This window comes from Acinetobacter sp. ANC 3882 (assembly GCF_022549545.1).
GTDB lineage: Bacteria > Pseudomonadota > Gammaproteobacteria > Pseudomonadales > Moraxellaceae > Acinetobacter.
The window spans coordinates 458,685-516,355 of sequence record NZ_JAKZGB010000001.1 but is presented as its reverse complement, the minus strand read 5'-3'; the positions used below and the strand labels follow the sequence as shown (position 1 = coordinate 516,355).

Annotated in this window: 59 protein-coding genes and 1 riboswitch (2 of these 60 cut by a window edge); of the genes, 33 read left to right on the top strand and 26 right to left on the bottom strand. The window is 39.9% G+C overall.

Translation table 11 applies throughout. The features are described 5' to 3' along the window. A protein-coding gene (gene fahA / locus MMO42_RS02630; protein WP_241319149.1) for a fumarylacetoacetase crosses the window boundary here: on the bottom strand, positions 1-101 show its start. Its footprint begins 1,204 nt before the window's first position; 101 of the gene's 1,305 nt are visible here — the first part of the coding sequence; the start codon lies at positions 99-101; its stop codon lies off the left edge, out of view. Positions 102-456: 355 nt separating this feature from the next. Between fahA and MMO42_RS02625 the strand changes: the two genes are divergently transcribed. The 3 genes from MMO42_RS02625 (at position 457) to MMO42_RS02615 (ending at position 4,036) form a co-directional block, all read left to right on the top strand. Further along, complete coding sequence (locus MMO42_RS02625) at positions 457-1,845, top strand: amino acid permease (RefSeq protein WP_241319147.1); 1,389 nt, start codon at positions 457-459, stop codon at positions 1,843-1,845. 227 nt (positions 1,846-2,072) lie between these two features. Beyond that, entirely contained in the window at positions 2,073-2,540 is a 468-nt protein-coding gene (locus tag MMO42_RS02620) for an NUDIX domain-containing protein (protein ID WP_241319145.1), read from the top strand. 326 nt (positions 2,541-2,866) lie between these two features. Then, complete coding sequence (locus tag MMO42_RS02615; protein WP_241319143.1) at positions 2,867-4,036, top strand: MFS transporter; 1,170 nt, start codon at positions 2,867-2,869, stop codon at positions 4,034-4,036. 1 nt (position 4,037) lies between these two features. Here the strand turns inward: MMO42_RS02615 and MMO42_RS02610 are convergent, their stop codons facing one another. Beyond that, positions 4,038-5,528 (bottom strand): amidase family protein, encoded by a 1,491-nt coding sequence (locus tag MMO42_RS02610; protein ID WP_241319141.1) that lies wholly within the window; start codon positions 5,526-5,528, stop codon positions 4,038-4,040. A gap of 203 nt (positions 5,529-5,731) precedes the next feature. Here MMO42_RS02610 and MMO42_RS02605 point away from each other — a divergent pair, with 203 nt between their 5' ends. Beyond that, a complete protein-coding gene (locus tag MMO42_RS02605; RefSeq protein ID WP_004807536.1) occupies positions 5,732-6,211 on the top strand; it encodes a hypothetical protein in 480 nt (159 codons plus the stop codon). Positions 6,212-6,263: 52 nt separating this feature from the next. Here the strand turns inward: MMO42_RS02605 and accC are convergent, their stop codons facing one another. The 5 genes from accC to MMO42_RS02580 form a co-directional block, all read right to left on the bottom strand. Continuing rightward, positions 6,264-7,628 (bottom strand): acetyl-CoA carboxylase biotin carboxylase subunit, encoded by a 1,365-nt coding sequence (accC, locus tag MMO42_RS02600; RefSeq protein ID WP_241319139.1) that lies wholly within the window; start codon positions 7,626-7,628, stop codon positions 6,264-6,266. Between the two features lie 17 nt (positions 7,629-7,645). Beyond that, positions 7,646-8,068 (bottom strand): acetyl-CoA carboxylase biotin carboxyl carrier protein, encoded by a 423-nt coding sequence (gene accB, locus MMO42_RS02595; protein ID WP_005293600.1) that lies wholly within the window; start codon positions 8,066-8,068, stop codon positions 7,646-7,648. 26 nt (positions 8,069-8,094) lie between these two features. Further along, positions 8,095-8,544 (bottom strand): type II 3-dehydroquinate dehydratase, encoded by a 450-nt coding sequence (gene aroQ, locus MMO42_RS02590; protein ID WP_005293604.1) that lies wholly within the window; start codon positions 8,542-8,544, stop codon positions 8,095-8,097. Positions 8,545-9,271: 727 nt separating this feature from the next. After that, positions 9,272-10,306: an ABC transporter substrate-binding protein gene (locus tag MMO42_RS02585; protein ID WP_241319138.1), complete on the bottom strand. Its 1,035-nt coding sequence runs from the start codon at positions 10,304-10,306 to the stop codon at positions 9,272-9,274. Then, positions 10,307-10,897: an ANTAR domain-containing protein gene (locus tag MMO42_RS02580; protein ID WP_004807526.1), complete on the bottom strand. Its 591-nt coding sequence runs from the start codon at positions 10,895-10,897 to the stop codon at positions 10,307-10,309. 527 nt (positions 10,898-11,424) lie between these two features. Here MMO42_RS02580 and MMO42_RS02575 point away from each other — a divergent pair. The 5 genes from MMO42_RS02575 to MMO42_RS02555 all read left to right on the top strand — a co-directional run bounded on the left by MMO42_RS02575 (position 11,425) and on the right by MMO42_RS02555 (position 20,707). After that, positions 11,425-12,783 carry an MFS transporter gene (locus tag MMO42_RS02575; RefSeq protein WP_241319578.1) on the top strand — a complete coding sequence of 453 codons (1,359 nt, stop codon included), beginning with the start codon at positions 11,425-11,427 and terminating at the stop codon, positions 12,781-12,783. A 28-nt stretch (positions 12,784-12,811) separates the two neighbouring features. Continuing rightward, a complete protein-coding gene (nirB, locus tag MMO42_RS02570; protein ID WP_241319137.1) occupies positions 12,812-15,358 on the top strand; it encodes a nitrite reductase large subunit NirB in 2,547 nt (848 codons plus the stop codon). A gap of 11 nt (positions 15,359-15,369) precedes the next feature. Beyond that, complete coding sequence (gene nirD, locus MMO42_RS02565; RefSeq protein ID WP_005293614.1) at positions 15,370-16,989, top strand: nitrite reductase small subunit NirD; 1,620 nt, start codon at positions 15,370-15,372, stop codon at positions 16,987-16,989. A 314-nt stretch (positions 16,990-17,303) separates the two neighbouring features. Next, positions 17,304-20,084 (top strand): nitrate reductase, encoded by a 2,781-nt coding sequence (locus tag MMO42_RS02560; RefSeq protein WP_241319135.1) that lies wholly within the window; start codon positions 17,304-17,306, stop codon positions 20,082-20,084. After that, positions 20,081-20,707, top strand: coding sequence for an NTP transferase domain-containing protein (locus MMO42_RS02555; protein ID WP_241319134.1), 627 nt, complete (start codon positions 20,081-20,083; stop codon positions 20,705-20,707). The genes MMO42_RS02560 and MMO42_RS02555 overlap by 4 nt, the downstream gene beginning before the upstream one ends. 5 nt (positions 20,708-20,712) lie before the next feature. On the opposite strand, the gene MMO42_RS02550 is transcribed toward MMO42_RS02555, so the two are convergent. After that, entirely contained in the window at positions 20,713-21,861 is a 1,149-nt protein-coding gene (locus MMO42_RS02550) for a YbfB/YjiJ family MFS transporter (RefSeq protein WP_241319130.1), read from the bottom strand. A gap of 249 nt (positions 21,862-22,110) precedes the next feature. On the opposite strand from MMO42_RS02550, the gene MMO42_RS02545 reads away from it, so the two are divergent. Beyond that, positions 22,111-23,010: a LysR family transcriptional regulator gene (locus MMO42_RS02545; RefSeq protein WP_241319129.1), complete on the top strand. Its 900-nt coding sequence runs from the start codon at positions 22,111-22,113 to the stop codon at positions 23,008-23,010. Between the two features lie 59 nt (positions 23,011-23,069). Here MMO42_RS02545 and MMO42_RS02540 read toward each other — a convergent pair whose 3' ends face one another. Next, complete coding sequence (locus tag MMO42_RS02540; protein ID WP_241319127.1) at positions 23,070-24,395, bottom strand: D-serine ammonia-lyase; 1,326 nt, start codon at positions 24,393-24,395, stop codon at positions 23,070-23,072. Positions 24,396-24,477: 82 nt separating this feature from the next. After that, complete coding sequence (locus MMO42_RS02535; protein WP_241319125.1) at positions 24,478-24,930, bottom strand: hypothetical protein; 453 nt, start codon at positions 24,928-24,930, stop codon at positions 24,478-24,480. A gap of 351 nt (positions 24,931-25,281) precedes the next feature. Between MMO42_RS02535 and MMO42_RS02530 the strand changes: the two genes are divergently transcribed. The 7 genes from MMO42_RS02530 (at position 25,282) to MMO42_RS02500 (ending at position 29,231) form a co-directional block, all read left to right on the top strand. After that, complete coding sequence (locus MMO42_RS02530) at positions 25,282-25,734, top strand: hypothetical protein (protein ID WP_005293633.1); 453 nt, start codon at positions 25,282-25,284, stop codon at positions 25,732-25,734. Between the two features lie 83 nt (positions 25,735-25,817). After that, a complete protein-coding gene (locus MMO42_RS02525; protein ID WP_241319123.1) occupies positions 25,818-26,297 on the top strand; it encodes a hemerythrin domain-containing protein in 480 nt (159 codons plus the stop codon). 250 nt (positions 26,298-26,547) lie between these two features. Then, a complete protein-coding gene (locus MMO42_RS02520) occupies positions 26,548-27,090 on the top strand; it encodes a glycine zipper domain-containing protein (RefSeq protein WP_241319121.1) in 543 nt (180 codons plus the stop codon). Between the two features lie 552 nt (positions 27,091-27,642). Continuing rightward, positions 27,643-27,804, top strand: a complete 162-nt coding sequence (locus tag MMO42_RS02515) for a hypothetical protein (protein WP_005293645.1) — start codon at positions 27,643-27,645, stop codon at positions 27,802-27,804. Between the two features lie 185 nt (positions 27,805-27,989). Next, on the top strand, positions 27,990-28,244 hold the full coding sequence (locus tag MMO42_RS02510) for a hypothetical protein (RefSeq protein ID WP_241319119.1): 255 nt from the start codon (positions 27,990-27,992) through the stop codon (positions 28,242-28,244). Between the two features lie 279 nt (positions 28,245-28,523). Beyond that, positions 28,524-28,952, top strand: a complete 429-nt coding sequence (locus MMO42_RS02505; protein ID WP_241319118.1) for a hypothetical protein — start codon at positions 28,524-28,526, stop codon at positions 28,950-28,952. A 51-nt stretch (positions 28,953-29,003) separates the two neighbouring features. Beyond that, the gene (locus tag MMO42_RS02500; protein ID WP_005152576.1) at positions 29,004-29,231 is read left to right on the top strand and encodes a hypothetical protein; all 228 of its coding nucleotides are present in this window, start codon (positions 29,004-29,006) and stop codon (positions 29,229-29,231) included. Between the two features lie 32 nt (positions 29,232-29,263). On the opposite strand, the gene MMO42_RS02495 is transcribed toward MMO42_RS02500, so the two are convergent. From MMO42_RS02495 to MMO42_RS02485, 3 genes are all read right to left on the bottom strand, one after another. Beyond that, positions 29,264-29,941, bottom strand: coding sequence for a DUF421 domain-containing protein (locus MMO42_RS02495; protein WP_241319117.1), 678 nt, complete (start codon positions 29,939-29,941; stop codon positions 29,264-29,266). 101 nt (positions 29,942-30,042) lie between these two features. After that, positions 30,043-30,363 (bottom strand): hypothetical protein, encoded by a 321-nt coding sequence (locus MMO42_RS02490; protein ID WP_005293655.1) that lies wholly within the window; start codon positions 30,361-30,363, stop codon positions 30,043-30,045. Between the two features lie 95 nt (positions 30,364-30,458). Continuing rightward, positions 30,459-30,641 carry a hypothetical protein gene (locus tag MMO42_RS02485; protein WP_171553006.1) on the bottom strand — a complete coding sequence of 61 codons (183 nt, stop codon included), beginning with the start codon at positions 30,639-30,641 and terminating at the stop codon, positions 30,459-30,461. A 442-nt stretch (positions 30,642-31,083) separates the two neighbouring features. On the opposite strand from MMO42_RS02485, the gene MMO42_RS02480 reads away from it, so the two are divergent. Further along, positions 31,084-32,493: an iron-containing redox enzyme family protein gene (locus tag MMO42_RS02480; RefSeq protein WP_241319116.1), complete on the top strand. Its 1,410-nt coding sequence runs from the start codon at positions 31,084-31,086 to the stop codon at positions 32,491-32,493. A 48-nt stretch (positions 32,494-32,541) separates the two neighbouring features. Here the strand turns inward: MMO42_RS02480 and MMO42_RS02475 are convergent, their stop codons facing one another. Next, positions 32,542-33,420 carry an SDR family oxidoreductase gene (locus MMO42_RS02475; RefSeq protein ID WP_241319115.1) on the bottom strand — a complete coding sequence of 293 codons (879 nt, stop codon included), beginning with the start codon at positions 33,418-33,420 and terminating at the stop codon, positions 32,542-32,544. A 393-nt stretch (positions 33,421-33,813) separates the two neighbouring features. On the opposite strand from MMO42_RS02475, the gene MMO42_RS02470 reads away from it, so the two are divergent. Then, positions 33,814-35,157 carry a hypothetical protein gene (locus tag MMO42_RS02470; RefSeq protein ID WP_241319113.1) on the top strand — a complete coding sequence of 448 codons (1,344 nt, stop codon included), beginning with the start codon at positions 33,814-33,816 and terminating at the stop codon, positions 35,155-35,157. Between the two features lie 16 nt (positions 35,158-35,173). Here the strand turns inward: MMO42_RS02470 and MMO42_RS18240 are convergent, their stop codons facing one another. Together MMO42_RS18240 and MMO42_RS02465 are read right to left on the bottom strand one after the other, a co-directional pair. Then, complete coding sequence (locus tag MMO42_RS18240) at positions 35,174-35,275, bottom strand: hypothetical protein (RefSeq protein WP_347005673.1); 102 nt, start codon at positions 35,273-35,275, stop codon at positions 35,174-35,176. A 35-nt stretch (positions 35,276-35,310) separates the two neighbouring features. After that, positions 35,311-36,204, bottom strand: a complete 894-nt coding sequence (locus tag MMO42_RS02465) for an AraC family transcriptional regulator ligand-binding domain-containing protein (RefSeq protein ID WP_241319111.1) — start codon at positions 36,202-36,204, stop codon at positions 35,311-35,313. 295 nt (positions 36,205-36,499) lie between these two features. Here MMO42_RS02465 and MMO42_RS02460 point away from each other — a divergent pair, with 295 nt between their 5' ends. The 8 genes from MMO42_RS02460 to MMO42_RS02425 all read left to right on the top strand — a co-directional run bounded on the left by MMO42_RS02460 (position 36,500) and on the right by MMO42_RS02425 (position 44,628). Next, on the top strand, positions 36,500-37,378 hold the full coding sequence (locus tag MMO42_RS02460; protein WP_241319110.1) for a MaoC/PaaZ C-terminal domain-containing protein: 879 nt from the start codon (positions 36,500-36,502) through the stop codon (positions 37,376-37,378). An 18-nt stretch (positions 37,379-37,396) separates the two neighbouring features. Then, entirely contained in the window at positions 37,397-39,676 is a 2,280-nt protein-coding gene (locus MMO42_RS02455; RefSeq protein WP_241319109.1) for a molybdopterin-dependent oxidoreductase, read from the top strand. Positions 39,677-39,971: 295 nt separating this feature from the next. Continuing rightward, the gene (gene moaA, locus MMO42_RS02450) at positions 39,972-41,000 is read left to right on the top strand and encodes a GTP 3',8-cyclase MoaA (RefSeq protein ID WP_241319108.1); all 1,029 of its coding nucleotides are present in this window, start codon (positions 39,972-39,974) and stop codon (positions 40,998-41,000) included. Positions 41,001-41,024: 24 nt separating this feature from the next. Beyond that, entirely contained in the window at positions 41,025-41,276 is a 252-nt protein-coding gene (locus MMO42_RS02445; protein ID WP_005293674.1) for a MoaD/ThiS family protein, read from the top strand. A 2-nt stretch (positions 41,277-41,278) separates the two neighbouring features. After that, positions 41,279-41,794, top strand: coding sequence for a molybdenum cofactor biosynthesis protein MoaE (locus MMO42_RS02440; RefSeq protein WP_241319107.1), 516 nt, complete (start codon positions 41,279-41,281; stop codon positions 41,792-41,794). Between the two features lie 17 nt (positions 41,795-41,811). Beyond that, positions 41,812-42,735 carry a bifunctional molybdenum cofactor biosynthesis protein MoaC/MoaB gene (moaCB, locus tag MMO42_RS02435; protein WP_241319105.1) on the top strand — a complete coding sequence of 308 codons (924 nt, stop codon included), beginning with the start codon at positions 41,812-41,814 and terminating at the stop codon, positions 42,733-42,735. Beyond that, complete coding sequence (locus tag MMO42_RS02430) at positions 42,735-43,973, top strand: molybdopterin molybdotransferase MoeA (protein WP_241319104.1); 1,239 nt, start codon at positions 42,735-42,737, stop codon at positions 43,971-43,973. Before moaCB ends, MMO42_RS02430 begins: the two co-directional genes overlap by 1 nt. 172 nt (positions 43,974-44,145) lie before the next feature. After that, positions 44,146-44,628: a helix-turn-helix domain-containing protein gene (locus MMO42_RS02425; protein ID WP_005152602.1), complete on the top strand. Its 483-nt coding sequence runs from the start codon at positions 44,146-44,148 to the stop codon at positions 44,626-44,628. Position 44,629: 1 nt separating this feature from the next. Here the strand turns inward: MMO42_RS02425 and MMO42_RS02420 are convergent, their stop codons facing one another. Further along, the gene (locus tag MMO42_RS02420; protein ID WP_241319102.1) at positions 44,630-46,027 is read right to left on the bottom strand and encodes a PLP-dependent aminotransferase family protein; all 1,398 of its coding nucleotides are present in this window, start codon (positions 46,025-46,027) and stop codon (positions 44,630-44,632) included. A 124-nt stretch (positions 46,028-46,151) separates the two neighbouring features. Here MMO42_RS02420 and MMO42_RS02415 point away from each other — a divergent pair, with 124 nt between their 5' ends. Further along, positions 46,152-47,015, top strand: coding sequence for a DMT family transporter (locus MMO42_RS02415; protein ID WP_241319100.1), 864 nt, complete (start codon positions 46,152-46,154; stop codon positions 47,013-47,015). An 8-nt stretch (positions 47,016-47,023) separates the two neighbouring features. Here MMO42_RS02415 and MMO42_RS02410 read toward each other — a convergent pair whose 3' ends face one another. The 4 genes from MMO42_RS02410 to tusD are packed head-to-tail and all read right to left on the bottom strand — an operon-like array spanning position 47,024 to position 48,424. Beyond that, the gene (locus MMO42_RS02410; RefSeq protein WP_005293692.1) at positions 47,024-47,335 is read right to left on the bottom strand and encodes a TusE/DsrC/DsvC family sulfur relay protein; all 312 of its coding nucleotides are present in this window, start codon (positions 47,333-47,335) and stop codon (positions 47,024-47,026) included. Between the two features lie 39 nt (positions 47,336-47,374). Continuing rightward, complete coding sequence (locus MMO42_RS02405; protein ID WP_241319098.1) at positions 47,375-47,650, bottom strand: DsrH/TusB family sulfur relay protein; 276 nt, start codon at positions 47,648-47,650, stop codon at positions 47,375-47,377. Between the two features lie 11 nt (positions 47,651-47,661). Then, the gene (locus tag MMO42_RS02400; RefSeq protein WP_241319097.1) at positions 47,662-48,012 is read right to left on the bottom strand and encodes a hypothetical protein; all 351 of its coding nucleotides are present in this window, start codon (positions 48,010-48,012) and stop codon (positions 47,662-47,664) included. A 43-nt stretch (positions 48,013-48,055) separates the two neighbouring features. Then, positions 48,056-48,424, bottom strand: a complete 369-nt coding sequence (gene tusD, locus MMO42_RS02395) for a sulfurtransferase complex subunit TusD (RefSeq protein ID WP_241319095.1) — start codon at positions 48,422-48,424, stop codon at positions 48,056-48,058. A 69-nt stretch (positions 48,425-48,493) separates the two neighbouring features. Between tusD and MMO42_RS02390 the strand changes: the two genes are divergently transcribed. From MMO42_RS02390 to MMO42_RS02375, 4 genes are all read left to right on the top strand, one after another. Beyond that, the gene (locus MMO42_RS02390) at positions 48,494-49,501 is read left to right on the top strand and encodes an SDR family NAD(P)-dependent oxidoreductase (protein ID WP_241319094.1); all 1,008 of its coding nucleotides are present in this window, start codon (positions 48,494-48,496) and stop codon (positions 49,499-49,501) included. Positions 49,502-49,616: 115 nt separating this feature from the next. Beyond that, a complete protein-coding gene (gene fumC, locus MMO42_RS02385; protein ID WP_241319092.1) occupies positions 49,617-51,011 on the top strand; it encodes a class II fumarate hydratase in 1,395 nt (464 codons plus the stop codon). Between the two features lie 115 nt (positions 51,012-51,126). Then, a complete protein-coding gene (locus tag MMO42_RS02380) occupies positions 51,127-51,618 on the top strand; it encodes a hypothetical protein (RefSeq protein ID WP_241319577.1) in 492 nt (163 codons plus the stop codon). Positions 51,619-51,754: 136 nt separating this feature from the next. Continuing rightward, positions 51,755-51,844: riboswitch (glycine riboswitch) on the top strand. A 180-nt stretch (positions 51,845-52,024) separates the two neighbouring features. Continuing rightward, positions 52,025-53,269 (top strand): D-amino acid dehydrogenase, encoded by a 1,245-nt coding sequence (locus tag MMO42_RS02375; RefSeq protein ID WP_241319091.1) that lies wholly within the window; start codon positions 52,025-52,027, stop codon positions 53,267-53,269. Positions 53,270-53,315: 46 nt separating this feature from the next. Here MMO42_RS02375 and MMO42_RS02370 read toward each other — a convergent pair whose 3' ends face one another. Then, positions 53,316-53,963: a hypothetical protein gene (locus MMO42_RS02370; RefSeq protein ID WP_241319089.1), complete on the bottom strand. Its 648-nt coding sequence runs from the start codon at positions 53,961-53,963 to the stop codon at positions 53,316-53,318. A gap of 98 nt (positions 53,964-54,061) precedes the next feature. Between MMO42_RS02370 and ispF the strand changes: the two genes are divergently transcribed. Then, positions 54,062-54,553, top strand: a complete 492-nt coding sequence (gene ispF / locus MMO42_RS02365; RefSeq protein ID WP_005293716.1) for a 2-C-methyl-D-erythritol 2,4-cyclodiphosphate synthase — start codon at positions 54,062-54,064, stop codon at positions 54,551-54,553. Here the strand turns inward: ispF and MMO42_RS02360 are convergent. The 4 genes from MMO42_RS02360 to glnG form a co-directional block, all read right to left on the bottom strand. Beyond that, positions 54,541-55,065 (bottom strand): protein tyrosine phosphatase family protein, encoded by a 525-nt coding sequence (locus tag MMO42_RS02360; RefSeq protein WP_005293719.1) that lies wholly within the window; start codon positions 55,063-55,065, stop codon positions 54,541-54,543. The genes ispF and MMO42_RS02360 overlap by 13 nt on opposite strands. A 145-nt stretch (positions 55,066-55,210) precedes the next feature. Continuing rightward, positions 55,211-56,131 (bottom strand): ornithine carbamoyltransferase, encoded by a 921-nt coding sequence (argF, locus tag MMO42_RS02355; RefSeq protein WP_241319087.1) that lies wholly within the window; start codon positions 56,129-56,131, stop codon positions 55,211-55,213. 111 nt (positions 56,132-56,242) lie between these two features. Next, the gene (locus MMO42_RS02350) at positions 56,243-56,884 is read right to left on the bottom strand and encodes a TetR/AcrR family transcriptional regulator (RefSeq protein ID WP_241319086.1); all 642 of its coding nucleotides are present in this window, start codon (positions 56,882-56,884) and stop codon (positions 56,243-56,245) included. Between the two features lie 142 nt (positions 56,885-57,026). Beyond that, a protein-coding gene (gene glnG, locus MMO42_RS02345) for a nitrogen regulation protein NR(I) (protein ID WP_241319084.1) crosses the window boundary here: on the bottom strand, positions 57,027-57,671 show its 3' portion. 849 nt of this gene lie beyond the right edge of the window; 645 of the gene's 1,494 nt are visible here — the last part of the coding sequence; the start codon falls outside the window, past its right edge — the gene reads right to left on this strand; it ends in the stop codon at positions 57,027-57,029.

The following is a 57,671-nucleotide window of genomic DNA, read 5'->3' as shown; positions in this document are numbered from 1 at the left end:
TCACCTTGTGCGGTCTCGCTGAAAATACCGTATGGCAAATTATGTATTGTGAAATCTGATTGGGCATCAATCTCAAGAAAAGAAGTTAAGTGATGTGCCATGATTCGCTTTCCTTGTCTTTAATTCTGTTGGTCTAATCTAATTTGTGAGGGGGATTTTGATTAAGTAATTGATAGATAAAATGATCTTTAATTTTTTATCTATCAAATGTGCTTTGCTTAAGTCAAAACTTCCTACGTCTTAATTTCTATCATACTGAAAATAATTAATTACGCAATACATAATTTAATTACATTATTCATAATATTTGTTATTTGTTGATTTTTCTGTTTATATGCGCGGTTATTCGAAAAGTGAACTGATTATTTTTCGAATTAGATATAGGCATTTGTGATTAACTTATGATATACGTAATTTTGTACATAAAAATTACGAGACAAGGATGAGAATAATCATATGTCAAAACAGGAGCAAGGAAACCTGAACCCCGGTTTAAGCAATCGGCACATCCAGCTTATTGCGCTAGGTGGTGCGATTGGCACAGGTTTGTTTCTAGGTATCTCACAATCGATTAAGCTGGCTGGCCCTTCGGTCATCTTGGGTTATGCGATTGCAGGGCTTATTGCATTTTTAATGATGCGACAGTTAGGTGAGATGGTGGTACAAGAGCCAGTCAGTGGTTCATTTAGCCATTTTGCTTACAAATACTGGGGCTCATTTGCAGGTTTCATGTCAGGTTGGAACTATTGGGTACTCAATGTTCTGGTCTGTATGGCCGAGCTCACAGCGATTGGGTTATATATTCAATACTGGTGGCCTGAAATCCCAACATGGGTTTCGGCATTGGCCTTTTTTATCTTAATTAACGGTATCAACCTTTTGCATGTAAAGTTTTTTGGTGAGATGGAGTTTTGGTTCTCGATCATCAAAATTTTAGCGATCTTGGCCATGATTGGCTTTGGTTCCTATTTACTCGCAACGGGAACAGCAGGGCCACAGGCGGGTATCAGTAACCTTTGGGCATTGGGTGGATTCTTTCCGTTTGGTGTAGAAGGTCTGGTGATGGCAATGGCAGTGATTATTTTTGCCTTTGGTGGTATTGAGTTATTTGGTATCACTGCAGCTGAAGCACGTGATCCAGATAAAACCTTGCCAAAAGCAGTGAATCAAATTATCTATCGTATTTTGATTTTCTATATCGCAACGCTTTTCATCTTATTCGCTTTGTTTCCTTGGAACCAAATGGCACAAGGTGGTAGCCCATTCGTTATGGTCTTTGCTTCACTGGATAGCCAAGGCGTTGCGACCATGTTGAACTTTGTGATCTTGACCGCAGCAGTGTCTGTGTATAACGGAACCAGTTATTGCAGCAGCCGTATGTTACTGGGTTTGGCTCAACAAGGTAATGCACCGAAGTTCCTTAAGAAAATCAACAAGCGCGGTATTCCAACCAATGCAGTCTATGTCTCTGCATTTGTGACAGTACTGTGCGTATTGTTGAACTATGTATTCCCTGAGAAAGCATTTGGTTTGTTGATGATGTTGGTGGTTGCAGCGATCGTGATTAACTGGGTGGTCATTTCATGGACCCATTTAAAGTTCCGTAAAGCCATGCAAGCACAAGGGCAAACAACCAAGTTCCCAAGTATTGCTTATCCATTTAGTAATTATCTATGCATTATTTTTATGCTGAGTATTCTGGTGGTGATGTCATTGACTGCGGATATGCGTATCGCCGTGATGATGATTCCAGCATGGATTCTCTGTTTGATGCTGGCCTATTATTTGAAGCAGCGTAAGTTAAGAAATGCTCAACCCAGTGTGGCGTTGAATACCGATGCTTAAGCTCGAATAAGTATCCTCAAATCTATTTCCGAAAAGGCTGGAATCATTTCCAGCTTTTTTGTTTTTATGATTAGGCTGGTGATTTGGGATGAGAAATTTATTTGATGTGTTTTATTCAGACTGTATTGCTGCTGCAATAATAAATCATCATTATGTGAATAGTCTTCTATTTAAGAAGCGTCTAACTCGCTTATTTTCTGATAAAAATATTTTAGAGGCAGTAGATTATGACTGAGACTTTAAATTTATCACCGATCGTTGGGGTTGGCGTGATGGTATTAGACCAATCAGAACATGTCTTGTTAGGTTTACGTATTAAAGCGGGTGAAGAAGCTTCATGGTGCTTTCCCGGAGGCAAAATTGAAGCAGGGGAAACTTTTGAGCAGGCAGCCGCTAGAGAGGCATTCGAAGAAACGGGGTTAAAATTAGAAATACAAAATATGAAGCCGTTTATCGTCCTGATTGACCAATCTTCAAGGATCGTAAATACAACAATAGGACTGTCATTTAAATTGCATAATAATAATCTGAAACAACAAATCGTTGTAACGGAGCCAGACATTTTTGAACGATGGGACTGGTTTAGCTTATCCGATTTACCTACGCATTTATTTCCGGCATCTGAAGCGATGTTAAGGATTTGGAAACAAGAGCAACTTCATGAGTCATGGGTGGCATATCCGATAATTTTGTGAGAATAAACGTTAATTTAACATTGCCTGCATGAATGAGTTATTTCTAAGTTCTTTGATCATTTTCGGAATATTGAACACTCAGAAGAGGGTGTTTTTTATTGATGATGAGAAGTGGCATGAATGATTTTGCTTCATTTAGAAAGAATTGTGGATGCTATATCTAGTTGAAGGCTCATTGAATACATTATTTAGAATGGTTTGAATGTATGATGCTCTTGATCTAAGTCCACATAAAGAATAAGCGCTTATATGTTTGCTCATTGGTGAAAGTTCCAGTGCAAATATCCCAGCCATTATTTTGAGTTTCGCCAACTGAAAATGAATCAATGCAATCACTGACCATTAATACCAGACTCGCAGGTTTCTATTTTTTCTACTATTCCATAGTCGGGACATTCATGCCGTATTGGAACCTGTATCTGCAAGATCAAGGTTTTAATTACCAAGAAATCGGCATTCTTTCCTCAATTGCGATTATCACCCGTTTTTTTGCCCCATTGATTTGGGGCTGGATTGCCGATAAGTCTGGTAAACGAATGCTTTTGGTCCGCATTGCCACGTGGATGGAAGCCTGTATTTGGTTTGCCATTTTTGTGATTCCAAATAGCTTTCAATCCGTGGCCTTGCTGATGCTGATTTTTAGCTTCTTCCAAAATGCAATTCTGGCGCAATTTGAAGGGGTAACTTTATTTTGGCTTGGCGAAAAACGTGCAGAACTCTATGGCAAAGTGCGTAAGTGGGGATCCGTTGGTTTTATTGTTGGTGTATTTGTAATTGGGGCATTATTGGAAGTTGTTCCAATTTCAATGTTGCCCATTTTACTTTTGGCAATTTCATTCCTTGCATTTCTTTGGTCATTTAGTATTAAAGAACCTGAGCATGCACCGAGTTCACAGAAAAAATTAGAACCTTTATGGCCAGTTCTAAAGAAGCCAACTGTAGCGGCATTCTTTACCATTGAATTTATTTTATTGTTTTCGTTGGCACCCTTTTACAGTTTCTATAGCAACTTCCTAAAAGAAATTGGATTTAGCACCACTCAAATTGGTAGCTTGTGGGCAATGGGCGTCATTGCTGAAATTGTGATGTTCGCAGTCGCGCAAAAAGTATTTTTCACTCGCTTTTCATGGCGGACATTGGTTGTTATTTGTCTGCTTTTAACCAGCTTGCGTTGGTTGTTGGTGGGTGTGTTAGAGACAAACTATATTGGACAACTGTTGACGCAATGTTTACATGCTTTTAGTTTTGGACTATTTCATCTGATTGCGATGAAAGTCATTTTTCAGAATTTTTCGGCAGAGCAGCAAGGTCGGGGACAAGCACTGTACAGTACCATGTGGGGGCTGGGGGTGGCTTCAGGAAGTTTATTGGCAGGACATTACTGGCAGATGCTTTCAGGTGCGATGATTTTCTTCTGCGCCAGTATCGCCGTGTTATTGGGTTTATTGCTTGTCGTATGGCTGCCGAATCAAGTGGAAACAGCAGCCAATCGCTAGACTAGAGCTGAATATTTTTATACTGGGGCATCCAAGGTTGTGCTTGTTCCAGTTGTGCCGCAAGTTGCAGCAAGCGATCCTCTCGACCAAAAGGCGCAATAAATTGACTACCGAGTGGCATGCCATGTTTATTCCAGTACAACGGCACTGATATGGCAGGTAAACCCGTTACATTGGCGAGCTGGGTAAAAGGCACCCAACTTAAATTGTCCTGTACCATTTTTTCAACCAATTTACCTTGCGCTAAATAATGTGCTTTTCCTAGTTTTAACAAACCTTTTAAGATGGGTTTCTGCCAAGCCGGTGTCGCAACTTCACCATTTTTAGGTGCGACTGAGGCAGTGGTTGGTGTTAAATACAGGTCATATTGGTTAAAGAAAATATTCATCTGTGTGCTATACAGCCCCCAATTATTCAGGGTATGAATATATTCTGTCGCCGTGGTTTTAGCACCAAAGGCAGCCAATGCAATTGAATCGAGTTCGAAATCTCGATCAGTCGCACCCGCCATTTGCTTGATTTGTGCCTGCATATAGGAGAATTGACTGAACCATGTGATGACAAAATCTTTTGCAAGTTCCAGCCCATCAATTTTCGGACGGTCTTCAACCACAATATGACCTAATGACGCCAACAGCTGAGCTGTTTGTTGCACCGCTAGAATTGTATCTTTAGATATTTTGGTCCCGATCGGTGATTGAGTACTGAAGGCGATTCTGAGTTTTTTCGGCGGTTGCTGGATGACTTCTAGATACTTTTGTTCAGGTGCTTCGATTCTAAATAAAGAGGTTTGTTCTGGGCCTTGTACTGCATCGAGCATGGCCGCGCTATCACGAACAGTTTTGGTAAGGACATGCTGCATCGCTGCACCGTGCATGGCTTCACTAAATTGTGGCCCCCATGGCGTGCGTCCGCGACTGGGTTTAAGCCCAAATAAACCACAATAGGAAGCGGGGATACGAATTGATCCACCACCATCTCCAGCACCTGCAATAGGAACAAGTCCGCCTGCAACTGCCGAAGCAGCACCACCTGAAGACCCACCGCTGTTATGTTTTAAATTCCATGGATTATGGCATGCCCCCCAAGCATCAGGCTCAGTAATCCCTTTAATTCCGAATTCTGGCGTGTTGGTGCGACCGAAAGTGACAATACCCGTTTGTTCCCAGCGATTGACAATTTCTGCATTAAAGTCAGGCGTGTAATTGATCTGTTTGAGTGCATTGCTGCCGTAGGAGGTGGGGATACCCTGATATTCCTGAAATAGATCTTTAACTAAAAATGGAACACCCGCAAATGGACCAGATATAGCCTGTTGGGCACGTTGTTTCGCTTGTTCGTACATTGGGATAATGATGGCATTTAGCTTTGGATTGACTTTATCAGTTCGTTCTAATGCGATTTCGAGCAGTTCCGAAGGCTGCACCTCTTTGTTTCTGACTAACTCAGCTAACCCTAAACCATCGTACTGTACGTATTCTGAAAATTTCATGGCTTTTATCCCTAAAGCTAAATCTTTATAAAGTAAAAAGTTAAATACAATTTGAAAAATAGAATACCTGAAAAAGTATCAAAACAAGCAATTAAATTACATGGTAAAAATATTGTGTTTATATGGTTATGAATGAATGCTTTTATCAAAAAATATGCTAATTTAAGCCTATGCACCGTTAAGATGACGACTTAATTAAATCTATGAAAAATATTTATATTATTGGATTATTATGGGCTTGCTCAACATGGACTATGGCAGAGACGGTCGTAAATGACAAAGCAACAGTAACACCACAACAAATAGCCAAAGCAAATGCGATTCGGGTCACAACTCGCCCTGAAATCATGGGGCTGTGGGGAATGGAAATTCCCAACAATAAGAAGTGTGTCGAATACTATAACTTTCGTGGCGCAAGTGATGTAGTGATTAAGAGTGGTCAAGAATGGTCGTATGGGTTATATGATTATCAGCCATCAGAAGATCATAAAGAACGCTTGCCGGCACTGGTTTTGCAAATTAAATATGACAATAATGAAATGGATTGTTCAGGTCAAAAGCAAGATCAAACTGGGGAGGTTTCTCAATACTTTGTAAAATGGGCCAATGATTCAACGATTGATTTTTGTGCCAGCGAGAAAGGTGATAAGTGTTTCGCGACCTTGCGTCGAGTTTTACCTTAATTGAAAATTATTATAAAAAAGCCTCTTATAATTTAATAAGAGGCTTTTTTATTTAGGCTTTTTCAGCTTGTGGTTCAAGCTGCTTTAGCAAATGTTTTTCAAGGTAATGAATATCCATTGCCTGTTCGCAGAAATTTTTGTCTTGCAAGATCAAATCTTTATGCAAAGGAATATTGGTTTTAATTCCCGTCAAAATCATTTCATCTAATGCTTGGCGCATACGAGCCAAAGATGTTTCACGGTCTTTACCATGAGAAATCAATTTTGCAATCATTGAGTCATAGTAAGGCGGAATGTTATAGCCTTGATAAATATGCGAGTCTAAACGAATCCCTGCGCCACCTGGGGCATAGAAATTTTCAATTTTACCCGGAGAAGGTAAGAACGTCGTAGGATCTTCAGCATTGATACGGCATTCAATGGCATGGCCTTTGATTTCGATTTGCTCCTGCTTAAGTTCTAAACCTAAACCTGCTGCAATACGAAGCTGCTGTTCAATGATGTCAACCCCAGTCACCATTTCAGTGACAGGATGTTCTACTTGCACACGTGTATTCATTTCAATGAAGAAGAATTCGCCGTCTTCAAATAAAAATTCAAAGGTACCTGCACCACGATACTGCATTAACTTACATGCATTCACACATGCTTCTAAAATATCGGCACGTGCTTGTTCTGGTAGGTTTGGCGCGGGTGCCTCTTCGAGAACTTTTTGGTGGCGACGCTGTAAAGAACAGTCACGATCATACAGGTGGATTGCATGGCCATTACCATCACCGAGAACCTGTACTTCAACATGGCGCGGTTTTTGTAAGAAACGTTCCATATAGACCGTATCATCACCGAACCACATTTCAGCATCACGTTGTGCTGCCTGAACAGATTCAAGCAGTGTATCGACACGTTCTACGATACGCATACCACGACCGCCGCCACCAGAAGCAGCTTTTACGATCAATGGGAAGCCGATTTCTTTTGCTTCAGCAAGCGCATTGTTAATCGTTACTGCATGGTCACAGCCAGGTACGGTTGGTACGCCAGACTTTTTCATGGCAATAATCGCTGATACTTTATTCCCCATGAGGCGAATATGTTCAGGGCGAGGGCCAATGAAAATAAAACCAGAACTTTCTACAATTTCAGCAAATTCTGCATTCTCGGATAAGAAGCCATAGCCAGGGTGGATTGCATCCGCACCTGTAATTTCTGCAGCAGTAATAATTGCAGGAATATTTAAATAGCTTTCGCTACTCGCACCCGGTCCGATACACACTGCTTCATCAACGAAGCGTAAGTGCATTAAGTCTTTATCAGCATCTGAGTAGATACCAACAGTTTTAATGCCAAGAGTTTTACAAGCCCGAGTAATTCGTAAAGCGATTTCGCCACGGTTTGCAATTAATACTTTTTGCAACATAGGAATCCCCAAACTGATTAAGCACGGTAGCGGAAAAGTGGTTGACCGAATTGGATCACTTCACCATTTTTCACAAGAATTTCTTCAATTACGCCGCTTTTTGTTGCTTCAATCGGGTTCATGATTTTCATTGCTTCAATAATACCCAGCGTTTCACCCGCAGATACCGTTTGACCGACTTTGACAAATGGTGCTTCACCAGGACTCGGTGCTGCATAGAACACACCAACCATTGGTGAAGTTTCAACAGCACCACGTGGTGTTTTTGCTGCTGGAGCAGCAGGTGCTGAAGCAGCAGAAGCCGCTGCAATTGGAGCCGTTGCGTAAACAGGAGTCGGACGAGTCAGTGAGATGGATTGATCACCTTCCTTAACTTCAATCGCTTGTAAGTCAGATTCAATCATCAAGTCGATGAGCTTCTTGATTTTACGGATATCCATGAGTGAGCATTCCTAAAAAGTTTAAATTAGTTAGAAGATTGAATTTTTTCGATAGCGTAATCGAGAGCAAAGGAGTAACCCTTTGCACCTAAGCCACAAATTACGCCAATGGCTTTATCTGATAAATATGAGTGATGACGAAATGCTTCACGAGCGTGAACATTTGACAAATGAACCTCGATAAATGGAATGGCAACACCGAGCAGGGCATCGCGTAAAGCAACAGAGGTATGGGTCAAGGCAGCAGGGTTGATAATGATAAATTTCACACCCTCATTTTGTGCTTGATGGATACGATCAACAATCGCACCTTCCCAATTGCTCTGAAAAGTATCTAGTGTGAGTGATGCATGTTGGGCTTGAGCGGTGAGTTGCTGGTTAACATCATCTAGCGTCAGATAACCATATACCTCTGGTTCGCGTTTTCCTAGCAAGTTCAAATTCGGTCCATGAATTACCAAAATGGTTGAGCTCATTCAGCCTGCTCCAATTCTAAATCTGCAAAAGTTTTTTGCAAGATGTCTGCAAAGTTTGCTTATTATGGCATAAAATTCTGCAATTTTTTTATAATTTGTTTTAATCAATGAAGAAATTTGCATACCAAGCATGGTGCATATAATGAAAACTTTGCAAGGAATTGGCAATGTTAAAATATGACAAAATTTAGCGTAATTTTATTTTTAAACATTCTAAACTGAATTACCCCATTTCGTTCATGGGATTTGTGTAACTCAGCAGTCAAACTGCTTAGATTTTCGTATTTTAGATCGATTTAAATCCCTAAAAAAGAATAGGATAAAGGCTGTTTGTAAGAGCTCAGGCAGGACGTAAATTTTATACTAACATATTGTTTTTCAGTGTTTAAATAAATATTTTTGAAGTTATTTAAGTCGATCGGACTAAATGATGAATATCAAACATTTTGTGATGCGGATGAGTCATTCAGTGCTATTGCGAAGCCATTGCTTACTGTGACGTAAGATGATTAGAGATTGAACATTGCGATCGCTTGCATAGTTGGCAGAAATGATAAAATTTCGCATTCTGTATGGCAGTTAATGACATAAAAATGTCCGAAAAAGATATCTCTGCTTTCAATATGATAGTGAGTACTGAAGGGATTACTTTTGATTGGCGTAATTCCTTTTGGGTCTTTCAAAAGCTGTCTTGATCGTTAAAGACAGCTTTTTTTTGTCCTCAGTTTTATGAGCTGCTTGCAGCGGCTTGATATGTTTCGAGCAGCAGACAATTCTGTGCTTGCGTCAGATAAGTGTCTTGTTCTAGCTGCAGAGCATTCCATTTATGCATTTGTTGAAATAACCATTCAAAGTCTTGGGCTTTGGGTTCAGCACTGTTGAGTACAAAATTCCGAATAATATTTTGGATGGTAAAGTACTTTTCAACATGGATGTCTGGTGAACAATGGAATTGAATGACGTCAAATTCAATCAGAAGCTGCCATACGGGCGCAAAGTCTTCGAGCTGCCTTAATTCTTGTTGTGCTTTGATAATGGCACTGGTCAATGCAACTAATGTATGTGGGTGTTGCTGCGCCCATTCTTGAGTCACTGCCAAAACTTTGTCGGCAACATTAGGAATGATGTGTTGGCTCGAACAGACGATGTGACTTAAACCCTGTAACTCAGCTTGCGTATTCCAGGGTTCACCCACACAAAAGCCATCTATCAGATGATTACTCAAGGCCTCGACCATATAGGGGGGTGGCAATGTTTTCACCTGAATCGATTGTGCGAGCTTCGGATCAGCCAAAGCCAGCCATTCTCTTAAACAATAGTGATGAATTGAGTGTTGAAACACATGCGCCAACGAGACATTTTGATGCTGGTGAATGTAATCCGTCAGTTTCTTGGCTGAACTTTCCGCAGAATCTTGTTTCTGAATATCGAGTGTATAGCAGAGCTGTTGGCTCAAGCTAATAAAGGCGCGATTTTCACTGAGCACCAATGGCGTCTGTAAAGCAATTCCTATTTGATCGCTGCCTACAGCGGCAGCAGGTAACATAGCAGACAGACAATGAGCAGCATCGAGTAAGCCAAAAGCCAGGCGATCTCTTAAACTGGCCCAAGATGCTTCTTTGACTAAATTCACCTTTAAACCGACATCTTCAAAAAAACCACGCTGTTTTGCCCAAAGTAATGCGACACAATCGAGTAAAGGAATATAGCCAAGTTGTAATTCGGTTTTCTCTACTTTTTCTAATTCGACTAAATGGCTCATCTATTCATCCTTTAGCTGATTATTTAAAAGTTGTTGTGCATCGAGTAAACGCCGCGCCATTTCTCCAATGGTCATACGATGACTCATCGCATTCTTTCGGAGTAATTGAAAGGCGGTGTCTTCGGTTAAGCCATGCAATTGCATCAGCAATACTTTGGCTTTTTCCACATCTTTGCGGTCTGCCAGTTTGGTTTTGGCATCTTTGAGGTCACATTCTAGCTTTTTATGCTTTTTATACTGTTCAATCGAAATATCTAAAATCGTGTGCAGACGGCTTGGATCAATGCCATCTACAATATAGGCGGTAATGCCTGCATCAATGGCTTGTTTAATCATGTCTTTGTCAGTGTTCTTGGTAAACAGAACGGTGGGTAGGTCAAAGTTACTGACACAACTTTCGATCACATCGCGATGTGGGTGATCCATATCAAGCAGAATCACATCTGCTTGAAGGTGTTCGAGTTTAAAAATATTGAGATGATCGAGGGTAAAACAAGCCACTACATCAAAGTCATGTTCAATCAAACAGGTTTTTATGTATTCAGCCCGAGCCTGGTCGTCATCAATAAGTGCGATCTTGAGTTTCGGCATAAGTATATAGGTCAAACGGTGGGGTTGTGCACAGGTCTATTAGCGGTTGTGCGTATTGTTTTTGAAGCAAAATTAGTGCCAGTGAATGTATTTTCATTTCTTATTCGGTGCAATCGCTCCGTAAGCGTATTGTTTATGCGCTTTATTGTATCGCTGCTGGTGAGGACTGGAAATGAAAAATTAGATTTGCCATCTAAAAAAATAGAGATGTTCTGTTTTGGTGCGTAAAAAGAGTTGTTTTGAAGCAGTGCGAATTATGCTTTAAAACAGGTCGTTGTGTTGAACTTACCATCTTTAACTGAATTGATATCTATTAAAAAGAAAGAATAAATGAATAAAGTTAATATAAAACAATGGTTAATATTTTATTTTCATACTACTCATGAATACTTGGCACAGCATTTGCTAACTATTTCTTGAGTCAAAGATGACTTGCAAAATTGTAAGACGGCCAACGATGTCCGATCTGATCGGTTTGTTGATACAGCGTGATGTATCAACAACACAAGATACGTTCAGTATGGGAGATGGCAATGTCTTTAGATTTATCGGCGAAAAAAGCCACATCAATCAAGTTATTTAACTTTTCAGCACCAGCGATGCGGGCCTTCCACATGAGTTGGCTTGCTTTCTTCGTTTGCTTCTTTGCTTGGTTTGCCTGCGCACCATTAATGCCAGTCATTGCTGGTGAGTTTCATCTCACCAAAGATCAGATCGCCAATATCAATATCGCAGCCGTTGCAATCACGATTGTGGTTCGTCTCATCGTCGGTCCGCTGTGTGATAAGTATGGGCCACGTAAAACTTACACAGCATTGTTATTGTTGGGCAGCATTCCCGTGTTTGGTGTTGCGGCAGCGAATAGTTATGAATCCTTCTTGTTTTTCCGCTTATTGATTGGTGCGATTGGCGCAAGCTTTGTGATCACTCAATATCATACCAGCATTATGTTTGCACCAAATGTAGTGGGTACTGCCAATGCAACTTCCGCAGGTTGGGGCAATGCAGGTGGTGGAGCAACCCAAGCGCTCATGCCATTACTTCTTGCCGCCTTGGTGATGTTCGGTGTTGAACAAACCATGGGCTGGAGAATTGCGTTGATTGTGCCAGGTGTGATGATGGTCATTGTCGGCATTCTTTACTGGAAACTGACTCAAGACAGCCCACAAGGTAACTTTAAAGAATTACGGGCTCAAGGTGCTGTGGTTGGAAGCGACAAGAAAGGTGGTATGGCAATCTTGATGCATGCAGCTCGTAACTATCGCGTTTGGATCCTGTTCTGTTCTTATGCAGCCTGCTTTGGCATTGAAATCTTTATGCACAACATCATCGCGATGTACTACGTCGAGAATTTTAATTTTGGATTAAAAGAGGCGGGTTTAGCGGCAGGAATCTTTGGTTTGTTGGCCCTGTTTGCCCGTGCGCTTGGCGGTATAGTCTCGGATCGAGTTGCACTGAAAAAAGGTTTGGATGGTCGTACTAAAATCTTATTTATCCTGATCTTGGGTGAGGGGTTATTCCTGATGTTGTTTGCACATATGAATAGTCCAGCACTTGCAATTCTGAGTATGACCATCTTTGCTTTGTTTACCCATATGGCATGTGGTGCAACGTATGCCTTGGTTCCATTTATTGATCGTGAAGCCTTGGGTGGCGTCGCAGGCATCATTGGTGCAGGCGGCAATGTGGGTGCAGTTGCAGCAGGCTTCTTGTTGAAAGGTATGGTCGATATTCAAACCTGTTTAATGGTTTTAGGTGGCTTGGTGGTGATTGCTGCAAGCTCAGTAATGCTCATTCGGTTTTCGGTAGAGCACAAAGAAAAAGAACAACAGCTGTTTGAGCAAGCCATGTTGGAACGTCGTTCAGAACAAAGCAGCGCAGCTTAATCAAAGATCAGATTTTAGGAGAAACACAATGAAATTAGTGATGATTGGTCACGGTATGGTGGGTCATAAATTCATCGAAGCCATCTTAGAGAAAGCTGATGATGAATTAGAAATAACAATTCTTGCTGAAGAACCACGCATTGCCTATGACCGTGTACATTTGACTGAATACTTCTCTGGTAAAACAGCAAAAGACTTATCACTGGCTCGTTTTGATTTTGCAGATGCACATGGTATTGATTTAAGATTGAATACCAAAGCAACTGCAATTGATAGTAACGAGCAAACGGTGACCACCAATTTTGGTGATGTGATTCATTATGACAAATTGGTATTAGCAACAGGTTCATATGCCTTTGTTCCCCCAATTTCAGGGAATGATCGTGAAAACTGTTTTGTGTATCGTACTATTGAGGACTTGGATGCGATTCGTGCAGCAAGTTTAAACGCAAAGACAGGTGTGGTAATTGGTGGTGGCTTATTGGGGTTGGAAGCAGCCAAAGCACTACGTGATTTAAATCTGGAAACGCATGTGGTGGAATTTGCACCGCGTTTAATGGCAGTGCAGATTGATGATCTTGGCGGTAAAGTATTGCGCTGTAAAATCGAAAATCTTGGGGTTAAAGTTCATACCCAAAAAGCCACGCAATGTATTGAAGCGGGTGAAAGTGCCACACATGCCATGAAGTTTGCAGATGGCAGTGTGCTTGAAACCGATATCATTTTATTCTCGGCAGGGATTCGCCCGCGTGATGAATTAGCGCGTGTCAGTGGCTTAGCATTGGGTGAGCGTGGCGGGATTAAAATCAATGATTATTGCCAAACCTCAGATGACAATATTTATGCGATTGGTGAATGTGCACTGTGGGATAACAAAATCTATGGCTTAGTCGCACCTGGCTATGACATGGCACGAATCGCTGCTAAACATATCCTTGCTGAAGATACGCATTGTTTCGCAGGTGCAGATATGAGCACCAAATTGAAATTGATGGGTGTTGATGTGGCATCCGTTGGTGATGCGCATGGGATGACGCCAAACTCACTCAGCTATTTCTATGCTGATGAGGATGCATTGGTTTATAAAAAAATTGTGGTTGATGCAGACAAAACCAAATTGCTTGGTGCTGTATTGGTGGGTGATGCCAAAGAATACAATGATCTTCTGCAAATGATGTTGAATGGTTTGACGCTTCCAGAAACGCCTGAAAGTTTGATCATGCCTGGCTTTGCTGATTCAGGTGCGAAAGCAGGTGGCAGTGGTGTTGATTTATTACCAGATAGTGCAACCATTTGTTCATGTAACAACGTTTCTAAAGCTGATATCTGCCAAGCGATTTGTGAAGGTTCAACCTCTTTGGGTGCGTTGAAAAAATGTACCAAAGCGGCGACGGCTTGTGGTGGTTGTGCACCTTTAGTGACGCAAGTGTTGAAATCTGAATTACAGCGTCAAGGTGTGACGGTCAATAACCATGTCTGTGAGCACTTCCCATACTCACGTCAAGAAATTTATCACTTGGTTCGTGTCAATGAAATCAAGACCTTTGACGATTTGATTCATCAACATGGTCATGGTCTAGGCTGTGATATTTGTAAGCCGATGGCGGCCAATATTTTGGCATCGTGTTGGAATGATTTCGTACTTGAGCCAAGCCATGCGGGTCTACAAGACAGTAACGATTACTACTTGGGCAATATCCAAAAAGATGGTTCTTATTCGGTTGTGCCGCGTATGGCAGGTGGTGAAGTCACCCCAGATGGTTTAATCGCTGTCGGTCAAATTGCCAAAAAATATAACCTGTATACCAAAATCACAGGTGGACAACGGGTCGACTTATTTGGTGCGCAAATTCATCAACTCCCATTTATTTGGGAAGAGCTCAATGCAGCAGGTTTTGAATCAGGTCATGCTTACGGTAAATCCTTACGTACTGTGAAATCCTGTGTCGGTAGTACATGGTGTCGTTATGGCGTTGATGATTCTGTTGGCTTGGCGATTGAACTTGAGAATCGTTATAAAGGTTTACGTTCACCCCATAAATTGAAAATGGCCGTGTCAGGCTGTACCCGTGAATGTGCAGAGGCACAAGGTAAAGATGTCGGGGTGATTGCAACTGAGAAAGGTTGGAACCTATATGTCTGTGGGAATGGTGGCATGAAACCACGTCATGCAGAGCTATTGGCATCTGATCTTGATACCCAAACCTTGATTCGTTATATCGATCGTTTCTTTATGTTCTATATCCAAACAGCAGATCGTTTACAGCGTACCAGTGTATGGCGTGACAATATGGAAGGTGGTTTGGATTATCTTAAAGCGGTGATTGTCGATGATTCGCTAGGGCTTGCAGAAGAGTTAGAACTTCGTATGAGCCATGTGATTGGCACTTATCAAGATGAATGGCGTACCGCGGTTGAAGATCCTGAGATCCGTAAACGTTTCCAAACCTATATCAACACCAGTGCAGAAGAGCAAGCTGATCCACATATTCAATTTACTCAGGTGCGTGATCAGATTCGCCCATTAAATGAAGCTGAACGTTCAGAAGATCGTATCCCAATGGTTGAAGCATAAGGAGAACTCAAATGACCAGTTTAAAGAACATCGATATGCTGCCAGAAAATCAATGGGTTGAGGTGTGTGCTTTGGATGACATCACACCGAATACAGGCGTAGGCGCATTGATTGAAGGTCAGTCGGTTGCACTGTTCCGTGTTGGGCATGAAAAACGTATTTATGCTTTAAGCAATAAGGATCCGTTCAGCCAAGCCAACGTAATGTGCCGTGGCATTATTGGCGATTTACAAGGTGAACGTGTCATTGCATCGCCGATTTATAAGCAACATTTCAGCTTAGCGACGGGACGTTGTTTGGAAGATAAAGACCAAAAGTTATTGGTTTTTCCAACCAAAATTGAAAATGGTCGTGTTTGGGTCGGGTCTGTTCCGCAAAAAACCTATATTACCAACAATGGCGCTGCGCAAGAAAAGCTGAAACTGGTGCTGATTGGCAATGGTCTGGCGGGTATGCGTTGCTTAGAGGATTTACTGGACATGGCACCAGATCGCTATGAGGTGACGGTGATTGGTGAAGAACCTTGGGGCAATTACAACCGTATTATGCTGTCACCAGTGCTTTCAGGTGAAAAAACCATTGATGACATCATGCTGCATCCACATGCATGGTATCGCGATAAAGGGATAAAATTTATCGCTGATGATCCTGCGGTAAAAATTGATCGTACTCGCAAAGTGGTACATACCGAGAAAGGCGAAAGCGTTGATTATGATCGTTTGATTATTGCGACTGGTTCATCGCCGTTTGTTCCACCTGTGCAAGGTGTGGATTTAAAAGGTGTGATCAGCTTCCGTGATATTTATGATGTGAACACCATGATCAAATATTGCGAAACCAAGAAGAATGCCGTGGTGATTGGTGGTGGTTTGCTGGGTCTGGAAGCGGCGTATGGACTGAAACAACGTGGCATGAATGTGACCGTTCTACACCTGATGGATCGAATTATGGAGCGTCAGTTGGATGGACGTGCCAGCCGTATGTTACGCCATAGTATTGAGCAAAAGGGTATCAATATCATTACTGAAGCCAATACCGAAGCATTGATTGGTGAAGAGGGGCATGTCAGTCAAGTCCGCCTCAAAGATGGAACTGTGTTAGATGCAGATTTAGTCATTTTTGCGGTCGGGATCCGTCCAAATATTGCTTTGGCTCAAAGCGCAGGACTACGTTGTAATCGTGGCATCTTGGTGAATGACACCATGCAAACCTTTGATCCGAGCATCTATGCTGTGGGCGAATGCATCGAGCATCGTAATCAAACTTTTGGTTTGGTTGAACCACTGTGGGGACAAGCCTTTATTTGTGCAACGCATTTGGCTGAACATGGCAGCTTAACCTTTAAATCACCAACCGTACCAACGCAGTTAAAGGTGAGTGGTGTCGACGTATTCTCTGCTGGGAATTTTGAACCGAAAGAGGATTATGAAGACATCATCCTCAATGATGATAAACGTCAAATTTATAAGCGTATCATTATCCAGAAAGACAAAGTGATTGGTGCGGTTCTGTTTGGTGATACGGAAGATGGCATGTGGTATGCCGAGTTGATTGCAGATCAAACACCCGTTTCTACATTTAGAAACAAGTTGTTATTTGGTAAGGATTTTGCAATGAAAAAGGCAGGGTAAAAGCTAATTCTTTTGTGAAGAATAGATTAATTGTTAATGGTATTGCCGCATATTGCATGTATGAGCAGATGTTTTTTGTAAAGGCATTGCCTTACTTTTCAAGGATGAAAAGTAACAAAAATCCTTTGTTGAACTGACGGTACGTCCTTGCTACCGCAGTTCAACAAGGCGGCATCCATGCCGCCTGTCACGGTAGTGTGTGATGAGAAAAATCTAGTTTTAGAAAGATTGTTTGAGCTGAAACTGGAGAAGAACTCAGAAAGACTTTTGTTGAGCGTAGAGTTCAGTGGATTAATGAGGTAAAAGGGGCAGTCATGAACAGTATTCAAAATTTAGAACACAGTCGCTCCGATCAAGCAGAAACAATCATAACAAAAACAACATGTCCCTATTGTGGCGTGGGCTGTGGTGTGGATGTAAGTGTCCAACATAAAGCACATGGCACGACGGTACAAGTCGCTGGTGATATGAATCATCCTTCAAACTTTGGACGGTTGTGTATCAAGGGCAGCAATCTTGCAGATACGTTGGGCTTGGAAACCCGTGTCTTGCATCCGATGTTTGGCCGTAAAAACCATCGCACAGTCACTACATGGGATCAAGTCATCGAGAAAATTGCAGATCAGTTTCAAGCCTGTATTGATCAATATGGCGCAGACAGTGTTGCATTTTATGTCTCAGGTCAGTTGCTGACAGAAGATTATTATGTGGTGAATAAGTTTGTAAAAGGCTATTTGGGCACTGCCAATATTGATACCAATTCACGCTTATGTATGTCATCTGCGGTTGCGGCACATAAACGTGCTTTTGGCGAAGATATTGTTCCAGCCAGTTATGAAGATTTTGAACATACTGACATGGTGGTTTTAGTCGGTTCCAATACTGCATGGTGTCATCCTGTTCTGTATCAACGCATCATGCAGGCCAAGAGTAAGAATCCAGATTTATTTGTGGTGGTGGTTGATCCTCGTTTTACCAGTACCTGTGAGCAAGCGGATTTACATTTGCCAATCTTACCTGGTCAGGATGTGGCTTTATTTAACGGCTTGTTTCAGTATTTGTATCACAATGATTGTATAGACCAGCATTTTGTAGAGACTCATACCGAAGGTTTAGCGGCACTTTTAGCGGCGAGTACCAGCGAACAAGATTTTGATGGACTAGTGAAACGGACAGGGATTTCCGCAGAAAAATTACAACTGTTTTTTGATAAATTTGCCAAGACGGAGAAAGTGATTACGCTATTTTCAATGGGCGTTAATCAATCCTCTCAAGGGGTGAACAAAGCCAATAGCATTATCAACTGTCATTTACTGACTGGGAAAATTGGCAAATTAGGTGCAGCGCCATTTTCTATGACGGGTCAACCCAATGCCATGGGCGGTCGTGAGGTCGGTGGACTCGCAAATATGTTGGCTGCGCATCTGGATTTGGACAATCCTTCACATCAAAAACTGGTACAAGATTTCTGGAACAGCCCTGTGATTGCCAAGCAAGCAGGCTTAAAAGCAGTTGATTTATTCCAAGCAGTGGAAAGTGGCAAAATCAAAGCGATCTGGATTATGGCGACCAATCCTGTGGTGAGCTTACCCGATGCAGATCAAGTCAAACGTGCATTGGAAAAATGTGAGTTTGTGGTGGTCTCTGATATTTGTGCAGATACCGATACTACGGCTTATGCAGATGTATTGTTACCCGCGCTGGGTTGGGGTGAAAAAGATGGCACAGTTACCAATTCTGAACGCCGTATCTCACGTCAACGTGCATTTTTAACTCCGCCAAAACAAGCCAAAGCCGATTGGTGGGCAGTTGCACAGGTTGCGAAAAAACTAGGATTTAATGGTTTTGATTTTAGTCATGCCTGTGACATTTTTAATGAACATGCGGCTTTATCAGCTTATCAAAATGCCAGTGTTGACCAACGCGACCAAGTTGAAAATTTCCGTTATTTCAATTTAAAGGGCCTCATGAATTTAAGTCTGGATGAATATGATCATCTACGCCCAATCCAATGGCCTGTATGGGAGAAAGGTCAAAGTGTTGCGGTGGAGCAGCTATTTGATCGAGGTCGTTTTAGCCATAAAAACCAAAAAGCCAAATTGATTCCAACCGTTGCCATAGATCCAGTGCATACGGTCTCTGAAGATTATCCTTTGGTGTTGAATACGGGGCGTATCCGTGATCAGTGGCATACCATGACTCGCACGGGTTTATCGGCAAATCTCACCACACACCGCGCTGAACCATTTTGTGAGATTCACCCGAATGATGCGTTAAAATTTGGTATTCGTGATAAAGCTTTGGTCGAAGTTCGCTCGGAATGGGGCCGTTGCGTGCTGCGTGTGACCTTGGCGCAAGGGGTTCGGCGTGGCCAAATCTTTGCACCGATTCACTGGACTGAGCAAGTCGCTTCTGATGCGCGGATTGGTAAAGTGGTCAATCCTGTGGTGGATGCTATTTCAGGTGAACCTGAATTTAAACATACCCCTGTTGCAATTCAGCCGTTCCATACCACTTGGCAAGGCGTGCTCTATGTACGTGAAGGCTTTGAACATCATATCAAAGCTTCATTGCAAAATTGTGCATGGTGGACCAAGATCAAAACTGCAAAAGCCATTCGTTATGAAATTGCCGATCGTCAGAGTATTGATCAAACCCAAAAGAATTTAAAAAGCTTCCTACCTTTTGTCGATGAAACTTATGAATGGTTAAGCCTTGAAGATATTTCATCACAACTCAGTCATAGTGTGATTTTAAAAGAAGGTATTCTGGTTGCCAGTTTATATATCGCACCTGCCGATCTATTGCCTGATCGGGATTGGGTGGCTAGCCTATTTAAACGTGAACGATTAAGTGCCCTGCATCGTAAAGCGCTACTGGCTGGTATGCCAATGTCCGCTGCAAATAATGATGGACCATTGGTCTGTAGTTGCTTTAAAGTGGGTAAAAATAAGATTATTGAAGCCATTAAAACGCAAAATATCACGCATGAAAAACAAGTCACTGCATGTTTAAAAGCAGGCGGAAATTGTGGTTCCTGCTTACCTGAAATTCGTGGCTTGATCAAAACCTGTCAACTGGAGGCAGAAGCATGAATACAGAATATCCCGCTACAGATCTGGTGATCTTGGCGGGAGGGCAAGCGCGCCGTATGAATGGCGTGAACAAGCTACTGCAACAGTTTGATGATCAGATTCAACTGTTAAAAATTTCTGAGCATTTTAAGACCCAAGTACAACATATCTGGGTGAATAGCCATCGTGATCGTTCGATTTACCAACAGATTGAACCAGACATTCAATGCTATGCTGATGATCAGCAGGGTTTTTTAGGCCCATTAATGGGCATGAAAAGCGCATGGTCACATGTAGAATCTGACTATGTTTTATTTATTCCATGCGACGTCACTTATATACCAAATCAGGTTTTAGTCAAACTGCATCGAGCCTTACACAAGACTCCTCAAGCACAGGTGGCGTACGTTACAATGAATGGAGATGCTTTATATCCATTTTGTTTGCTAAAGCGAGAAAGTTTGTCGGTGCTGGAACAAGCAATCGCAGAGAAAAAACTCAGCTTGCGAGATTGTTTTAAACAATTGAATGCACAGACGGTCACATTTCAAAAACAAAGCCTGTTTTGTCATAGCATTAACTCCTTAGATGAGTTGCAACAATACAAGCAGATGAAGGTTTTTAAGCAATCTATTTCAGGTTAATAGATCTATTTAACTGATTTAAGGCTAATCAGTGTTGCAATCAATAATGCAGTCGCTGCGGTTATCAGTGAACTGTTGAGCGTATGATAGATTGTAAATAGGGCATTTGCTGTGATTGGCCCGATGATTTGACCGAGGCCATAGACGACGGTCATAATGGCAATTAAATTATTTTTGCTTTGACTTGCGATTCGCTGCGCGACAGGCATAGCAATGGTCACAGTTCCCATAAAGGTACCACCCACCAGTAATGCGCTCAACAGATAACCCAAAGCGGTTGGCAGCATGATGGGTAATACAACGCCGACAGCCTGTAATCCCAGGTTAGAGGATAAAGCGATTCGAGTCCCAAGTCTGTGATGTAGGTCATGCCAAAAAAAACAGGAAGGAATCGCACCCAAACCAAAGATCGCCCAAATGTGTGCCGCATCAATATTCGGTAAGGCCTGTTTGACCAGCAAAGGTAAATAAGTTGCCGTGATAATATAGCCAAAGCCTGTCAAGGCATAAATCAGAATCAGAGGGATCGCTTTTGGCAATTTAGCATTGGTGTGTGATACATGCGACTCTAAAACCTGTCTGGGCTGAGCTCGAGATAAACCAACAATAGCAGCGAAGCCAAGGACAAAACTGGATAGCCCAAGCAATAACCATAAGCTTTTACTCTGCGACCCGAGTTGTGAGCCGAAAGTCAAAAGTTCAGCTGATAAGGCGATGCCAAGACCAACCCCTGCATATAAAATAGGGGCTTGATGTGCTTGTTTCTGTTGTTCCAACAGCCATAACGAGGCTGAAATCATCGCTAAGGCACTGAATACACCTGCCAAAGCACGAATAAAAATAACGATCGAATTTACATCCACATAGGCAAGAAGGATCAAGCAAAATGCGGTGCCAATAGTTGCTAGTACACAGCTTAAATAACTATGTTGTGACTGAATTTTGATTGCGAATAAAGCCCCAAACAAATAGCCAGCATAGTTAGCGGATGCTGCGACACTGGCACTATGCAAGCTTAGAATGCCTTCCTCAATCATATGTGGATAGATCGCTGTGAATGCAAAGCGGCCAAATCCCATCCCAATTGCCATAATCAGCGCTGCACAGATTGCAGATTGTAGTGAGCTGTTGCTGTGTTTCTCAAGCTTGGTCATGATGCTTGTCCCTACAGTTAGTCGCTATGACTCATGTGCTCTAGAGATTGTGCTTTGGCAAGAAATTTGTAATCAAACAAATAAAGCCCATAGCTGAAACAACTTAAGATACAGATTAAAAGTATAAGTTTAGAGGTGTTCATTTTGAATCATCTTTGCATCATGAGAAATTCAATAAAATTTAAACAAGAGTTGATAATCATGTAAAATGATTTGAATTGATACTAACTATCTTTAATAGTGATAGCGATGCAAATTAAATCTTTAGAAATTTTTGCAATGGTAGTGAAATTGGGAAGCTTCTCTGACGCGGCAAAGGTGTTGCACACGGTGCAGTCCAATGTCACCAGCCATATCAAAAAACTAGAAACAGAACTGAATGTAGAATTACTACACCGTCAGAATCCAATACAACCAACAAGAGCAGGCGTGCAATTACATGGTTATGCAGAGAAAATGCTCCGCATACAAAAAGAGCTGCTAGACACCTTTAACAACACTCAGCTTGCTGCCAATTTTCCTTTAGAAATAGGGAGTATGGAAACTACAGCGGCAGTCCGTCTCCCGTCTTTATTTCGTGATTTACAGCAGTATATTGCAGATTTTCCTTTTGCTCTGTCCACTGCGCCAAGCCGAGAGCTCATTGATTTAGTTAAAGCATCTAAGTTGGATTGCGCATTTGTAGCCAATCACGCACCGATCGAAGGCATGTTTAATTTTCATGTTTGGACGGAAAAATTAGTGTTTATCACTTCGAAAAATTCGCCACAACAGCTCTCAAATGAATATTTAGCGCGGAAAAAATTTATTGCGTTTAAACAGGGCTGTAGTTATCGAAAAGCGATTGATTTATTCCTATCAACACATCATTTACCTGCGGCCAATGTGATTGAAATGGGAAGTTTGGATGGTATCGTCAGTTGTGTCAGTCTTGATGTTGGCGTGGCAATTTTACCTATCAGCTATATCCAGCAATCGCATTATGCGCAGAGTGTGATGATTCATGAAATCGACGCAGATTTTTCTGAAATCAATACCTATTTAATTGCTGATGCCGCGATGAGCAAATGGGGAACCAACATGCATCATTTTTTTGATCATTTACAACGCACAATACCCATTGAGAAAACAGAAGCAATACTGGTTTAGCACAAAGAGAAATAGAGAGGTGGGAACTCTCTATTTCTCTACAATGTACTAAAGCATCTTTAGGTTTTTGCCAGATAATTTTCCATTTCCTGTGTAGGAACCATGCCACCGCCTGTTGCCCAAACGATGTGATTGGCATTGTGTAACTGCTGCTCAGTAAATTGATGTAAAGCCGTATAGCGTTGATGTCTGTTGACTAAAATCGGACCCAACATACCTGCCAATGCAGAAGGTTCGAGTTTGATTTGCTCAGACTGATTTAACATTCCGAGTAAGCTATACATGCTCTGATCATCAAGCGTATAAAAACCATCTAACAGTCGTTGCATGGCGCGACCAACAAAACCAGAGGCACGACCCACGGCTAAACCATCAGCAGCAGTGATATTATCAATGCCGATATCCTGAACCGAAATTTCATCATGTAAACCAGTGGATACGCCGAGTAACATACATGGGGAATGAGTAGGTTCTGCAAATATACAATGCACATGATCGCCCAATGCCATTTTCAAACCAAAGGCAACACCACCTGGTCCGCCACCAACACCACAAGGCAAGTAAACAAATAGAGGATGATCTTGATCAACAACAATCTGTTTTTGTCTTAATTGTTGTTTTATGCGTTCGCCCGCGACTGAATATCCTAGAAATAGAGTGCGAGAGTTTTCATCATCAATGAAAAAACAATTTGGATTTTCTGATGCTGCTTTTCTGCCTTGTTCTACAGCTACACCATAATCTTGGTCATATTCGATGACATTTACGCCATGTGAACGTAATTTGTCCTTTTTCCATTGGCGGGCATCTGCTGACATATGTACCGTCACATCAAAGCCTAATTTTGCGCTCATAATGCCAATTGATAATCCGAGATTGCCTGTTGAACCGACGGCAATACTATATTGACCAAAAAAATCTCTAAATTCAGGGCTGTTTAGCTTAGTGTAATCATCTTGAACGCTGAGTAGTTCGGTTTGTATAGCAAGTTGCTCTGCTCGATAAAGCACTTCATAGATACCACCACGTGCTTTAATTGATCCAGAGATGGGTAGATGACTGTCTTTTTTAAGCCATAACTTTCCAGCTATTTTTTGATTAAAGTGAGCCTCCAGATGCTGTTGCATATTCGGGATATCGATCAGCTCAGATTCGATCATACCTTTCGTTGCAAGCGTTTCTGGAAAGACAGCCATCAAGTAAGGTGCAAAACGTGCTAAACGGTCACGGGCATCATCAATATCAGATTGATTAAGCCCAACATAAGGTAAACCTTCATCTAGCGTGGTGAAATCAGGGTTAAACCAAACTGTCTCTTTGAGCTCAATCAGGTCTTTAACAATTGGATATTCTGCTACAAGTTGTTGGATCTGTTCTGACTGCATAAGCGTACTCAAAAAATTTAAAGAAAGTGAATACTGAACGAGGTACAGCCTAAAGCAATTTGGCACTTGGATGTACTGTTTCTCACACTTTAGCCTGTAAAATTTTTATCACTTGCCCATAGATAGATTGCAAATAATCATTTAATGGAAGCAGGGTTTGACCAGACTTGCTGCGGACATATTTAAAATAAGGAATCAGTGGATATTCACTACTTTCACATACAATTACTTTGGGAAACCACTCTTGATGAAATTGATCAGCAGTAATATCAATAATGATGCCATTCACGAGCAGATAGCAGTGCGCAATTTCGGGTGCTTGAGGTGAAATTTGAACCTTTCCAACTCGATAGTCTGATTTAATCGCATGAACATTCAGCAAGTAATACTGCAATAGATCACAGGCATCAGCACCGCATTCTTTTGGGAACTTGCTGAATACACCTGTAATAAAGCCATGTGTGACATGATCCAATGCATCGCGAAAAGCCTCAGCAATCGCTGTGAGGGTTTGAATATCATTTTGATAAGCCATTTCTCTCCTTCTCATTCTTGAAGTAATACGTATTCTTTTAAGTTAAGCGCTTTAAATGTAAGATTTAACTAGATTTATTTGTTGAATTGTTAAAACTATGAGCTGATGTAATTTAAATTGAGCTTGATTAAATGATTGTTTTATACGTGAAATCTTAGGTGTACTTTCTGTTGCCTTTCGCATACGGAATCTGAAGTTTATAAGCCAAGCGGGAGAGAGGGTATTATTACAAAATGTTAAAAAGTTGCATAATGATCATACTATTTACAAGTTTAAAGTGAATCATTACAAATAAGAATAATTTCCATTTCATAATAAAACTAAGTACATCACTTGAGAGGATCGAAAAAAATGCCTCAATATCTGAAAATTGCTGAGAATATTTATAGAAAATTTCAGCAAAATGATAAGTTTATGATTGATAAACAAGACTGTTTAAATCTTATCATCAAGCAGATTCGTAAAGAGTTAATCGATACGGATTTAAAGCTGGTTTACAACTATATCGATTTTGTTGATGGCTTTAAAGAACCGGCAAAAGATGGTCGTATCAGTCTGGATATTAGTCTTATTCCAAGCTATAAGCACAAGGATGAGTTTGTTCTATGGCTTGCGGGGTTTATTGAAAAAATTACAGAAGGCGGTGTGAAACGTCTACCACCGATACATAAGGATATCCCACCAGAATTTACTTTTCAAAGTGATCCAAATGTGATTTTGGACATAAGAAATGAGCATAGTGGGGAAAGAATTATTTCTTACTTTAGAAGTGATGATTTCGCTGACGAAATTAAAGGCATTTGAAATTTATAAAGAATTTCAATATGACTGATTTAAATTCGTGTGAATTAGAACAACAAAACGTCTCTCAAATTAAGGTGTAGGATATGCCAACAAGCGAGAATGCATTGACAATATTTGAAGTTTTACGTGAAAGCCATGAAAAACAAAGAAATTTTTCTGAAAAGTTAATCACAACATCGGGCGATAGTGAAGAAAGAAGAGAACTTTTTGAGCTTCTGAAAAATGAACTTTTTGCACATGCTGTGGCAGAAGATCGATATTTATATATTCCATTAATGATGTCAGATGCAGGATTGAATATTACCCGTCATGCTTTATCAGAGCATCATGAAATGGATGAACTGCTGGAAAAGCTGACAGAAACTGAATTTAGTCATACTGGATGGCTTGCGATTGCTAAAAAATTATCTCATGTCGTTCATCATCATTTAGAGGAAGAAGAGCATCGTTTTTTTCAACAAGCAGGGAAAATTTTGCCTGAGCAGCAGAAAAAAGAGTTAGCTCAGAAATACCATGCAGAATATATAAAATATTTAAATAAAGACAAAGATAGTCTGACTTAAAATAATAGAAGTGTATGAAATTCTTAAACCCTCAATATGAGGGTTTTTTCAGTTTAATCATTTAAAAGTGTCGTCCTATTTCAAGATGTTTCTCTATTTACCATAAGTGATAAACATTAACTTAAAGAAAATTCTTATCACTGTTTTTAACAAATAACTCGCTTAAGGTGAAAGTACAAACAATTCATTTATTCAAATTCCAGTTGAGAATTTTGTTTTGAGTGAATTATTTTCTTAAAGGAGAATAAAGATGATAAACCAAGATGATTATGATCGTGAACGTATTAGAAATGCACCAGATGAAGTAAAAGAAGACCTAAATGCCGATCCGATTACAGGTGAGGCTGGTTCACATCCAGTTGGGACAGGGATTGGATCTGCAGGTGGTGCAGCAACAGGCGCTGTCGTAGGGAGTGTTGGCGGTCCAGTAGGGACTTTAGTGGGTGGTGCTGTAGGCGCAGTTGTAGGAGGTTTGGCTGGAAAAGCTGTAGGAGAAGCCATAGATCCTACGATTGAAGATGCCTACTGGCGCGAAAACTATCTGAATCAGCCTTATTATAGTGATGCAAACACCAAATATCCGAATCTAGATTATGATCGGGATTATCGAGATGCCTATCGTGTAGGTTACGAAAAACGATATGGTTATGATCCAGATGTGGCGTTTGAAGAGGTTGAACCCGAGTTAAGAACCAACTGGGAACAGGCCAAAGCTGAATCACGCTTATCTTGGGAAGAAGCAAAACATGCTTCACGTGATGCTTGGAATAGAAATAGTAAGCATAGCAAATAGAGATCGGCATTGGTCTGGCTTAGAGCCCTATTCTTAAAAGAATAGGGTTTTTTATGCAAGGGATATTCGCTGTTATTTTATATGTCTATAAATGAAAAGGGCCTGTAAGGTTTTTCGGGATTAATCAGTAAATAATAGATAAAATATTTATTTTTCTATAAGGGGTGTTGGGGGATGAAAGCAAATAAACTGAGGGGGACTCATCTTGATTTTTAAATTGATATTTGACTGTACAGAGTAATATTTGAAACGTCTAACAAAACCTATGGTTCTAGATTTTGTTCTAATTAAAATTTAATAAATTTTAGTCTTAATGTTCTGATTAATACACGATCTTTTTTAAATTAAACTTGTTTCTAGATGTTTATTTAATATTTTTTTAAAAATTATAAACCCTTGTTTTTAAGGCTGTTACTTTGTTTTTGTTGTATTTAAGTTTTTAATTTACTTACATAAAATTTCATTTTTTAAGAAAGTTAAAATAAATAGGAGGGAAAGTTACATGAAAAATAGTCAGTATAAGGTTTTTGAAATATATTAATGAGGTATGACATGTTGAAGACAATCATTACTTTAGGAACAGGTGTTGCTTTAGGTTGCTATTATAAGTCTCATAAAGATAAGACTAAATTATCGGGTGAGAAAAGAGATGAGGATATTAACCTGAGTGATGAAGTTAAGGGGAAAAAGGTGCTGAGTAAGTACCTGAAATAGACTTGAGAAAAGAAGCTTGGTTACAAGCTTCTTTTATATCACCCCATAGTCATGCACTATAAATAAATGGAATATGCAGAGATAATCGAAGAAATAGTGATGAAATCGCATCAAATCATCATTTTGATGGCGAATAATTTTCTATCTATTTTAGTGAAATCTTAAACAAGCGAGAGGTAATGAAAATGAAGAATTTACTTGTGAAAAGTATCGCATTAAGTTTTGTTTTCACACTTGCAGCATGTGAAAAGAACAAAACAGCAGATAATTCAGCGCTTCGACAGGAAACAACCACACCGCATTCGATGGAAACTGAACCTGTGCCAAATAGTAATCAGCTACACGATGATATACAGCATGAGGCTTCAGCACCTGTAACAAATCAAGATGGCACATCAGATGCTCATACGGGCAGCGCTACCTCGCAGCAAACCCCTTAGCTGTTCATACTCAATATAATAAATCTATAGGAAAAAGTTGAAGTTTGAGCAATAACTTCAACTTTTTCAGGCATTTTGGGAAAAATAAACGTAAGGCTAGATTTTGCTTTTATGTGATGCAGTATGCATTGTTTGTCGATAGTGATAGGTTTGGCACTTATCGTGTAATTTTTATGTATACGAATTTTTATTTTAGTAGCATAAGTCAAAACAATAATAACAATCGATTACTTTAAATAGAGCAAAATCGCATAATAGAAAAAATAAAGGAATAATCTCATGCCTCAATATTTAAAATTAGCGGAAAAAATATATTTGAATGTTAAAGATTCAAAAGGCTTTGTAGATGAACCTTTAGAAGATCTAAATAATTTAATGATTGAGCTGCGGATTGAAATAAAAGAAACAGATTTTAAGATACTTTATAACTATATAAATTTTGAAGATCTACTCATGAATTCAAAAGATTTACCATTAAGTTTGGATATTAGTATTTTACCTAAAAGTAAAAATAGAACCGAATATATTCTATGGCTTGCCAGTTTTATTGAGAAAGTCACAATATCCAAGAGTAAAAAAGTATCTAACTTAAACAGTAAGGTGATTGTGCCTGACTATCATTATGATGATGTTGGAAACATTGTGAATAGATCAAAAAATAACGGTGATGCAATTGTTTCATATTTCAAGGATAAGCAGTCCGTTTAATATATTAAATTTTACTCAAACTTGACTAAGTTATATCGAAGGGGTTTGTAAATGGTAAAGCAATATATGCTAAAAGAAGTTGATGCCAGCAGTGAGACAGGCGATAAAATTATTGTCGAGCAAATTTATGAAATGGAACCTGCTACAGATTTAGTGGTCGGTAACTTAGCATGGTCACCATTGTCTAAAGTAGTCATTAGAGATACGGTGATTCAACTTAATGAGGACTTAACCTTTACTCATCCACGAACTGGAAAAACTTTTAGAATCGGCACTTAACATTGAGAAGGATTGAGTACATCAAGTGAGATTTAGCTGATATGTGGTGTTAGCAACGACTCAGCCCAATCCTTGCTGTTGCAACGTGTACATTCTTGCTCTAAGTGAAGCAAATGTTGGGTCAAGCCACAATACATGCAAGAATAATAGCGGTGAGTATTTAAATTATCTGTCTTTTTATAATGTTGAGGGAATAAGGGTAATCCCCATTTGGTATCTTCCTTGGCATAAAAAAGAATACTTAGGCAGCCATCGGTTTCCAGTAAAGCAACTTTGACTTGTCCCAAATGCTCTACACTTTTCTGACGCATTTCAGCAAAGAACTCATCATGTGAGTATTTTTCCTTTTGCATATCTTGTATCACTAATAACCCATCCTCCACGATGCACAGAGGTTTTCCTTCCAAAAGGATTTCAACCTTTTTACTCTTCATCATCGCCCAAGTGACAAAGCGATAGAGAATAATGATTGTGCACATAACTACGAATGCTTGAACAATCGGTGCATCGTCAATAAACATTGGATCACCAGCTGCACTACCTAGACTAAGGATGATGGCAACTTCAAAGATAGATAATTGTCTAATTCCACGCTTACCTGAAAGTTTGAGAAAAACTAGGATAAGAAGGAACATCACACAACAACGAATGATAATTTCCAGAACAAGAGTCCAAGTTGTGTCGTGGAGGAAAACACCCATTAAATCCATTAATTAGATACTCTTTCTTATCATTAGTAAGTGTATATATTTTACCCAATAAAAATGAGCTTATGTTTCCAATAAGCTCATTTTTTGTAGCGTAAGTGATTCTATATTCGATCCCAAGCATCTTTGATGGCTTGCTTGGCTTGTTCCCATTTCAGTCTTGATTCAGCTTTTAGTTCTTCCCATGATTCTTTGAGGTTTCCTTCAACATCCTCAAACTGGGTATTGCGGTCATGCTCAGCACGTGCGCGACTACCAAGCTCATAAGCTTTGGAAAAATCTCGGTCATAATCAAGATCTGGTGTATCGAGTGAAGCTTCTTGATAATAAGGGCGCGTCGCATAACTTGAACGCCAATGATCATTGGGGTCGATATTTACACGTGAAGTTTGATTATTGGTATTGGTTAAATTCGGATTTGTCATGATAATTCTCCAGCTAACTTTGCAGATTAGATAAAATTTAGGAGAATATTTTTATTATTCTCCTAAATATCTATTGATCAAAAAATAATTAGAAGTTATTTCTGTTGATTATTTTGGTTTGATCCTTGGCGGTTTTCATCTTTTTGATGAGATCCCTGTTGTTGACGATTGTCATTTTGCTGTTGTTGCTGCTGTTGACGGTTGTCATTGTTTTGGTTTTGCTGCTGTTGCTGTGGATTATTACGCTCTTCATTGCGTTGATTATTTGTATTACTCATGATCGTACACCTCATTTGGTTTTAGATTTTATCTGAGTAAATCAGATGATTTAATTAAAACATGTTTTTAATTTTAAAATAGTGCTAGCCTGTTTCATTATATTTAAATGTAATTCGATTATTTTTAATAAGTTTTATTGTTTTAATAACTTATCTTTTTTTTGTTTTTTTAATTTAAAACAGTATTAATATAACTTTATATATGGATTACATGTTGCAACATTTAACTTTGATTTAGTCTAGTTTTATGTATTTTTATGATTTATTTTTAAATAAATAATTCAAAATATTAGAATGTAATAAACCCTCAATCATAGGCTGTTGATATAAATCGTATTTTAAATAGTGCTGTTGCAATATTAACCAGAATTAACAAAATTAAAGTAGGAGTTAGGGGTGAACAACGTAATGTGATCTTATATTTTCGATTCGGAGAATGAAAATGCCAGTCGTTGTAAAAAAAAGATTGCTTGATTTATTACAGGATGATCATAAAAAATATTACGAGTTAGTTGGTTTTTTTCTAGATGGTGACATATCTAATTTTGAAAAAGAAAAGCAAGCTGTTAATTTATTAACTCATGAATTAGAAATTGTAAACTTAAAAAAATCATATATACCCAATAATGCTGAGGAAATAAAAGATTGGTACCAATCTGAAAATAGAAAAGTATGTCAAAGCTATCAAGAATATTTATCTCATCGAAAGTCTGGAGAAGAACGTCAATACTTTAAAAATATAGGACAGGCATTTGAGTTCTTAGTGAAAGTCGCACCGACCAAAAAGGTAGACGGTGCTTGGCTATACAGCATCATCAATTATTGGAATGATCCGACTTTTCATGACCTTATTGTGATTTATTTGGAAGAACTAGGGCTAGGGCAGGCAAAATCGAATCATGTATGTATATATGATGATTTGCTTCGCAATCTAGGTTTAGATGATTTTGAATTCTTTCTTGATGATGAATATTACCATCACGCCGCTATTCAATTGGCTTTCGGATATGCGCCCCCTGAATTTATCCCAGAGATTATTGGTTTCAATCTAGGATACGAACAACTCCCTTTACATCTTTTAATTACCAATTATGAACTCAAAGAGTTAGGTATTGATGCCAAATATTTTAACTTACATATTACGATTGATAATCTAGCCAATGGTCATGCGCATAAGTCTTTGAAGGTATTAGAAAATGTATATAAAAAATATAAAGATAAAACAATTTTTATAGATAAAGTGAAACGTGGCTATGCTTTAAATCAGCATGGAATTTTATCCTCACAGGTTATTCAAAATCTTGATCTGGAAAGTTTCGTTCATAAAATTTTAAAGCGCAAGGCGATGATCGGCCAATCAGTGCATAACCAGAAGCAATTGATCGGATGTAAGTCTGTTAATCAGTGGTTAGCAAATCCCCAGGAGATGAGTGCTTTTATTCAGCAACTGGTTGAGAAAAAATGGATTAAATTTGATCTTGATCCTGAACAAAGTATGTTCTGGCGAATGATTAGTCATGAAGATGGGAAGATGTACGGTGTGTTTACTCCCGCAGAAAGACAGATTATTTATGATTGGATTGCTGGCGACCAGTACTCGGCAACCGTTGCTCCTTATCATCACAACAAAAATAAAGATCAACCTTTGCATGACTTTCTCTTTAGCTATATTTCTGATGGCGAACTGGAAAATTTACAGAGAAAGATTAATCAAACCGATAATTTCGCATTGAAGTTATGTCAGTTAATTCCGTTCTTGGCGCCCGAATCTCATCATAAAAGCATAGGGCTGTGGAGTACCCAGAAATACGTTGAATTACTATTTCCTTATTTAAAAAATTCATCATCTTAGTCAGTTCTAATCAAGATAAAAAAACCTCCTTTGGGAGGCTTTTTTGACTTATCCATTGACGATTTCACCGCCATTGACATGAATCACTTGTCCTGTGATGTAACTGGCATCATCAGAAGCTAAAAATAAATATGCAGGTGCAACTTCACTGGGCTGTCCCATCCGTCCCATTGGCGTGTCTTGACCAAATTTTGCTACAGTTTCAGCATCAAAACTACTGGGAATCAAAGGCGTCCAAATTGGGCCAGGGGCGACACCATTAACACGTATTCCTTTTTTCTGCTTCATGAGATTGTTGGATAAGCTACGGGTAAATGTCGTGATTGCACCTTTTGTGCTTGCGTAATCGATTAACTCATCATGACCATGATAACTGGTAATACTGGTGGTATTAATAATACTGTCTCCTTCATTTAAATGGGGGAGCACAGCTTTAGTTAAATAGAAAATAGAGAAAATATTTGTCTGAAAGGTTTTTTCCAGTTGCTCGGTACTGATATTCACAATTTCTTTTTGCTGAAACTGCACACCAGCATTATTGATCAAAATATTGATCTTTCCAAAAAATTTTATGGTTTCTTCGGCACATTTTTGTGAGACTTGGGGATCGCTCAGATCATGTTTTAATAGTAAACATTGTTGACCTTCTTGTTCTACAAGCTGTTTGGTTTTTTCAGCATCTTGATCTTCTTCTAAGTAAATAATAGCAATATCGGCACCTTCTCGAGCAAAGAGGATGGCTATAGAGCGTCCTATACCGCTATCTCCACCGCTAATCAGGGCAACTTTAGCTTTGAGCTTGTTGCTTCCTTGATGCGTACTCTTAATGATTTCAGGTTCTGGCTGCATGGCTTCCTGATGACCGGGTTGATGCTGTTGATGTTGCGCTGGAGCAGAAGTAGGATAATGGTTCGATTGATTGTTCATTGTGAGTGTCCTTTAAACGTATAAACCATAAGTTCAATGATCTTTTAAAAGCTTGTTAATTTTAGTAAGGACTATGTTTTGATTGGTTTTATTTGTATTTTTTAGGTAGAGGAATTCAAGAAAATCTATCTATACTGCTTTATAAAATGAGTATTATTTATTAATAAAAAAGCTTTTTATAATGATCTGCAATAATTTTAATTTTTTTTGATTCATTTCATCATGTTTTACTGATTCTCACTTGCCTCATCAAAATATCTAAAAATGTTTAAGAGTTATTATTTTGTCGTCAAATGCGACCTTAATAAGGAAAAGTGTCGTCAATAACGTCTTATTTACCAAATGTGCCGCTTTATCATTGTTTAGGTCGTTAGCAAAATGTTAGGAGGACATATGTTTAAGACTATTAATTTTATTGCATGCCTTAGCTTGATGACGTTTGGTTTAAGTGCTTGTGGAAATAACTCAAATGAAGAAATTGGATTGGTCTCACCACCAACTGTGGAAACAAGTGATTGTTTCTGGCAAGGACCATATATAAGAGAAAATCCTGAAACGAATTTTGCTTATCCTGATACGGGAAGCAGCTATTGGAGTGCAAAATATACCCTACCTGAAGGTGACACGCTTAGTGTCAAAGGCGATTTTCCTTATGCACGGTATATGTCGATTAATAGCTATAAAACAGATGCATCACCAGCCGATGCGATTAGCGATAGCAGCATTATTCCAAATAAAAATGCAGTGAATCCATTTGTTGATGGAAATATCAGAAATAGCCCAAATCGTGCATATACTTTAACCATTGCTGCAGGTGATGTGCCAGCAACTCGAACAGCCAATACACTGTATGACGCTGCAAAAGACGGTGAGGAAGCAGTGATAGTATATCGAGTATATGTACCCAACAAAGGGAAAGATCTTCTCGGTGGAGTGAGTTTACCTAAAATTGAACTTACCACGAGACAAGGGCAAGTCCTAACTGGTCAGGCTGCATGTACGGCATTAAATACCGAGAATAAAATACTAACTATTCCGCTGGTTCCAGCAGACACATATGCTCAAGCCAGAAAGAATAACCCTGCAAAAGAAATTCCAATTTGGCGTTCAAGTTATAATATGGCATATACCTTGCAGTGTGACTTTTACGGTATTTGCGATACGAACCCTATTCGTAGAGTTGCTTTTTATGCAAATCTTGATAATCAATATATAGCCACTTTTTTAGATCGTAGTATTAAACCGATTGTTGTCATTCGAGGTAAAATTCCTACTGTACCAAAGACATTAAATGAAGAGGAACGTTTTGATAGTAAAAATACGCAGCTCCGTTATTGGTCGATGTGTCAGAATGAGTTCTATTCGCAGAAAGTAACAGATTGCTTGTATGATGAAAATATTACGATTAATCCAGATGGTAAATATACTATTGTGACAGGTTTAGAGCGTGATCGTCCAAGTAATGCAACAAAAGCATGTGGTGTTGAATTCTTAAAATGGCCTGAGAATGGCGATGGTTATTCTATAGCTAAAGGGCATACAGATCATAAAAATGATGCCCGAGTGATTGTTCGCAATATGTTGCCATCAAGTCATTTTCACAATGCAGTTCAAAATACTCAAACACCAGGAGATGAGCATGCAGTTATGGGTGAATATTTACCGCAGGCACAATATTTCACTCAAGCAGAATTCGAAGCACTAGGCTGTAATCCGCATCAAAAATTAAATTTCTGATGCGATAAAGACAGAATTATGGGGTGGGGTTGTATAATCTCGCCCTATATTGTTTTGGAGTCATTCCAAACCAGACTTGGAATGCTCTTAGAAATTGGCTTTTTGCCTTATAACCCAATAGTGCACTGATTTGCTGTGAGGTAAATTGTTGTACTACAAGATATTCAAAACTCTCTTTTTACGAACCTCTAGCAAGATATCATTGAAGGTCGTATTTTCATGATTTAATCGCCTTTGTAAAGTTTTAATACTAATACTCAATGAGTTTGCTATCATTTTAATATTCGGACTCAGGAAACCTAGCGTTGTACAAATTACTAGGTTTATTTTCTCTTTATAAGAGATTTCAGGAAATTGTTTTTCGATAGAGTTGATGAACGGGTTAATTAAGATGGTCGCATCTAACGCTGTATATTCGGCGCAACTGTAGATTAATTGGTTATTCGCTTGCTCAAAAAGTGGGTAAGTCCTAAACGTTTTTAAATAAATTCTATGATCAACAAAATCGGCCTTATGCTCAAACTCAATTTGATTAGGCCAATGGTTTTGTAAATGGGCGATCATGCGTGTAACGGCAAGCATTGCACCTTCAACCTGATGGTAACTGAAAAGTTCGGGTAGATTGGGTCTAAATATAATGTGAATACTATGTCCTGTTTCTTGCAGCTCAATATCAACAACTTCGGTCAAAATTTTGAAATAATGAACAATTAGTCGTATTAAAAAAGCAGAAGGTAAAGGAATGTTTTTATTTAAAGCTGGTCCTAATGCAAGTGTGACGATTTTATAAAAAGGTGAGAGCTTAATATCACCATTATCAATGATTTTTAGCCCTAAGTTTGGCTCATTGGCAAGAGTAACAATTGTTTTAATTTCTCGGCTTACAATTTCAAGTGGGATACGTTCTCCTGGAAAATTTTCAAGTACGACCCAACCTTTAGAGATTGACTCATACAGTGCTTGTTGATCATTTTTCATTGCCCATAAATAGAATCCTTTTCTATTATTCAAAACAACATATTTATGAACACTAAATCCCTTTTTCATTTTTTGAATATATTTTTAGCTAAAAAGATATATTAGCGATTAAGGGAATTAAAGAGAAGGAGTATCAATTTTCTTTATCAAATTGCTTTTTTAATAGACCTGCCTAACAACGGGATAGGAGTTCTTGGCATCTATTTATTGTTAAATTTATGATGAGTGCACTTGACCTTTAGGTAAATGAGTTCTATTTTGGAACTTAATTAAGCTTTCACCATATCAGGCATGTCCGATCAGGACTGAAATTTACCCCACTATGGCTTGGGAAGTGAGAAAAATAAAGGAACAGGAGTTTCATATGTTTGGCATTCGTTACCAGCAAATACCCTTGCACGTTTTATTTGAACATCAGGCAACTTTGGCAGGTCTTGGAAAAATTGGTTTGCGTAGCCTCAAAAAGCATCAGCAAACGCAGCAGACCGATTGGCAGTCGTTAGCACCAATTAATGAAGTGATCAATCCACCAAGCCTTGAATTAATAGATCAATATGTGCGATGGAGTGGTGCCGAAGCCAGTAAATATCAAGCTTCTATTCCGCCGCATATGGTGTCGCAATGGGGACTTTCCTTTGCAATGCGTTTGCTTTTACAAACCAACTATCCATTGAGCCAAGTCATTAATCAAGGGGTCAGCCTCAAGGTGCATGGCAAGATTCCACGAGATCAGGAACTGCTCATCCAAGCTAAAATTGCAAATGTAGATGAACGAAATGGTCTAGCACGTGTTTCTGTGCAAATCACCACGGGTACGATTGCACAACCTGAGTTAGTTGAGACCGTGCTGCACATGGCATTTATTCTGCCTCATTTTGAGAAAAGCAAACGTACAGAAACAACAGAGCATAAAACTTGGCAAAGTTTGGGTGAATGGTCTGCGACAGCAGATGATGGTTTTAAATTCGCATTATTGACAGGTGATTTTAATCCAATCCATTGGGTTGGTCCTTTGGCAAAACTTTCAAGCTTTGGTCAAAAGGTATTACATGGATTTGGCATGTTTGCGCGTAGTTATGAATTATTGCCTGAGACAATACAGCAAATTGATGTGCGCTTTTTAAAGCCAGTGAAATTACCGTCACAACATAATCAAGTTGAGATCAGTACCGAACCAACACAAAACTATGTTCGGGTTGTGGGCTCGGCAGGACAAATCTGTTTAACGGGTCAATATTCATAACATAATAAGGTGATAAAAATGACGACTGCTACAGCAACCAAACAGGATGTAACCGCTTGCATTTTATGTTCACGTAATTGTGGACTCAGTGTAGAAATTGAAGATAACCAGTTCAAGAAAATTAAAGGTGATGATCAGAATCCTTTTTCTCAAGGTTATATTTGCCAAAAAGCCGCACGTTTACAGCATTATCAACAACATGCTGATCGTTTAACTTCACCGTTAAAACGTCAGGTGGATGGTTCATATCAAGAGATCAGTTGGGATCAAGCAATTCAGGAAATTGCTCAACAGTTAATACAGATTCGTGATACACATGGTGGAACTGCATTTGCATCAGTAGGTGGCGCTGGGCAGGGTAATCATTTAGGTGCAGCGTATGGCCGTCAATTGCTCTATGCGATGAAAAGTTTCTATTCCTATAATTCATTGGCTCAAGAAAAAACGGGTGATTTCTGGGTTAATGGACGTTTGTTCGGCAGTCAGGCTTGTCATACCACCGAAGACGTTGAACATGCAGATTATGTACTGTTTATCGGAACCAATCCCTTTCAGGCACATGGTATTCCAAATGCAAGAGATACCTTAAAACATATCAAAAAAGATCCAAATCGAACGATGGTGGTTTTTGACCCACGGGTGACGGAAACCGCGAAACAAGCTGATATTCATGTGCAATTAAAACCTGGAACCGATGCTTATCTGATGTCAGCAATGATCGCAATTATGTTGCGAGAAGAGTTGTATGATCATCAATTCATCCAGCAACACACGCATGGTTTTGATCAGGTCAAACAGGCATTTCTTGCGATTCCGATTGAAGAATATATTCAGAAAGCAGATGTTCCGGTGGAATTGATTTATCAGGTGGTACGTGATTTTTCTCGTGCAAAGCGGGGGTGTGTACGGATCGACTTAGGCATTCAACATACCTTGAACACCACCTTGAATGGTTATCTTGAAAAGCTTTTGTATTTATTGGCAGGTCATTTTGGCAAACAAGGTAGCAATAACCTGCATACTATGTTTATCCCGATTTTGACCAATACCGATGAGCGGAATCCAAAATATCGCCGTACGGTTTACCATAAAATGTTCCCGATTTCTGGCTTTTTCCCACCCAATATTTTGCCTGATGAAATCTTAAAGGCAGGAGAAAAGCGTGTTCGTGCGGTATTTGTAGATAGCTGTAATCCTTTACTGACTTATCCAGATACAGTTGCATACGAGCAAGCATTCCAGTCACTTGAGTTATTGGTGGTTGTGGATGTAGCAATGACTGAAACAGCACGTTTAGCGCATTATGTTTTACCCGCACATAGTCAATTTGAAAAGTGGGAATTCACAGGCTTTAATCTGGAATTTCCTAAAAATGGTTTCCATTTACGTCACCCATTATTTAAAGCTCAAGGGAATAGTTTGCCTGAGGCTGAGATCTACACGCGCTTGCTTGAAGCTATGCAGATGATACCGAAACAATTTCCTATCCTGAGTAAAATCGCGGAAAAAGATTCGGCTAATACCTCATATCTTGCTTACTTTGGTGCGCTTGCTGCGAATTTTGCGGGAAACAAAAAGTTGACTCCATTTGCAGCATCGATTGTGTATCGTACTTTAGGCAAGACCTTACCCAATGAAGCTGCTTCTACAGCCTTGTTACTTCCATTGTGTATGCAATATGCGGCTCGGTATTATAAGGCTGTGAAGCAAGCAGGTTATGAAGGCAATCGCTTCAATCTGGGGGTGAAATTATTCCAAACCATTTTGCAGCAACGTTCTGGAGTTGTACTGTCTCAACATGACTATGCAGATGTATGGGATTTGCTGGCTTATAAAGACAAAAAAATTCGTTTAGCGATTCCAGAGATGTTTATCGAATTGGCACAGTTAAGACAACAGTCCCTGAGCTTGACCGATGCATATCCCTTTATTTTGCTGGCAGGTGAACGCCGAAGTTATAACGCCAACCAAATTTATCGTGACCCTGCATGGCGTAAAGTTGATGCTGAAGGCCGCTTGAGGATGAATCCCGATGATGCGTTGAGTTTTGGCGTTGAAACTGGTCATCTGCTGCAGTGTATTTCTGAACATGGGGAGATTCAGGTCATGGTTGAACTCGATGAAGGAATGCGCAAGGGTGTAGTGTCATTACCCCATGGTTATGGCTTACGTTACCGTGGTGGTGAGCCAATAGGGCCTCAACTGAATCGTTTAACTTCTGCTCAGCATTGTGATCCATTGTCTAAGACGCCATATCATAAATATGTACCCGTTCGTTTAGAGCGTTTAAATACTTAGACGATAGAAGAGTTGATTTTATGATGTATTTGCACCATCTTCTTGCATAGGCAATAAAACATGCTGTCGAATGGTGCAAAACAATTTGAACAAAAATACGCAGGACAAAGCCTATTTTTGTTTATAGATTGAAAGCGTTGCTGGTTTGAGTGAATAAGCAGCAGAGGCAACACTGAAGGCTTAAAACTGGAATAATTATTGCTGTAATAAAAACAATTCACTGTGATGAGTCAAACAAGGACGCACAGAACTTGTGCTAAACCCAGTCAAAAGATTCACAATATGAGTGCATATAATGAAGCATGAAATAGATGACTCGAGCATACCGATCTTACAAGATCAGTATGGTCGTATTAAACGCAAGTTGCGGATTTCCGTGACGGATCGTTGCAATTTCAAATGCATTTACTGTATGCCTGAACATCCTGAATGGATGAAAAAACAAGATCTACTCAGTTTCGAAGCACTCTTTATTTTCTGCCAGTACATGGTTAGACAAGGTATTGAAAACATCCGTATCACGGGTGGTGAACCATTGATGCGTCAAGGTGTGGTGCATTTTATTCGTGATTTGCAAGATTTAAGAGCTTTAGGGTTGAAGCGTATTTCAATCACAACCAATGGTCACTATTTGGCGAAATATGCGGAGCAATTAAAGCAAGCGGGTCTGGATGATCTAAATATTAGCCTTGATAGTTTGGATGCACATCAATTTAAACAACTCACGAAAAAAGAGCTTGCGCCAGTATTGGCCGGTATTGAAGCTGCAAGAGAAGTTGGCCTGCCATTTAAAATCAATTGTGTACTGATGCAAGGTCAGAATGATGATCAAATTGTTCCTATGGTAAAATGGGCCAAACAACAGCAAATCCCATTGCGGTTTATCGAGTTCATGCCACTTGATGGTGATCAGCATTGGACGGATCAAGCCGTGGTGAGTGAAGCGGAAATTTTAAAGCAACTCGCGCCGCATTATGATATTCAGGTCTTAGCACAGCAGCATGAACCCGCGCGCTTATATCAGCTTGATGATCAATATCAGCTCGGTATTATTTCAACAATTACCCATTCATTTTGTGGTGACTGTGACCGAATTCGATTGACGGCTCAAGGCGAGTTATATAATTGTTTGTTTGCAAGACAAGGCTTAAATATAAAACCCGATCTATTACAAGCAATCAAACAAAAATCTGAATTCAAGCAGGTCGAATTTCATCATCTTGAGCAAAAAATTAAGCCTTATATTTGGAATAAAGCGCAGGGTTATCATGCCATACAACATCAGCAGGCACGTAAAATTAGCATGCACATGCTCGGTGGTTAGGAAGGAAATTGGTCTGGAGAAGATATGCAAACGATTGAGATAAAAATAGAAGCTTTTGGTGCAATTGAACGGTTATTACCCAAAGCGCTTGCATTTGAGTTTGCAGAAGATCAAATGGTTAAAGATGTATTGTCACACATTACAAGCTTGTATCCCGATGCCAGCACAGCCATGGAAAAATGTGCCTGTGCGATTGGTGAAGATATCGTGACCCGTCAAACGGCACTAGATAGGTCCTGTACATTAGTCTTGTTGTCGCCAGTAGCAGGAGGTTAAACATGCGTGAATTTGCCCGCGTCCAAGATCAGGCCTTGGGCCTAGATAGCTTTGATCCAATTCAGTCATTTCCTGAATGTGGTGGCATTGACATATTTATTGGCACGGTACGTAACCATCACGAAGGCAAAGCAGTTAAGGCACTGAAATATACTTCTTATACGCCTGTGGCGGAAAAAATGATTCGTGCAATCGAACAGGAAATTCAAGATAAATATCAAGTCTCTTATGTTCGGGTGATGCATCGGATTGGCTATTTGGATGTCAGTGAAACTGCGATTATTGCCATTGCTTATGCAGCCCATCGCCGTGAAGCATTTCAAGCGTGTGAAGAGGCAGTCGAGCGCGTTAAGCATGAGGTACCGATCTGGAAAGAAGAGTTTTTTATGGATGGAACCAGTCAATATGTCGAGGGCTGCTGTATTCGTAAAGATCAGACTGGGCAAGCTGTTCATTCCCCCTCTCATAAACATGACCACCATCATCAACACTGTGAACATGAGCATACACACGAATAAAGCGTCAGGAAGTTAAAATGAAAAATGTTGGGATGAAACCCGAAAGTTATCGTGTTGCAGAAGCACAAGCCGTTTTACATGCGCCAGCACATTGCATCCAACTATTGCGTGACGGTAATACAGAAAAAGGGGATGCTTTAAAAACAGCGCGTATTGCCGGTATTTTGGCAGCCAAACGAACAGATGAGCTGATTCCGCTTTGCCACCCTTTACCGATTTACCGTGCGGATGTTGAATATGATCTGCACGATGATTATGTCGTAATTCTGACGACGGTTGAAACCATTGGTCCAACTGGTGTGGAAATGGAGGCATTAACCGCTGCGAGTCTGGCAGGTTTAACCCTGTATGATATGCTCAAGCCGCATTGTGAACCTGAAGAGCTGTGTTTGGATCAATGCAAGTTGCTGAAGAAAAAAGGTGGGAAATCACACTTTAAACGTACTTTACGTCAACCTGTTTCAGCGGCAGTGCTTGTACTATCTGATACGGTTGCCGCGGGTCGTAAACCAGATACTGCTGGTAAGTCCGTGCTGGATACCTTGACGGAAGCAGGCTTTGATCCGATTCATTATCAAATTTTGCCCGATGAAGCTGATCAGTTAAAAGACTTAGTCTTAGAGCTGACCAAATCTTATGCGTGTATTATGACGGTTGGTGGGACAGGGATCGGTAAGCGCGATATTACCGTGGATACATTAGAACCATTACTGGAACGAAAATTAGATGGCTTAATGGAAGCCGCGCGTTCATTTGGGCAAAAACGAACCCCATATGCGGCGATGTCACGTGGTGTTGCTGGCTTTATTGATCGCTCATTGCTGGTGACTTTACCAGGAAGTCGTGGTGGGGCAAGCGAATCCATGGCTGCAATCTTACCTGCCTTGGTCCATATTTTTGATGTATGTCGAGACTTACCACATCCGGGAGGATATGAATAATGTCTGGATGTGGCGCTGAAAAAGGTTTGATCAGTATCGATGAAGCTTTGGCATTGGTTCAGACACGACCTAAAGCTTTAACTGTTGAGACTCTGCCATTGGGGGATTGTCTCAATCGCTATTTAGCCAAAGCGGTCTGTTCGAAGGTGGATTTACCTAGTTTTTCACAAAGTGCTGTGGATGGTTATGCATTGAGCAGCACGCTTGAGAATCTTCAAAATTGTACTTTTGAGGTGATTGGTGAGATTAAAGCGGGGAGTGAAACTCAGCATCAACTTATTGATGGGCAAGCGATTCGGATATTTACAGGCGGAAAGACGCCTGATGGTACGACCCATGTCGCGCGACAGGAAATTGTTAAAGTTGAAAGCGATCTCACCATTCGCTTGATTGAACATATCAAACCTCAAGCAGATATCCGCTTTGTCGGTGAAGAAGTGCAATCTGGTCAGCAATTGGCGGATGTCGGGCAACGAATCAATATTGGTGCACTTGCAGCACTCAGTATGGCTGGCATACCACACATTGATGTGTTTCGAGCGCCTAAAGTTGTGGTGGTGATTACGGGCGATGAAGTTGCTGAAACACCAGAAGATCTACAGACAGGTAAAGTTTTTGATGCGAATGGTCCGTTGCTTAAAGCTTGGTTGAAAGACTATGGTTTAGAGGTGGATATCCTGCATATTGCGGATGAAGCTGAACAAGTAAGTCAATGTTTTGAGCAGTTAAAACAGCAATATGACCTCATTATCACCACTGGTGGGGTTTCGGTTGGGGATTATGATTTTGTTCGGCCGTGCGCATTTGCAACAGGTTTTGAACAAGTCTTTTGGAAAGTAAAACAAAAACCAGGAAAACCACTTTTCTTTGCTGAGTTTATACAACAAGATCACGCATGTTATCTATTGGGCTTACCGGGAAATCCTGCAGCAGTTTATGTGTGTATGCAAGTCTATGGCAAAGCGCTATTAGATGCTTTACAGAACCAACGTCAGCCCTTGCAATGGTTTAGTGGGATGCTGACACATGATTTGAAGTCGGATGCACGTGAACGGTTTTTGAGGATGAATGCTTATTTTGAACAGGGACAATTGAAGCTACAGAGTTTGTCAAAACAGCAATCACATATGTTAAGCAATTTAATGCAAGCAAATAGTTTGGTGCGTATTCCTGCCAATATTCAGCTGCAAGCAGGGCAAGTGCTTAGCGGTTTATTCATCCATCATTCATCGTATTGATGAATTTATGTAACATTCAATGTTTTTGTCACTTTTAGCCAAGTACCAATATTGCATCTGATGGATAAGGTGGTTTAGTGTATATTTTATATTGTTTAGTTTCTAAGCATTACGGTTCAAGACATAGATTCCATGTCTTTTAAAAACTCTAAAAAATGATTAGGTGATAATAATGAAATGGGACGAAATTGGCGACCAGCCATGTTCAGTGGCGAGGACGCTTTCAGTACTGGGTGATCGTTGGACAATGCTCATCTTACGTAACGCATTTATGGGTATACGCCGTTTTGATGATTTTCAGCGGAGTTTGGGACTCACACGCCATGTACTTTCTGAGCGCTTAAAGCGTTTGGTCGAACATGGGATTTTAACCAAAGTTCCTTATGTTGATCGTCAAGAGCGCTTTGAATATCAATTGACAGACAAAGGCTTAGACCTTTATCCAATCATTCTGTCAATGGTGCAATGGGCAGATAAATGGATGGATATGGGACTCGGTAAACCTGTTGAATTTACCCATAAAAGCTGTGGTCGAAAAATCAACCCGAAAGTTGTGTGTTCTGAGTGCGATCAACCGATTCAAGCCAAAGATGTTCGAGTCGCGGCTGGACCTGGTTATTTCGCTTTTATAGAGCAGAAGAAGCAAAGCGCCTGATTTATAAATTTTGTCGTTCTATCTCTTGTTGAATCGCTTGAGATAGAACTTCAAAAACCTTGGGTTGCAGTGATTGAGCGACATTAAAACGAATAAAGTTTTTAAAATTTTGACTCTGGCTAAATGCATTTCCCGGAGCCAAAATCACGCCATTTTCTAGGCAGCGCTGTGCAATACGTGCTGTATCAAAATGCTCTGGTAATTCACACCAGACAAATATTCCTGCTGAGGGATGAGTCCAAGCCGTGATTCCCAATTTTTCCAGCTGTTTGATGGTTGCATCCATTGCTTTTGCCAAACGGACTTTCAACTCTTCTAGATATTTTCGATAGTTCCCATCGGTTAAAGCCGCGAATAAAATTTCAGAGGATAAATTGCTTCCGCCAAAGCAAGTCGCGATTTTGATATCAGTTAAGTCTTCGATCCATTCTGGCTTGGTTGCAATATACCCAGTACGAACTGAGCCAGATAAAGTTTTAGAAAAACTGCCGATGTGAATAACGCGCGATAAGCCATCCAATGCAGCAAGACGAGGGGCACTGTGTCGCTCTAGATCCGCAAAAATATCATCTTCAATTACGATTAGATTGGATTGCTCAATCAGTTTTAGGACTTGATAAGCTGTTGCTGCTGTCAATATGGCACCGGTTGGGTTATGAATGCCAGAATTGGTGATATATAGACGTGGGTTGTGGTTTTGAATCGCGTGAGAAAAGGCCTCAAGATCAGGACCCGTAGGCGTATAAGGGACAGCAATAATTTGAATCTGATGGACTTTGAGTAAGGCATGAAAGTTAAAATAACAAGGATCATCTACTAAAACTACATCATTGGGTTTTAAGAAATAACGACAAATCAAATCGATCGCCTGTGTGCCAGAATCGGTTAATAAGATTTGATTGGGTCCTGCTTCAATACCTTTGCTTAATATTTTTCGTGAGAGCAACTCCCGTAATGGAGCAAGACCGAGTGGGGTTGAATAGTCGGTTAAAATATGTGGATTGGCTTTAGAGACCTTACGGATGGCTTTACGGATATTTTCATGTGGCATCCAGTCATCAGGCAACCAGCCACAGCCGGGTTTTAAAACACCTTGTTTTGCCTCTAATGCTTGCCTTGAAATCCATAAAGGATCGATGCTTCGATCAATCTGAGGATGTATTTCAGAAATCGATAATGGAGCAAGTGGCCCTGCAACAAAAAAGCCTGAACCTGTTTTTGCTTCAATAATTCCTTGCGAAGCAAGACGTTCATAAGCTTCAACAATGGTTGAAATAGATAAATGCAATGATCCTGCCAAAGCGCGTACCGAAGGTAAACGATAGCCCGGAAGTAATGAACGAGTTTTAATTTGTTCATGGATGTGTTGCATCACGAAATCAATCTTTGTACTTTTCATTGTATTTGATCATTGACTGTATTGGTTATTAATACAGTACAGTTATTTAAAATTGTACTGTAGTGTGTATGGTGCATAAACCATAACACAGTTTAAATTCTTCACATAGATCTGGAGAATTTAAATGAAAACTTTAAGTAGTGGTTGGATGAATGGGCTGATTGGCGTGATTATTTTTGCAGGCTCATTGCCTGCAACACGCGTTGCAGTTATGGATTTCAGCCCTACCTTTTTAACCGCTGCACGTGCGGCAATTGCAGGTATTTTGGGGCTCGTACTGATTTTATTATCACGGCAGCAATTACCAGAGCGAAAGGACTGGCTTCCTTTACTTTACGTCGCCATTGGTGTCGTGGTTGGATTTCCTCTGTTCACAGCCTTGGCATTACAGTATGTAAGTGCTGCACATACCATCGTTTTTGTTGGATTATTACCCTTGGCAACGGCTATTTTTGGTGTGTTACGCGGCGGAGAAAGACCGAATTTCGTATTTTGGCTATTTGCAATTTTAGGTGCGTCACTGGTTTTTGGATATATGCTGATTCAAACTGGAAGTTGGGCATTCAATTACGGTGATATTTTTATGTTAGCCGCAATCTTGCTGTGTGGTTTTGGCTATGCTGAGGGCGGCAAATTATCAAAGCATCTCGGTGGCTGGCAAGTGATTTGCTGGGCACTGATCATCACATTGCCGATCATGCTGCTCATTTCATATCTGTATATGCCTGTGAGCTTTGCACAAATTTCAACATCGGCAAAACTTGGTCTGGCCTACGTGTCTTTATTTAGTATGTTGATTGGGTTTTTCTTTTGGTACAAGGGCTTAGCACAAGGAGGGATTGCTACAGTTGGGCAACTTCAACTATTGCAACCAATCTTTGGTTTGGTCATTGCAGCAGCCTTATTACATGAGCAAGTAAGCCCAGCCATGTTTGGTGTCACAATTGCAGTCATTGCCTGTGTTGCTTGTGCCAAGAAATTTGCGTAACTCAAAAATTATAAGCAATTTGCAGGTTTAGGCACGCCAGCTAAACGACTCAAATGGCGAGCAACTAAACCTGTATTAAATTTTTGTTGTAATTCCGCATTGTTAATCTCGGGACTCACAGTTTTGATTAAAAACTTAATGAGCGGACGTGTGGCTGGTGAGTGTCCAAACTGTTGGTAAAATTGGCGTACTGCATGCAGAATTTCAAAATGCCAGTCTGTTAACTGTAAATCCAGAGACCTTGCTAACTCTTGAGCAACGTCTTGATTCCAAATAGTGTAATCAACCAAATGACCGTCTTGATCTAACTCTAACTGCATAAAAAAGCCTAACAAAGTTTTGAATGAATCGAATACATATTATTTCAATGAAATACAGCGCTTAAACTTTAAGACCAAATCTGCAAATTGTGCATAGTTAATTTCCTGAATCTGGTCTTTCACGTCATCAGAAAGAAGGCTGTATTCATTGGTTAAACAATAAATGTTGTGATAAATCGTTGTAATGGATGAAGGCACTTGAGCAGCAGCATCACCCATAAGTACGATACAGTCATCAGATTGTGCCATTTTTAATAGATCGGACCAAATCAGATCAGCTGTAGATTGAACTAAAATGAGTGTTGTATTTTCCATAGCAAGGTACCTTACCAATACAGAATATGATCAAATGATTGAATAAACTCAGGATTCAGATCAACAAATTCAATGTCCTGATCGGTATTTTTGACTATGCTAAGCTCTTGATTTTTAGATTCAATTAGAATTGGCGTCAAATCGTAGAATTCGAAACTTTCGACCATGTTGGCTGCGATTTTGAACTCGTGTTTAAATTGATCAAATTCTAAATTATTGTTTAATAAGCTAAGAGCCGCACACTTTAATAATACTTTGACAGAAATACCAAAGGTTGCTAAAACCATAGTTGCGGACAAGCTTTCATTGACTTGCAAACTTGTTAAGTTAGGTTGCGTTAGAATGACGAGTACAGATTTCACACAATTTACCTTTTCAAAGCAACACTCTAGTAAAGAACTTTAATTAAAATTGAATTAATCGAGAACAGCTTTGTATTGCGTCAGCAAGCTCTCCGAGACCCACCAATTCAAAGCCATTGGCTAGGTTGTGGTGTTGTAGAGAATGACGTTTTGCATTGTCCGCATCAGTGATTCCCCGAGCAAGGGCAGCACTGACACAGACAGGGAGTCGGATGCCGAGCTTTTGCCATTCTTGTTTTAGATTGCGTTGATCATCAGGAAACCACTGTAAATCATTCGCGACCTGAACACCATCTTGGTAAAAGAAGACACGAAATTCTTTATGCTTACTTTGTAAAGCTTGCGCTAAACCAAAAGCATGCCAAGCCATAATGGACGTAGGTGCTGAAGTAATTAGCAGTAGTGTACTCATTGAATATTCACTATGGGTTGAAGTTGGCAAAAATGATGATGGACAGATTTAAGGGAAGGTAAGTATACAATGATTTTGGTGACAGGTGGTTTAGGCTTTATCGGTTCACACATTGCTTTGAGTTTGTTGGCTCATGGGCAAGAGATAGTCATTGTAGATAACTTAGCCAATTCAACCCTGCAGACATTGGAGCGTCTAGAATATATTTCGGGAACGTATATCCCATTCGCGAAGCTTGATGTTCGTAATACCCCAGCCTTGAACAAAGTGTTTGAACAGTATTCAATCGATACGGTTATTCATACCGCCAGTTTTAAATCACTAGAAGAATCTGCGCTAAAACCACTTGAATATTATAATGACAATGTTAGCAGCATTATGAGCTTGCTCAGAGCAATGCAGCGGATGGGTGTAAGGCAGTTAATCAATTTGTCCAGTCTAGCCGTTTATGGTCAATCGAGTGCTGAACTCAAGGAAAATACTGAGTTCAATTATAAATATTCAAATCCTTATGTTCGATCCCAGCAAATTGTTGAAGATATCATTGCCGATACCTATCGTGCAGACCCTGAATGGCGGATCGTAAATCTGCGTTTGTCCAATATTGTGGGTGCATTTGAGCATGGTGTATTAGGTGAATTTGTTACTCAACTTCCGAAGAATATCGTACCCTTGGCTTTACAAGTTGCTGCAATGCAGCGTGAATGTATTGAATTACAGAATCAAGCACCGACTGCCGATGGTACTGTAGAGCGAAGTTTCCTACATGTACTAGATGCATGTGATGCTATTTTAATGACCTTAAATTGGCTAAGTTCACAGAATAATTGCTTGGAATCATTCAATATCGCGCATTCACAAGTGACCTCTATTCAAAATTTACTCAACGAAATTGAGAAAGTCACTCAGGCCAAGGTCAATGTTCAACCCGCAGTATTTCAGCATGATGAGATTGCACAATTAGGTGCAACAATTGAGAAAGCAGAGACAGTTCTTAACTGGTCACCAAAACGGTCTTTAACACAAATGATTGAAGATGAATGGCGCTTTTATTTGAATACCTTAAAAGGCAATTAAGATAATGATTCTTATTTACAATTATGCCTGCTTTGATTAGGATAACGGCAACTAGCCAAAGCATCACTTTGCTTCAGCCCGTAAGTACTTTAACCAAATAGAGCAGAGGTTGTTTATGCAAATGCGAATTGAACACGACACAATGGGTGACATTGAAGTTCCGAATGAAGCCTTATGGGGTGCGCAAACGCAACGAAGTTTACAGAACTTTAAGATTGGTCAAGAGCGCCTGCCACGTGCCATGATTCGTGCAATGGGTCTGGTGAAAAAAGCAGCTGCGATTACCAATGCTGAACTAAAACAGCTTCCTGAAGATTTAAGCCAATATATTGTTGGTGCTGCTGAAGAAGTGATTGCTGGGCAATGGGACTCACAATTTCCATTGGTGGTTTGGCAAACGGGTTCAGGTACGCAAAGTAATATGAACTGTAATGAAGTCATTGCAAACATTGCCAATCAGAAATTAGGACAAGTATTGGGTGCACAAAAGCCAGTACATCCAAATGATCATGTCAATCGCGCACAATCAACCAATGACTCGTTTCCAACTGCAATCCATGTGGCTGCAAGTATTCAAATCAATGAATTACTCATCCCGGCTGTTGAGAAGTTGAAAGAGACTTTACAGCGTAAGTCAGAAGAGTTTGATGATATTGTTAAAATTGGCCGTACCCATTTGCAAGATGCGACTCCTTTGACTTTAGGACAAGAGTTTAGTGGTTATGTTTCACAATTAGAGCATGGTTTGAAGCGCTTGCAGCAAGCTCTCTCTGGTCTGTATGAATTGCCTTTGGGCGGCACAGCGGTAGGTACTGGATTAAATGCACATCCAGACTATGCGGTTAAAGCTGCTGAGCAATTAGCAGAATTAACAGGTCTACCTTTTGTGACCGCACCGAATAAGTTCGAAGCATTGGCTGGCCGTGATGCTGCAGTATTTGCATCAGGCGCATTAAAAACTTTGGCAGCCAGTCTGAATAAAATTGCCAACGACATTCGCTGGTTGGCGAGTGGTCCACGCTGTGGATTTGGTGAAATTCGTATTCCAGAGAATGAGCCTGGTTCAAGTATCATGCCAGGTAAAGTCAATCCGACCCAAAGTGAAGCAATGACCATGGTTGTTGCTCAGGTCTTAGGTAATGACACTACGATTAATGTGGCAGGTGCTTCTGGTAACTTTGAGCTGAATGTATTTATGCCTGTGATTGCTTATAACTTGCTGCAATCAATTCAGTTGTTGGGCGATGCATGTAATAGTTTTAATGATCACTGTGCAGTAGGTATTGAACCAAATCGTGACAAGATTGATCACTTCTTACACAACTCATTGATGTTGGTCACTGCGTTGAATCCTGTGATTGGTTATGAAAACTCTGCTAAAGTCGCAAAAACTGCTTATAAGGAAAATAAAACCTTGAAGCAAGTCGCTGTTGAACTTGGTTTAGTCACTGCTGAGCAATTTGATGAAGTGGTTAAACCTGAAAATATGGTTTCTCCAAATAGTAAGTAAGTTCTTTATTTGTAATACAAAATCCCTCTTTTGTTAGAGGGATTTTTTTATGAGTAGTTTTTATAAAGTGAACTGCGTACAATACTCGTTTGATTTACCAGACTGTTGCTTCCTTATGCTGAATATTTATTTAACGGATACAAAAACCAACATCCAGTTTTCTGATCTTCCAAATGAAAATCCTGTTAAGTTTCTGTTGAATTTAAAGAAAATTTTTCCGAGCACCGCTGATTTATTGTTACCTGTATTGCCAGAAGACAATGATCTGGAAAATGTAACGTGGGAAGCGACTTCTAAAGATTTTGAAATTTTTAAAAAATTATTAGAAGGTTGGGGCATTATCGAATTACGATTAAGTGCGATTACCACTTATAAAGATAAAAACTTTGCCAATGAATTGGTAAAAAAAGCACAAAGTAATCGTAAGCAAATTGCACAGAAACAACCCCAATTATCCTTGATTGCCTTGGATTATGTATTAATGCATGAGATTCATGCGCTGATCGATGCTGAACTGGTGATGATTGGTGAAAAATTCTATTTGCCAAAGTTACGTGAATTGTGGAAAGGGCAGTTTCCAGAACAAATTTTGCAATGCAAATTTTAATGTTGAAAAGCAGACTCTAAGTCTGCTTTTTTATGCTTCAGCTGATTTTAAACCGCATAAATCTTAATCTACAAACAATTACAAGAATTTAGTGTCTGTATTTTTATGCGGCATATATATTGCTTATAAGGATATAAATATTATTGCGGGAGAGAAGTTCTTCAATGAACTCGCCGAAGGAGCAACGACCCCGGAAACTCTCAGGCAGAAGGACTGTAATAATAGAAATACAATCTGGAGAGCAGTGCTCAACTTATAGAAATTAACAACCATTTTTCTTCTATGATAAACACTCACCGAAGGGGAAGGCTAAATGATTAATTGGTAATCATCTGCCAAAACTCTCAGGTACCATGACAGATGGGGCTATGCATTAAGAAATGTTATGCATTTCTAGGAGTTTGCTATGCCACATGTTGTTGTCATTGGTGCGGGGATTACGGGTGTAACGTCTGCTTATGAATTAAATAAATTGGGCTATGAAGTGACGGTGATAGATCGTCATCTGTTTCCAGCCATGGAAACTTCATTTGCCAACGGCGGGCAACTGTCTGCCTGTAACGCCGAAGTTTGGAATCAAAAGGCAACGGTGCTTAAAGGCATTAAGTGGATGAGTAAAAAGGATGCCCCTTTATTGCTCAATCCATCCTTTAGTGCACACAAATATCGCTGGTTGATTGAGTTTCTAACGCATATTAAAAATTATAAAGCCAATACCATAGAGACAGTGCGTTTAGCACTTCTGGCAAGACAACGTTTGTTTGAGATTGCCGAAAAGGAAAGTATCTCGTTTGACTTGGAAAAACGCGGCATTTTACATATGTATCACACCAAAGAAGACTATGAGATTGCAAAGAAGGTCAATGATGTGTTGGTCGAAGGTAAGCTGGAGCGGAACGCGATTACACCAGAAGAAATGAGAGCTATTGAGCCTACTTTAACAGGCGACTATTTTGGTGGGTATTACACAGCTGGGGATGCAACAGGAGATATTCATAAATTCTCAGTTGGCTTGGCTGAAACAACTCAGCAATATGGTGTGAAATATCGTTTTGGCTTAGATGTTGTTGATGTCAAATTCAATCAAGATAAAGTAGTTGTTCATTGCAAAAACAGCTCGGAAAATGTCAATCCTAGCGCTGATGGTATTACTGAAATTGTTGCGGATTTGATTTTGGTATGTGGTGGGGTGGGAAGTTACCAATTGGCCGATATGTTAGGTGATAGTGTCAATGTTTATCCAGTCAAAGGCTATTCCATTACGGTGCAACTGAAAGATGAACGTAGTGTGAAAAATGCGCCGTGGGTGAGTTTGCTGGATGAAAGTGCGAAGATTGTGACATCGCGTTTAGGTGCAGACCGCTTACGTATTGCGGGCACAGCAGAATTCAATGGTTATAATCGGGATATTCGCGCTGACAGGATTCAGCCTTTGATTAACTGGGTCAATCAAAACTTTGATATTTCGACGGAACACGTGGTTCCATGGGCAGGCCTTCGTCCAATGATGCCGAATATGTTGCCTGTGGTTAAACAAGGTAAACAGGCTCGAGTGTTCTATAATACTGGGCATGGACACTTGGGTTGGACTTTATCTGCTGCAACAGCGGTATTGATTAGTCAAGAAATTGCAGAAAAATACCCTAACTAAAGCAAAAAGCCGATGTGAGAACATCGGCTTTTAAATCTCAAAACCATTAATCGTACAAACGATAGATGCCTGTAAATCTTCCACAATCTTTTTGCTCAGATTTTACAATCAATAAAGCTTTTTGGAAGTCGAACTGATATTGGCATTTTTTCTCATTATCAATGATTTGGCCTTTTTGTTCGGGCGTGCTATAGGCCAGTAAGGACAAGGTCTGTGTTTCTACACGATTATTGGGGTTGCGATATGCTGTGCCTTCGATTTTGAGTTTATCTTTATCCAGTTGATGGATCTGTAAATGTACAGGTTGAGCTGCAAGCTTGCCCTGTTCATATTTTAGATAATGCTGTGTCAAAGTTTGATTCATCGAGGTGTAAAAATTCAAATCGTCCAAACGTGCATCAAATTGCTGTTGATAACAGCTTTTGGTTTTGCATTGCTGTACTTGATTCAGCCAGAGTGTTTGGGTGTCGTGTAATAACTGTAACGGGGCATCGGTTACTAAATAGGCCGTTAAAAACTTGGCATTGAGTTTCTGACGTTGCTCTTTATATGGCTTGGAACAGATTTTTTGAGTGTTTAAATCCTTGCTGGTGCAGTCAATTGATTCCGCATAGGCAAATGTTGAGCAAAAACAACTCAATGTGATGATATAGCCAGATTTCTTTAATTGATTTTTTACAGTGTTAAACAGCATAATCACTTATACTTTCAGTCTAATTTGCTCAACGTACTATAGCGAAATAGAAAGCCTGAATACAAGATTTGTTCGGTATATTGTAAAAGGAAAATCATATGGTTGCTCAAATTCGGATTGGACAAGGGATGGATGTACATGCCTTCGAAGAAGGTGATTTTGTTACTTTGGCAGGTATTCAAATTCCACATACGCATGGTTTAAAGGCACATTCAGATGGTGATGTCGTTTTACATGCGCTTAGTGATGCCTTATTGGGGGCATTGGCACTGGGTGATATTGGACAGCATTTCCCAGATACCGATCCAGAGTACAAAGGTGCAGATAGTCGTTTGTTACTAAAACATGTCTATCAGTTGATTTTAGATCGTGGTTATCAACTCAATAATGCAGATATTACAGTGGCTTGCGAGCGTCCTAAATTGGCAAAGCACAACTTAGAGATGCGCCAAAGCATTGCAGATGTTTTAGATGTTGATGTGACTCAAATCAGTATTAAAGCCACAACAACTGAAAAATTAGGATTTACTGGCCGCCAAGAAGGTATCTTGGCAACAGCAACAGTATTGATTTCACATCAAGCAAAATGATTGCTATTCATTAATGACTGTTCAAGTTCTTGCGTTGCTTTACGACCTTGTAGTTGTAAGGTAATGCTATGAATTAAGCCTGTCCAAGTCTCATTGGGTTCCCAAATTTGATGCAACAGCTCTTGAGCCGCTGGCATCTCAATATTCATATAGAATTGACGATAAAGATACATCAGACAACTGACACGCATATTTTGAGCACAGTGCAGCCAAACCATTTCGTTCTGTACTAGATGATCGATAAGATCTAAGACCAACAAGCATTGTTCAGAACAAGGTACATCCCAGTCAATTGGAATATGAATATAATTTAGTCCCAAATCTAAGCAGGTTTGGTCTTGATTCGGCAGATGTGTTTCTGATTTGCTGGTCGCAAGATTAATGACAGTACTGCAACCATATTCTTTGATCTGTTGAAGTTGCTCAGCCGTTGGTTGTGCAGAGCTAAACAGATGCTCATGCACCAAAGAGAAGCTTGGTATTTGAGATAAGGCTTGTTCAAGTGAAGTCATAACGTCCGCTGTGTGTTGAGTGAGTTTCTCATATCGTGAGAAACTTATTCTAAAGGGCTTAGCTTACTATAAGTGTTTTTATTTCACTGTTCAATTTAGAATGCATACAAATAAAAACAGCATCCTGAGATGCTGTTTTTTTAACTTAATCTTTTTTAAGATTTTCGTTGAGTAAGAATTCCATCAAGGCCTTTTGAGCATGTAAGCGGTTTTCTGCTTCATCCCAAACCACTGCATTTTTGTGGTCCAGCATATTTTCTGAAATTTCCTCACCACGGTGTGCTGGCAAGCAGTGCATGAATAGGCAGTCAGGATGTGCCAAGTCCATGAGTTTTTCATTGACTTGGAAATCTGAAAACGCTTTTTCACGTAATTTCTGTTCTTCTTCCTGTCCCATGCTTGCCCATACATCAGTCACGATCAGGTCCGCATTGACAGCAGCGTCTTCCGCCTTATTGAACACTTCTGCGCAGTCAGCAAATTCAGCTAAAAATTCTGGCTTAGGCTCGTAACCTTCAGGTGATGCAATTTTAAGTTTAAAGCCCATCATATGTGCTGCTTCAATATATGAGTTACACATATTGTTGCCATCACCAATCCATGCAACCGTTTTACCTTCAATGCTACCACGGTGCTCTTGAAAGGTTTGCAAATCAGCAAGTAACTGGCAAGGGTGGTGGTCATCAGTAAGACCGTTGATGACTGGCACAGTCGAGTAAGAGGCAAAACGTTCTACAATATCGTGACCAAAAGTACGGATCATGACGATATCCAGCATGCTCGAAATGACACGTGCAGAATCTTCAATCGGCTCACCACGTCCTAATTGTGTATCACGTGGTGAAAGAAAAATTGCATTACCACCAAACTGGCAAATACCTGCTTCAAAAGAAATACGTGTGCGTGTACTCGATTTCTCGAAAATCATTCCCAAAACTTTACCAGCAAAAGGTTGATATACCGTATTGCTATGTTGCATGCGTTTAAGTTCTTGTGCACGATCCAAAATGCGTTGCAATTCTAAAGAGGATAGGTCTCGTAAAGTAAGAAAATGCCGAAGCGCCATATTTGCTCCCCCAGTAATTATTGAATAAAAACAATAATTAAGTGATGATTAATGGGTGTGGATAAAAAGGAATTGAATACTATACTATAGGTTCAAAAAAATGCAAAAGAATTAGACCTTTTGATGAGCCTTTAAAAATAAATCTACTGAATAATTAATATAATCAATAATTTCTGCATCGTTTTCAGTGACATCTAAGCCCATTAAATTACGCCATTCAACATCGCGTAGGGTTCCAAAATACATCATTGCCGAATATTTGGGTTGAGCACAGAAGATTTCATTGTTTGCATGTGCTTGCTCAAGTGCGAAAGCGATGGTGTTTTGAATGTTGAGTGCACATTGGTCATAGAAATAATGTGCAAGTTGAATATCCTTTTGCGTTTGCTCGGTGAACATGCGCATAAAAGCGATATTTTCGGGCTGGATGATGTGTTGATAAAAACGCTGTAGGGTTTGGGTCAGGTAATTTCTTAAATCCGTTGATTCTGGTACATACGGAAAACATACACCCTTAAAAAATACTTCCCTGCGATAATCGCAAATGGCTGTAAATAGACCTTCTTTATTGCCAAAGTATTTATAAATAGACGTTTTTGAACCACCTGCATGATTAACGATATCATCCAAAGACACTGCTTCATAACCATTCTCGAGAAATAAATCGGTTGCGCACAATAATAGGGCAAGACGACGTTCTTCTCCGCGACGAGTTTGAGGTTTGGCACAGCTTGGATAGCAAATATCAGTCATTATCTACTTTGGGGTGGTTGGGTTGACTCTAGTATAGCAAAAACCATATCTGTTGTATGGCTATGAAATTTACGAGTGTGTCAAAATTTCTCAATTCAAATGAAAAAGCGAGTAACTGGTACTCGCTTTGGCTGATTTTTAATTAAGCTGAGCGGATTTCTTCGTCGTCATCGTCATCGGTAGAATCCATACCCAACTCTTTGAGTTTACGGGTCAGAGTATTGCGTCCCCAACCTAAAAGCTCAGCAGCATGGCGTTTACGTCCACGTGTTTGTTGGAGTGCGGCATTAATCAGTGTGCGCTCAAACATTGGTGTCGCGATATCTAAAAGTTTCATTTCACCATTTTTGAGCTTTTGGATCGCCCATTGAGCCAATAATTCATCCCAATGATGAACTGCGATGCGTTCAACCAAAGCAGGACTTGTATTTGAGGCGGCTTGGGCTTCATTGTTTTTATGCACAGAAGCTTGTTTAAGCTCCGCGGGCAGATCTTCTGGATAAACTTCACGACCGGTAATCATAACTGTTAACCAGCGACAAGTATTTTCCAACTGACGCACATTACCTGGCCAAGGCAGTTGTTGCATATAATCTGTGGTTTCTGTGCGTAAGATTTTTGGACTTACACCCAGTTCTTTGCCAGCGCGTGCCAAGAAGTGCTGAGCCAGCATCGGAATGTCTTCACTACGATGTGCGAGCTTTGGAATATGAATACGAATCACATTTAGACGGTGATATAAGTCTTCACGGAAGCGACCTTCATTGACTAACTTTTCCAAGTCTTG

Bases quoted from the DNA above. Each gene is read 5' to 3' on its own strand.
- MMO42_RS02625 (WP_241319147.1), top strand. From the start codon at position 457: ATGTCAAAACAGGAGCAAGGAAACCTGAACCCCGGTTTAAGCAATCGG.
- MMO42_RS02620 (WP_241319145.1), top strand. From the start codon at position 2,073: ATGACTGAGACTTTAAATTTATCACCGATCGTTGGGGTTGGCGTGATG.
- MMO42_RS02615 (WP_241319143.1), top strand. From the start codon at position 2,867: ATGCAATCACTGACCATTAATACCAGACTCGCAGGTTTCTATTTTTTC.
- MMO42_RS02610 (WP_241319141.1), bottom strand. From the start codon at position 5,528: ATGAAATTTTCAGAATACGTACAGTACGATGGTTTAGGGTTAGCTGAG.
- MMO42_RS02605 (WP_004807536.1), top strand. From the start codon at position 5,732: ATGAAAAATATTTATATTATTGGATTATTATGGGCTTGCTCAACATGG.
- accC (WP_241319139.1), bottom strand. From the start codon at position 7,628: ATGTTGCAAAAAGTATTAATTGCAAACCGTGGCGAAATCGCTTTACGA.
- accB (WP_005293600.1), bottom strand. From the start codon at position 8,068: ATGGATATCCGTAAAATCAAGAAGCTCATCGACTTGATGATTGAATCT.
- aroQ (WP_005293604.1), bottom strand. From the start codon at position 8,544: ATGAGCTCAACCATTTTGGTAATTCATGGACCGAATTTGAACTTGCTA.
- MMO42_RS02585 (WP_241319138.1), bottom strand. From the start codon at position 10,306: ATGAGCCATTTAGTCGAATTAGAAAAAGTAGAGAAAACCGAATTACAA.
- MMO42_RS02580 (WP_004807526.1), bottom strand. From the start codon at position 10,897: ATGCCGAAACTCAAGATCGCACTTATTGATGACGACCAGGCTCGGGCT.
- MMO42_RS02575 (WP_241319578.1), top strand. From the start codon at position 11,425: ATGGCAATGTCTTTAGATTTATCGGCGAAAAAAGCCACATCAATCAAG.
- nirB (WP_241319137.1), top strand. From the start codon at position 12,812: ATGAAATTAGTGATGATTGGTCACGGTATGGTGGGTCATAAATTCATC.
- nirD (WP_005293614.1), top strand. From the start codon at position 15,370: ATGACCAGTTTAAAGAACATCGATATGCTGCCAGAAAATCAATGGGTT.
- MMO42_RS02560 (WP_241319135.1), top strand. From the start codon at position 17,304: ATGAACAGTATTCAAAATTTAGAACACAGTCGCTCCGATCAAGCAGAA.
- MMO42_RS02555 (WP_241319134.1), top strand. From the start codon at position 20,081: ATGAATACAGAATATCCCGCTACAGATCTGGTGATCTTGGCGGGAGGG.
- MMO42_RS02550 (WP_241319130.1), bottom strand. From the start codon at position 21,861: ATGACCAAGCTTGAGAAACACAGCAACAGCTCACTACAATCTGCAATC.
- MMO42_RS02545 (WP_241319129.1), top strand. From the start codon at position 22,111: ATGCAAATTAAATCTTTAGAAATTTTTGCAATGGTAGTGAAATTGGGA.
- MMO42_RS02540 (WP_241319127.1), bottom strand. From the start codon at position 24,395: ATGCAGTCAGAACAGATCCAACAACTTGTAGCAGAATATCCAATTGTT.
- MMO42_RS02535 (WP_241319125.1), bottom strand. From the start codon at position 24,930: ATGGCTTATCAAAATGATATTCAAACCCTCACAGCGATTGCTGAGGCT.
- MMO42_RS02530 (WP_005293633.1), top strand. From the start codon at position 25,282: ATGCCTCAATATCTGAAAATTGCTGAGAATATTTATAGAAAATTTCAG.
- MMO42_RS02525 (WP_241319123.1), top strand. From the start codon at position 25,818: ATGCCAACAAGCGAGAATGCATTGACAATATTTGAAGTTTTACGTGAA.
- MMO42_RS02520 (WP_241319121.1), top strand. From the start codon at position 26,548: ATGATAAACCAAGATGATTATGATCGTGAACGTATTAGAAATGCACCA.
- MMO42_RS02515 (WP_005293645.1), top strand. From the start codon at position 27,643: ATGTTGAAGACAATCATTACTTTAGGAACAGGTGTTGCTTTAGGTTGC.
- MMO42_RS02510 (WP_241319119.1), top strand. From the start codon at position 27,990: ATGAAGAATTTACTTGTGAAAAGTATCGCATTAAGTTTTGTTTTCACA.
- MMO42_RS02505 (WP_241319118.1), top strand. From the start codon at position 28,524: ATGCCTCAATATTTAAAATTAGCGGAAAAAATATATTTGAATGTTAAA.
- MMO42_RS02500 (WP_005152576.1), top strand. From the start codon at position 29,004: ATGGTAAAGCAATATATGCTAAAAGAAGTTGATGCCAGCAGTGAGACA.
- MMO42_RS02495 (WP_241319117.1), bottom strand. From the start codon at position 29,941: ATGGATTTAATGGGTGTTTTCCTCCACGACACAACTTGGACTCTTGTT.
- MMO42_RS02490 (WP_005293655.1), bottom strand. From the start codon at position 30,363: ATGACAAATCCGAATTTAACCAATACCAATAATCAAACTTCACGTGTA.
- MMO42_RS02485 (WP_171553006.1), bottom strand. From the start codon at position 30,641: ATGAGTAATACAAATAATCAACGCAATGAAGAGCGTAATAATCCACAG.
- MMO42_RS02480 (WP_241319116.1), top strand. From the start codon at position 31,084: ATGCCAGTCGTTGTAAAAAAAAGATTGCTTGATTTATTACAGGATGAT.
- MMO42_RS02475 (WP_241319115.1), bottom strand. From the start codon at position 33,420: ATGAACAATCAATCGAACCATTATCCTACTTCTGCTCCAGCGCAACAT.
- MMO42_RS02470 (WP_241319113.1), top strand. From the start codon at position 33,814: ATGTTTAAGACTATTAATTTTATTGCATGCCTTAGCTTGATGACGTTT.
- MMO42_RS02465 (WP_241319111.1), bottom strand. From the start codon at position 36,204: ATGAAAAAGGGATTTAGTGTTCATAAATATGTTGTTTTGAATAATAGA.
- MMO42_RS02460 (WP_241319110.1), top strand. From the start codon at position 36,500: ATGTTTGGCATTCGTTACCAGCAAATACCCTTGCACGTTTTATTTGAA.
- MMO42_RS02455 (WP_241319109.1), top strand. From the start codon at position 37,397: ATGACGACTGCTACAGCAACCAAACAGGATGTAACCGCTTGCATTTTA.
- moaA (WP_241319108.1), top strand. From the start codon at position 39,972: ATGAAGCATGAAATAGATGACTCGAGCATACCGATCTTACAAGATCAG.
- MMO42_RS02445 (WP_005293674.1), top strand. From the start codon at position 41,025: ATGCAAACGATTGAGATAAAAATAGAAGCTTTTGGTGCAATTGAACGG.
- MMO42_RS02440 (WP_241319107.1), top strand. From the start codon at position 41,279: ATGCGTGAATTTGCCCGCGTCCAAGATCAGGCCTTGGGCCTAGATAGC.
- moaCB (WP_241319105.1), top strand. From the start codon at position 41,812: ATGAAAAATGTTGGGATGAAACCCGAAAGTTATCGTGTTGCAGAAGCA.
- MMO42_RS02430 (WP_241319104.1), top strand. From the start codon at position 42,735: ATGTCTGGATGTGGCGCTGAAAAAGGTTTGATCAGTATCGATGAAGCT.
- MMO42_RS02425 (WP_005152602.1), top strand. From the start codon at position 44,146: ATGAAATGGGACGAAATTGGCGACCAGCCATGTTCAGTGGCGAGGACG.
- MMO42_RS02420 (WP_241319102.1), bottom strand. From the start codon at position 46,027: ATGAAAAGTACAAAGATTGATTTCGTGATGCAACACATCCATGAACAA.
- MMO42_RS02415 (WP_241319100.1), top strand. From the start codon at position 46,152: ATGAAAACTTTAAGTAGTGGTTGGATGAATGGGCTGATTGGCGTGATT.
- MMO42_RS02410 (WP_005293692.1), bottom strand. From the start codon at position 47,335: ATGCAGTTAGAGTTAGATCAAGACGGTCATTTGGTTGATTACACTATT.
- MMO42_RS02405 (WP_241319098.1), bottom strand. From the start codon at position 47,650: ATGGAAAATACAACACTCATTTTAGTTCAATCTACAGCTGATCTGATT.
- tusD (WP_241319095.1), bottom strand. From the start codon at position 48,424: ATGAGTACACTACTGCTAATTACTTCAGCACCTACGTCCATTATGGCT.
- MMO42_RS02390 (WP_241319094.1), top strand. From the start codon at position 48,494: ATGATTTTGGTGACAGGTGGTTTAGGCTTTATCGGTTCACACATTGCT.
- fumC (WP_241319092.1), top strand. From the start codon at position 49,617: ATGCAAATGCGAATTGAACACGACACAATGGGTGACATTGAAGTTCCG.
- MMO42_RS02380 (WP_241319577.1), top strand. From the start codon at position 51,127: ATGCTGAATATTTATTTAACGGATACAAAAACCAACATCCAGTTTTCT.
- MMO42_RS02375 (WP_241319091.1), top strand. From the start codon at position 52,025: ATGCCACATGTTGTTGTCATTGGTGCGGGGATTACGGGTGTAACGTCT.
- MMO42_RS02370 (WP_241319089.1), bottom strand. From the start codon at position 53,963: ATGCTGTTTAACACTGTAAAAAATCAATTAAAGAAATCTGGCTATATC.
- ispF (WP_005293716.1), top strand. From the start codon at position 54,062: ATGGTTGCTCAAATTCGGATTGGACAAGGGATGGATGTACATGCCTTC.
- MMO42_RS02360 (WP_005293719.1), bottom strand. From the start codon at position 55,065: ATGACTTCACTTGAACAAGCCTTATCTCAAATACCAAGCTTCTCTTTG.
- argF (WP_241319087.1), bottom strand. From the start codon at position 56,131: ATGGCGCTTCGGCATTTTCTTACTTTACGAGACCTATCCTCTTTAGAA.
- MMO42_RS02350 (WP_241319086.1), bottom strand. From the start codon at position 56,884: ATGACTGATATTTGCTATCCAAGCTGTGCCAAACCTCAAACTCGTCGC.